Raw genomic sequence first — 56,513 nt, forward strand, 5'->3', positions numbered from 1 at the left:
GACTGCGCGCCCCCGGCCTCGCCGGCCGGCTGCCGCTCCGGCACCGGCACCTGGACCGGCCGGTGCAGGCGCGTCAGCGGCGCGCCGCGTTCGAGGATGGCGCTGGAACGGCACTCGTTGGCACAGCGCAGCTCCGCCTCGATGATCCAGCTGTCGAGGCGACGGCCCCAGTTTTCCAGCGCCACGGCGCCGGCCTCGTCCATGTGCTGGAAGGCGCTGTTTTCGTTCTTCGGATTCATCTCGTTGGATAACTTCGCCTGTTCCGCATACAGCGTCGCCAGCAGATGGTGCGCGGGCGCGGCCGCCGCGGACCTGGCGAACAGCGGCAGCTTCGCCCACGACGCCGGCTCCCCGCCGGGCAGGAACAGCGGCCCCGCCGGCACCCGGCTGGATGGCACGCGGAGGTCGAGATCGGCCGAGATGGCGGCCGCGAGCTGCTTCCAGTGGGTGTCGGGCACCTCGAGCGTGCCCGGGCGCTCGGCGACCCGCCAATAGTTATCGAGCTCGCCGCCCCAGTGGGCCGCGTTCGGGAAGGCCGGGTAGTGGCCGTCGTCGGGCAGCAGCGGATGCTCGTGCCACGCGGCCCGCTCCCGCCCCACGATCCAGATCTCGTGGCGGTCGGCGAAATGCACCGCCAGCGCGTACCCGCTGCCGAGGATGGTGCGCTCGGTGTCGAGGCCGAATTCGGCGGGCAGGTGCAGCGACAGCCGCAGCGCGCCGGACTGCCGCAGGATGCCCAGCCACCAGGTGAAGTCGTCGGCCAGCAGGGCGTTGCCGTCCGGCGTACGGAACTGCAGTCGCGCGCCGAAGAAGATGTCGTGGCGGTACCAGTCCTCCAGCTCCGCGTGGCCGCGCAGGAACTGCGTGCCGTAGCTGACCAGCGCCATCTGGCGCGCTATCGATGTGTGACGCAAACGTCCTCCCCTGATGATGCGCTAGCGAAAGCGCGTGAGCATGCCGGCCAGGCTGCCGTCCCTGGTGGCCTGGCCGATCGCCTGGTCGATCTCCCGCAGCGCCACATGGCCCTTGCGCGACACCGCGCAGCGCGTGGCGAAGGCCATCACCGGCAGCGGCGGATGGATGACCAGCGGCGGCTGGCGCAGGCGCTGGTAGTAGTCCAGCACCACCCGCGTGATCAGGATGTGGTGCACGCGGCCACGTCCGAGCTTGGCCAGATTGCTTTCCATGTTGGGCGCGTTGTCGCGCACGAAATCCTCGCCCAGCAGCGCCTCCATCTCGGGATGGAAATAGCCCAGGATGGTGCCGACCGGCCGGCCGCGCAGCTCGCCGATCGCGCGCACCGGCGGCACGCTGGCGTCGGTCACCAGCACTTCCTCGGTGGTGAAGACAACGCGGCTCCACAGATAATCGCCGCTCAGCCACTCCGGCATGTAGGCGCACAGGAGGTCGGCCTCGCCGTTCTGCAGCGCGAGTTCGAGCCGCTTACGGGGCAGCATGACGAAGCGCACCTGGCGCCCCATGTGGCGCGCCAGGATCTCGCCGATTTCCTTGTGCACGCCGTCGACCAGGCGGCCGTCCTGCACCCGCGCCATCGGCATGTTGGAGGTGCTGTCGACCATGACGACCAACTCGGCCGAGCGCGCGGCCCCGGCAGCGCCCAGCAGGCAGGCCATCAGCAAGAGAATACCGCGCATCGTCACACCATCTGAAAACATTCAACTGGCGTTCATTGTACAGGTCATGGCCCGCCGGACTTTTGCTGGATCTCCCTGTCCAGCCGGCGCAGGATATCGTCGCTGACATCCTTGCTGCACATGATGTGGCGCCGCTCGCCGGTGGGCACGTCGGTCAGGCGCAGCACGCGCAAGCCCTTGTCGCGCAGCTCGGCCAGCTGGAGCAGGTAATCGGCCTCCTCCGAGGCCAGGAACATCAGGTCCGCCCGGTGCGCGCCGATCATCGCCACCATCGCCATGCTCTCGGCGGTGGTGGCGCTCCGGACCGGCCGGGCCTCGGCCAGCGCGGCGTCGACATAGCCGCCATACGAATACTTTTCCTTCACCAGCACCACCACGCCCGGCATCGCGAGCAGTTGCCGCAGCGTCGAGGCGTCGCGCAGGGCGAAGTCGTCGCGCACCACCGCCACCAGCGGCAGGTCGCGGTAGATTGGCAGCGTGAACTTGGCGTAGCGTTCGCGCTCGGCGTTCCTGAACCAGCCGACCGCGCAGCGCTGGCCGCCTTTCTGCAGCAGCGCCAGCTGGCGGTTGCTGGGCATGCGCATCCAGCGCGCCGGCACGCCGGCGCCAGCAACAGCCACAGGAACAGGACGCGCAACATGGCGCCGCTATTTTTTGCTCTTCTTCGCGCCGATCGCCTTGTTCAGCTTGCCGATGACGTCATCGGACACGTCCTTGCTGCACATGATGTAGCGCTCGTCGCCGGCGGGCACGTCCGGCATCCTGATTTGCTTGAAGTTGCCCGCCCCGATGCCGGACTGCTCCACCAGATAGCTGGCCTCCTCCTCGGACGCGAACATGAAGTCGACCGAATTGGCGTTCACCAGTTGCAGCATCTGGGTCGACGTGCCGTTCGACTTGGTTTGCGCGGCCTTCACCTTGTCCAGCGCGGCATCGATGTAGGGGCCGTAGCTGAAATTCTCCTTGACCAGCACGCGCACGCCCTTGGTCGCCAGGATCTCGCCCAGCTTGGCATGCTCGGCCGCCGCGAACTTGGGATGGGCGATGATCACCGTCGGCTTGTCGCGATAAATCGGCTTGGTGAATTTGGCGAACTGCTCGCGCTCGGCCGTCTTGTACCAGCCGATCGCGCAATTGGGGCCGCCCTCCTTGATCACCACCAGTTGCCGGTTGGGCGGCACCTTGCTCCACGCGACCTCGATGCCGGCCGCGTGGAAGGCCTCGGCCGCGGGCGTGCCGGTCAGGCCGCTTGCCGAGCCGTCGGCGCCGGCCACCAGGTAGGGCGGGCGCTCGTTGAAACTCAGGGTGATCTTGTCGTCGGCCATGGCCAGCGCCGGCGCCAGCATGGCCAGGCAGGCAGACAGGCGGCGGAAGGTATGGTGTCTCATGATGGGGCCCGATCAGAATTTGTGGAAGATGCCGACGCCGTAGAAATTGACCGACGCCGCGCTGGCGCGGCGCGACGCATCCGCGTACAGGTAGGTGCGGGTCGACAGATTGTATTCGTAGCCGACGCTGGTCTGCCTGGTCTTGGCGACGCCGTCGGGCGACTTCTGCCCATAGCCGGCGAGGATGGTGCCCACGCCGACATTCCAGTTCAGGCCGGTCACCCAGGCCTTGGTGTTGGCATTGCTTGCCATGGTGTGGCTTTGATCCTGCTTCTGGTACGAGGCCAGCAGCTTGACGTCGGGATGCGGCTTGAGCGAGCCGGCCACCGACCACAAGGTGGTCTCGGCCGCGTTGCGCTCGTACGCCAGCATGCCGCCGACCATGGCGCCGTTGTACGTGCCGGACACGGAATACGGATTCGATTCAAGCGCCGCGTTGGCCGGATACTGCGGGTTCGCCAGGCTGCCGCGGCCGACGATGGCCGGATTGCCGTTGGCCTCCTTGCTCGCGACCGTCACGTTGAGCTGGAAGCCGCCCTGCTCGGGCGTGTTGTAGAACACCGCGTTGGACCACCGGTTGGCCGACGAGCCGGCCGGGTCGAGCGGCTGGCTGTTGTAGCCCGCCACCGTCAGGTCGGTCTGGAAGCCCGCCGTGCTGGGCACCCCGCGCCACGGCTCGAACGCGCTGGACGAGTCCTGCAACGCGGTCAGGCCGCGGCCGAAGCGCACGGTGCCGAAGGCCCCCTGCAGGCCGACCCGGCTCTGGCCCTGGAACAGCGGCCGCGTCTTGCCCTCGATCGTGCCGATGTCCGGGTCGTAGCGTATCTCCAGCTGGAACAAGGCCTTCAGGTCGCCGCCCAGGTCCTCGACGCCCTTGAAGCCCAGCCGGTTGTTGTCGCGCCGCCCGACGGCGAGTGTGGTGTCGCTGCGTTTGCTGACGCCGACATCGATGTTGCCGTAGACGGCGACGGAGGACTGCGCGGCGGCGTAGCCGGCGCTGAAGGCCATGAGGGAGAAGCACGCTGCGGATGCGGTCGCTTTGTTCATATCGTATCTCACCTGTCAAAGTGATGGTTGCGAGGGCTGCAATCGCCACGCCATCGACGTGGCGGTAGGAGTGTCCCTTCCGGCGTGCTGGCCGCCATGGAAGTGGGTTCAGCATAAAACGGCGCTTGGAAATGCTGGGAATATTTCGTTCTGCTGAGCACTATTTTTCGGTAATAGGCTGTCTTGTGTGTCGTTGAAGACACGAACCGAGGTGCAAGATTTATCAATCCGCAACGAGGTATTTGGGGAGCACTCAATTCGCTCCGGCAGCGGAAGCAAATGGACCGATAGCCTTGAAGCGCCATGTCATAGCACGTCGATAGATGCCTCAACTCCAGGGCCGCACTCCGTCATGCTGGGCGCACAACAAAAAACCCCATAACTACCGGGAGTTATGGGGTTTGGTGTAAAGCTTTGCAGCGGGGACGCTTTAAAAAGGTTATGCGCAGTGAAAAGTGTAAACAGTCTTGGATGTGTTTGATTAGGCCGCATCCAGCCAATCCATTCATAAAATCGTCAACAAACCTCTGATTTGTGCCCAGTTGTTTACACTTTTCGAAGCCCAGCCTTACCGCTGAACGTCTTCGCTCTTTGCAGTCGTATGTTGAGGATCCAAGGGGTCGCTTCCAGTGCACAACCCCGACTGCTTCAGCCGGTGATCCTTCCGAGGAGCTTAAAATAAGGCCACTCTACGTGAGCCGAATTTGTGCGCTGATTGGCTTTAAACGTAGGACGAATTCCGTTGATGGCGTCATACGCTTTATCGGCCTTAATTTTGAACGGATACTTGATAGACAGCACATTCTTCTTATCAGATATCATGCCAAATTCCTCACCATATTCATTCGGGAAAAATCTATGATGAACGTTTGCGCCACGCACAAAGTACGAATGAAGATTAGGAGCAGCAACGCTATGAGCTTTCTGTTTCGAAAAAATTAATCTATTAAGATGAAATAAAGTTAGAGCAACAAACCCAAAGGAATACAACGTAAAAAAATTATATGATATCGCTGTGCTCGACCCTTTATATGACTTATGTACAGCGGGATCTGGTCCTGTTAAATCACGTTCACCGACAGCATTTGATAGATAAAAACCTTCAACAGCAACACCCTGATGATCGGAGAGCTGTATATAATTTACGTCCACGGCATCATGCTTAACCTTATTGGACAACTTTCTTACAAATGCATGTGCTTTAGAGGTAGAGTCTAAGAACTCGCCATAAATCACCGATTTATTAGATTTAAGCCATATATTTACATCACTATTATCGTTCTCTGCAACAGGGGAGATCGCCTTTATTATTAACAAAAGATTGTCGTAAAACGTATCCAGAGAAAGAATGTAACTGCAAATCGCAGCATCTTTTGACTTATCGAAAGGATTCTTTTCGATAGATTTCAAAAATTCATTCAAAGCAGCGTTGAGCTTATCAAATTGCAACCGCAAGATGTCCGCAGGATGCTTTATATTGTGAGCAATGTGAAATCCAGTCTCCGATGAAATTGCACACAAATTACTGTAAAGCTTTGTACTTCTTACTGCATCAAACGTCAGCTCCAAATTATCCTCCTCAACAGCCAGCGCATACTTAATGGTCGCAATATCTATTTAAACAATTCAATCAACCTAGTTTCATCAAGAACTAATCGGATATAGCAAAAAAACCATAACGTCCAATATTTTTGTTTTTTGTAAAATGTTGATAGTGCATCATAGGTATTAAGTCTGATTCAGGCTCTTGATTATCAAAAACTATGATCTGATTATCATTATAAGAATCGCATAAATCCCGATAAACTGAATACACCATATCGCTTTCGATAGATTCGTCCTCTTCCCCTTGGTCAATATCCGCCTTCTTGTATGTTGTCAATGGAGAATCCAGGATAACAAAGCCTGGATGACGTTTTGACTCCATCAATGTCTTCATTAAGCCAATAACAAAAGCAGAACATGCTACGGCTCGGTATCCTTTTCCAAAGTCCTTTCTTGGTGTTCCACCTATTTCTAGATCACGCGACTCATCGACAAAACGAGAGGGATGATAATCGGGGAATCCCCAACATTTCAGAATTTCCTCGACGTTCGCGATAAATAACTCAGTCTGACTGGAAAAATCGTCAAATACATAAGAAAGTTTTTCGGGTGCTGTGAAGCTTCGAAGCTTGTCGAGTTCAACCTGAGCAGAGTTGCGTCCTTCAAGCCTGGCAAGTGCTCCAGTCAATTCGGCCTTCTTATTGAAGAAATTATTTTTCTCAGCTACTAGTTCATTTAACTTTTCGAAGATATCGACATTAATATTCCCATCTATCTCGCTGATCAGCGACCTAATCTCATTCAGCTCATCGCCAACCCGCGATATATTTGAATCAAGGTGATCAATCGTGTCTCTTAGGTCATCCATTTGAACTTCGATTTTGTGAGCCTCCGCGTGAGCGCTCTGCAATACAAGTTCTATATCAGCGTCGACGTCGGTTTCTAAAAAGTCTGCGCCACAGGTAGGACAGGTTACTTCACTATAATTTTCCAAGAGGTGAGCCGCTTCTGAAACACCACCAACTCTCGATAAATCCGACTTATATTTCTCCATGAGCAAGCCAAACCGCTGAGCAAGAACTTTTGCTTCGTTGACCTCTGTTTCCTTGAGCAAAGCTTGGTCTATGTAGCTCTTGCGCTCCATAAGCATTTCAGATTTTGAAGAGATCAATTGCTGAATTGCCCCATCAATGTCGACGATTGATTTATTTAGCCTGATGATTTGGTCTTTAATTTCGTCATCCGAACCAGCCGTCAGCGGAACATCTGGAAAAATCTTCAGCATTAGTTCTTCAAGATTTCTAATTCTTTTTTTAACTGCCTCGCCGCTCTCTTCCTCTTTGTAATTTTCTTTCGCACGACTATCATCAATGCCTGTTAGAAGCGTCTTCAACAGGGATTTTTCAAGTGTCCTTTCGGTGCGCTGGCCAGTTCCGAGAGGTGAGTAATCAGCGACAATACGTTTCTCATCTACTAAAAATACCGACTCTAGTGTTCGCAACGTCAATGCTTGAGTAGTGTGATTTTCTTTGCTTTTTAGCAGCAATTTGTTATTTAAGCCTATTTTCTTCAAAAAATAATTTGATAAATTTTTGAAATTCGCCTTATGACTACCTTTTAGCACAACGGGTTTTTCGCCGAACTCTGTCACCACAGTTGCAGCATTCGCCTCAAATTTTCTTCGAATCTCAAAAGTCTTTTCATTCTCTTCAATAGTCAAAATTACGGTGTTGTAACCCCTTGACTCCTTGATTGACTTAGGAATAGAAGTCGAGCCAAATGCAAATTTTATGCATTCAATAACATATGATTTCCCTGTATTTGATGGGCCAGCCACAACGTTAAGGCCGCTGGAGAAATAGAGAAATGCTGACCTTACATTTTCACCGCAAACTTCAATCGATTTTATTATCATTTTCGCTCTGAGAATCCATGTACATAACCTATACGCTTGTTGTCCAAACTTTCATAATTTGATTCAAGCCATAGCAAATTAGTCCAAATATCCTTATAGTATTCAGATTTCAAACAGCCAATGTACTGGGCAGTTTCCTCATTGGCTTTGAAATAAATTCCCGTTGAATTTATCTCCGAAGAAATTATGCCGCGACTCAGAAACAACTTCAAAGCAGCTGGCAGCGACTCCCGGCGATAGATTAGTTCAGCAATCTTGTTCGGCAAATCTGTGTGGACATTAATCGGTCCACCAAATTCTTTGGCGTAAAGCAACACATAGTCAAAAAAGACTAGGCGATCGATGTCCAATACCCGGTCAGCCAGACATGCCAAGATAAAACTGGAGCGCGTCGCCAACTCAATACGATTATTGAAAAACGAGGACGTTGTAGATGTATTAGTCATCGCTCTTCCACCTAAATTTCTTGTCATTTACGATGTGATGCGTCAGTCCTTTTTTGTCCTGAACCTTCATATAAAACTTTAAAGGATGTGATTCGTAAGACGTATGCACGGCCATCTCAGAGACCTTGAGGTAACGCGTATAGCCTTCAGGATGAGGTAAGTTCACTGTTGCTGAGATGGCTTCATAGCATTCGGCTTTTAATTCTTGGAATGCCGAGGCAGGAAGCCAATCTCTTGAAAACAGATCCAAAGACGCTGCGCAAAAATAATTGTTGCGAGCATTGATTAATTCATTCTGAAGTTTGACGCGTGAGGGCAATGTAGCCATGCTTACGGTAGTTTTTGTGAAATCACTAAACGCGTCCAACAAGGCTTGAACGTATATTTGTTCAACAGACCAATCTACGTCCGCCGGGGCGGCCTGCGGCATCGGTCGCTTTCTAGAGTAAAGACCAAACCGTATATCATGGTAAGGAGTAGCACGGTGAAGCTCTATTATTCTTATTGGTGGAATGTCATCAAAAATCCTAAAATCAACTTTTTCGTCGATATATTTTTTCAATTCCGACGTCAGTTCCACATCAACCTTTGAAGTAATTCCGGCTTTGATGGTTTTTTCCCATCGATCTAGAACTTCCTTCTTAAGTGAATTTCCTGTCTTATCGTTAATTGCTTTGATTAAATTCGTACTACTCCCCTTCGGGGATACGAAATAATATTCGGAAGGTAAGGTATATTCGCCGATATAGCTATAGTAGACGAGTTTTCCTATTTCGAGCACGACGTCAGCTATGCTGAGCTTAGTTCCGTAATATTTGCATTGATAATTTACCCATCCGGTGGCTGTATATGCAATTACGTCACGCCCCATATCGCCACCGCCACCGCATCGGGTAACTTTTGTGTATTTATTTTTTATCCCAGAAACAAATTCAACTGTAAAGTCTTCCCACGCATCCTCATCCAGTGTGTTTAACCGCATTAGTGGACTGATGGGGGAACCCGTTGCAACCGCTAAAGCGGTCAACATTTCTTCTGGTGAGTGAGGCTCGGAGAGATCCTTCTCTGGAGGCAACATATCTTAGGTTCTCAATGCTATTTTCAAATGTCTATGAACTGATGGCCGCTTGCAGCGACTGTAGTTCACGACAGGTATAGGCATTCTACGTATTGCCGTTCGACAAATACTATCCGATTGTCACACTTCGATGACTTTCGGCACTTAAGCGCTGATCTATAGGCGGGTCTAAAATCCCGACTGACTCTTACGCGGCAACGGGCGAGATGGTTTCGATTAGCTCATGCTGCCAGAAAGAGCTGAAAGCCCACTGAGCGACACGGAGAATGCTGTGTAGACCGACGCTTTCTTATTCAACTCCCCTGACTCCTGGACCGCACGCAACACCGCAGCAGTCCACGCCAACTGCTTAAGATCAGGAAGTACCGGCTCCATCTCTGTTTCCAAGGTTGGAACTATTCTGCTAGATCGCCACCAATAATATGCAGAACAGAGCCCGGTGAGGACGGAAAGTGCCGCGAACAAAAGGCTAAGAATTTTCATTGAATTTCTAGGTATTTGTATGGTCGAAGAGGCGAATGCACTCGCCTGTAGCTTACTTAAAATACTTGCTCCAGACGAGGGTGGCGACAACGATCGTTGCAGCCCCCCACAATATATTGTGCATATGCTGCATCATTGCCCAACGTAATGGCCTTGCCTCCCTCCGCCTTTGCTCAGCAAACAGCTCTTTCACTGCTCGGGTTCGATGAACTAACTCGTCTTCCGCCATTCTTTTGCGATACAAGGTACTAGCTAAAAACTCCATCAGATTGTGCTCTGAAATGTTTTGCTTCCAGCGATCGGTGAGAACCAGATCCTTCGCCGGAATGGGAAGCGAGATCCCAGACTTGCGCTCAGCGGAAGCGTATTCAAACTTCAATCCGAACTGCTCATAGAATCGATTTCTACGCTCTCGGTTCTCCTCGCGTGCTTGCCCTTCCAGTAGATTGATGGTGTGCACCGTGGCATCCGGCCAGCGCTTGGCCCACCTGACGACCTCATTCATCAGGTAGGTCCCTAACCCATGTCCCTGGAGAGACGGAGGATTGATAACAACCATGCCGCCAGTCAACGATCCAGCGGTAATGGACACCGTATTCACATGAGCATGATAACTGCCACTGAACTCGCCCCTGGCAGGGTCACGTGGATATCCGTCGTCGGAGATTTCTCGATAAATGATGTTGATTGTGTTGTCGGCGGTCGCATAGCGATCACAGGCGCGTGTTTGCTCTATCCGTTCGACCAAAAAGAAGCCCATCGACGGTCGTTCTGGATTTTTCCGATTTCGGACTTCAAGCACCTGGAGTGTTGGACTGACAGGAGCGCCATTCTCCCATGTAGAGTCGAATGATGCTCCGGTCATCATTAACCCTTCATGCGACGCAATAAGTCATGCTCGTTCGTGCTGGTGAGCTGGACGTAGTCACTGCTCCGTAAGACCTTTGCAGCGGACTCCACGTCGAGGTGCGCGGTTGGTTCTACGGGCTGGGTTCCGTACACGACCTTGCCTGAATCAATTTTCAGTAGACCGGTAAGTAGGTCGCGGACCTCTGATTCGCGACTATCCCGCTGTACGTTGAGTCCCGGATAGTCATGTACGATTTGAAGGGGTGTTGCGATGCCTGGTAACGCGATCTCGATCAGCACTAGCATCAGTGGGGTGTTGTGAACGAGCGAAAAATCCTCAACCGGAAGGATGTTGCCTTCGACGTAGCGCTTTGTAACGATCAAGCGAATCTGACTTACGTTGGAGAGTTTTGCATACGCGAGGGTGGTGTCTAGAAACGAGCTTGTGGACTGCGCGTCTGTGCGAATGTACAGCGGATTTTTCATTAAGGCTCCCAGAATAGTTCCGATTGGAAACTCTTAGTGTACATTCGGCTGTACAACTTACTCAACATATTGCATAACAACAACGGTTTACGTTACGATATGACACGCAAATCTGTTCGGATGCGACGTTTTGAGGCTTCGCATCCCTCAGAAATCGACAATTTGTCGAGTGCGGTTGCAAATTATGCGATGTACGTATAAAATGGGCTTCTAGTCGAGAGTGCTGATGCTTCGGTACGTTGGGCGATTGTTCCACTCGGCTTACCAAATTCCAACGGACCGCAATGCGGTCCGTTTTTCGTTTAGGGTCTCCATGCATCTACTTTACTTAGATGAGTCAGGGCATTCACATGATCCCAACTCTCAGTTTTTTGTGCTCGCTGGCTTTAGCGTTTTCGAACGACAAACTCATTGGCTGGAGTCGCAGATTACTCCTGTTGCAGAGCGGTTCAGCAAGAGCAATCCGAGTGCGATAGAGTTTCACGGCGCTCCGATGAGGTCTGGCAAGGACGAGTGGGAAGGAGTTGCTCCCGCTGATCGAGTCCAAGCAGTGGTTGACATCCTGGATTTGCTCTCTGATCGCCAACTGCAATTGAGAGTTTATGTTTCAGTAATTGAAAAAAGCCTTTTCGCACCCGAGGCGATCCTTCAGCAAAGTTTTGAGGATATCGCCTCTTGCTTCGATCAATACCTTCAGAGCCTTTATCGAAGAAAAAACGATCCTCAGCGCGGGTTAGTTATTTTTGATAAAAGCAATTACGAGCAAAAACTTCAAGCTCTTTCTCAGGTATTCAAACATCAGGGAAATGCTAATGGAAAAGTACGGAACTTTGCTGAGGTTCCGCTATTTTTAGATTCAAAAGCGTCGCGTTTGATTCAGCTGGCAGATCTTATCGCTTATTGGACATTCAGGTATTTCCAATCGGGTGATGACCGTGGGTACAAAATGATTGAGCCCTATTTCTGTCGTTTTGCGGGTGCAAATGGTTATATGCCTAGAATAACCGCTGCGACTGAACAACGGCTCCAAACATTGGCTGCTCAGAAATATCCATTCCCTGCGCCGACAGCACGCACTTCGACAACAACCTCGCCTACAACTACTGTGATTTCAACGACGGCGACGGCAACGGTAACTCAAATCCAAATTGAAGTGCCAGGAACCTGATAACAGGGTTCTGAAACCTTAAAGAATATCGAACACCGATCGATCAGGTGTTCGATTTCTTGGCCTGATTGCGTTGGTGTATTTCGACCACCCATTGGCTTAGGTCAATATAGGGACCAAACGCTAATTTATGTGGCATTGTGCGTCGAACATCTTCCGCAGCGTCTGTGAAACTTGAGGTTGTTACGATAATCCCCCGATTGGCCCGGTGTTGATCTACAACACCGGCCATCCTCTGGACCACGCCAATCCCAACCTTATTGTTTGCTGCATATCGCTTACATTCGATCAGATGCAGCAGGTCGCCGCCAAAGACATTTTTCTGCACGGCGAAAATATCAATGCCGCCATCACGAGTTTCAGGCGTCAAAGTTACTTCAAAACCGTTATTTCTGAAAATGGCGGCGACTAGTTCTTCAAACCGACGCGGTGTGATCAGCCGCATTTGCTCTGGATGGCGCGCAAGGTATGCGAACATCTCGCGTTCAACATCAACCAACTGAATTAAACTCAAGCTGCCAGGAGCTTCGTACAAAGGTGTACCAGCACTGAGAAACTCAGGATAAGGACTGCCTTCCTTCACGTAGTCCGACTCAAATAATGCTGTAACCTCGGCATCAGTCAAATCTTCTCCAAGCGCAAGCTTCCGCATCGCCGACTCGGACAGCTCGATCATGTCGAATGCCTGAGCAGCAGTCCGTAACCTCGGGGGCGTCCGATGAAATCGCTGGTTGAATTTTCTTTTCTTCCGCGCCATTTGAAGTTTACGAAAAGTACAGTTATTTAATCAGATAATCGTCTTTATTTTTGCCATCGAGCCACTTGGGAGCACGGCCACGCCCAGTCCACTCTTCCCCGGTTGCCGTATCACGATATTTCGCAGGAACAGGCTTACGAACCTGCGCTACCTTTGCGGTGCTACCCAGATCAGCGACCGTCAAACCATACGTCTGCATGATTTCACGGATCTGCTGCTTCGCAGCCGCAATTTCGGTATCGCGTACTTGCGCTGCCTGTTTTTCGAGGGCGGCGATCTGGGCTTTCAAATCTGCGTAAGAGGTCATTTCTAGTCCTATGGATGTGGAAAGAGCTATTGTACAGGTAACGACTTTACGTTCAATCTACTTTAATCCTCTTCGTTTCGCAGCAAGGGAACACTAAACTCTTAGTGGGTTGGACTACGAGTGGTCCTGCCCGTCTTTCTTGCTCTCAATCTGTCTTCGAACTTCAAATCGGTGATGCCAATATGGCCGCTCCTTCAGCAACTTCACCTTACATTTCAGTATAGGCATAATTGGAACGAAAAGTGCAACGCTAAGTGCGCCAAGTGAAAAGGTAAGTACGTACTCCAAAATTGGGAATACAACTGCAAATTTAGCGCTAGCTAGTAGTGCAAACCATAAACAGCAACCTCCTGCCCACAATTTCCAGCTCGGAAGAATAATTCCATTTATATCAAGAATGGAGACATCAACATATGTGTTTTCAACCTCCTCATCTAATCGCAGAGGAGAAAAATCAACCACAGGCGTGCCATAAGGTTTAATCACTCTATCTTCAGCAAATGCTTTTCTAACCCGCTCTAACTTTGGATAGTTGTTAGGCCATTTATTTTCAAACTTTATTCCGTATTTGGCCAGAAGCGGCTTAGCTAAATATGCACCGTTTACTTTCTCGACCAACGAGTCATCTAAAACTGCAAAACATTCACTACCAATCTCAAAGATCTTTATGCGCTCAGCCTCAGGATAGCCTTCATCATGAACAATTGCAGGGATATAAGGAAGATCTTTTTCCCTGAATAGTGCAACCCTATTTTTCCCCTCGTGGGCTAACACAATTCCTAATGGTTTTATGTAGGAGTAACTCGCACACTCGCCTTGTGCGCGTGAAGCATCTGACTTTTCAAAGTCTTCAAATGCCTTTTTTATGACATGCTCTTTTTCATCTTCATCCAAGCTGCTTGGTCGCCACCTCCAACTTTCACCGACCACCATTGAAGTTGCTACCAATGCTTTGTAGCCCTTTTTACTCTCAAAAGAAGCACGCTGAGAGTTAAAAAATGGAAGCACAAAATCCGCAAAGGTGAACGGTGCAATTGTGGAGTTCCCCATGAAGTCAGGGAACAGGTGGCGAGCCAGAACTGCCCCCAATGGATTGCGATCCAACCCATCCAACTGATTTTTCAACGCTACCAAGTCCTTAGCAGCAGTTCCAAATGTAAATTTCTCTGTCGTTATCACGACCGGTGAGCTTGCGTCCATCGTAGTCCTATTGAAGTAAGCACAGGAGGGGGGTTGCCATGTGGCAATGTAGCATGAATTTTGCGGCAACATAAAACGAATGCTAAGCGTTTTCGCGGGAGACCAAGCCGAGGTAATCGAAGCAGGCCGCGAGATCAGCATAGGAGATCTCATAGCGAATTTCGAGGCCAGCTGCCCTGCGGCCACCAGCATTGGAAAAATGACTTCGGGTATCGACGGGTCAGACTTGGCCAGCCTTACAATGTCGCCAAAACATTATTAACTATACAATGACGAAGTCTCAGCGTCATACAGACGACAGCATTTGCTAACGGCGTAGTCGTGACGCCATGCTTCTTGTTTTATCAAGGAGCATGTATGAATCAGTTCAAGACCTCGAACCATCATTGCGCAACGGCACAGAAGCGCATCACGGTCACCCGTCAAACGTTCCGAATCGACGCAGGTATCGGTAGCGACCAAGTTTTTACCCAGCACGAGTATGAATGCTCCAATGGGTCGAACTGTACGTACCGAATGGGCGAAAAATGTGGGGTGTTCCGCCTGAACAACTCCTAATAGCATTCCCATGAGTTCGCCTTGCGCTGGCTATGAGTTCAATGCACACTTTCTTATCGACACTGATGATTGCGTAATGGACGAAGCGAAGCTGGCCTGGGCGGACTTAGTCCAAACTTACTCTGGCGGGAAAGTCATGTTTGTATCGACGCCAGAATTAGGGGAAGACCATTGCTGGGAAGGCGTTAGAAACGGCGTTTATTGCATATGGCGTGAAGATGATGAAGGGCGCTGGGAGATTTGCCAACGCCAGCATTTGATGGTCAGCCGTCCCGTAGTGACCGATCCGAGCGATCCCACGCAGATCTACGAAATGACGATCCAAGAGGTCATCAAGAGGGTTCGGCAGCTGACTTTAGGCTCATTTGACGCGCCTATGGATGTTCAGAGAGAACGCTACGCCCTTGCGATCGAGGTGTGTGAAGATTGGCTACCGATTCGCAGACCAGCTGCATGCGCTAAGCTGGATGTAACCAACACCTGCTCCTTGTCCATCACGGCCAGCCGACCATGACTTCCACGTATTATTTGGCACCAAGCTCAATGGATTTTCCTGTGAATGCGAAAATTTTTCTTAATGATGACGAACTGGTTGCCGAGCTTCCAGGCAATGTGCGCCTGTCGCATAAGGACGCCGTCTGTCTAGCTGACCTGCTATGGAGTAAGGGGGTGACCGTGTCAGAGGTCGTAATGTTGGATTGGCACGAGGATGCCAGCCGTGCGCCCCTTAACGGTCAGAAGATCGCCATCTATCAACGTCTACGACTACTTGAGCAATCCGAGGATTGATTGATCTCATTAAAGACACTGAGAGAGGACCAACCACTTGACTGAAGAACGCGAGCTTGCGGGCCGATCTGACGAGGCACCACAAGTGAACAGGCAGAAGGACTCGTATACGATCTTCTCAACATCCATAAGCGCAGACGAGTTGCAATCATTCCCGGATATCGTCAAGGCAAACGATCAAAGCCTCCAACAGCTAGTGGAGGCAAATGGAGATTTGGCCGCTTGGAAGAACTCTCTCGCTATACTGCGAAAGGCGCTTGAGTGTTACTAGGGGATGAGGCACTACACTAATGTGGTTTATCGGCGAGCGGTTCGATGCTGATGGCGATTGGATCGCTTGACGGGAAGCTCTCTCTCAGCGCTTCGTCGAGTGCGATGTCGTCGTGGTCTTGGCCTTTGAGCGGAGGTTCGGCGTTGGCGGGCTTTTTGTCCGGCGGCGGCGTATTGGGCTTATTGGTCATCTCAGTCCTTTCAAAGATCGAGTAGTCAGCGAAAGAAAATGGCAGCTGATGCTTAGTTTGCTGTCACGCATTTGCTGCTGGACTAAACAGCCAACAGGCGATCTCGAAGGCTACTCAACGTATCAGTAAAAACTTCTGTTTGGTCTAACGCCCTGGCTAAAACCAAGGCACCTTGAATACCACCTACAACTTCCTTAGCAAGTGCATTGGCTTCTTGCTCTCCGCGCCCAGTCCGCACCAAGGCGGCTGCAAGTGCCTCAATCCAGGCCGCAAAGTAATCACGGACGCGATCTGCAAAGCGGTCACGCTCGCTACCAAGCGCGAAGACGCCGACCAAGCAGACGCGACGACCCGAGAGGAAGTAGCGGCCCACGTCGTCGAACATTGCTCTGATACCTTCTACGGCATCCGCACGCTCAACCAGCGGTTCAAAAACATGGTGTTTGAACCACTCATCTACCTGGGCCAGCACGGCCTCAGCCATTTCCTCTTTGCCGCCTGGGAAGAAGTGATAGATGCTGCCCTTGCCTAATTTGGTGCCTTCGCTGATGCGAGCCAAGCTCGCCCCCTCGAAACCATAGGTTCGGAATATTTCTCCTAGCATCGGGATCACATCCTCCCGTTCAGCAATTACTCTAGCCATTCATTTTCCTTAAAAACCGAAACTGCTCAGCTCAGGATAATCGGCTGGGCGTGGGCCGCTATTGTCCCACAGGAACTTGCGCTCTTCAGGCTTGATCGGATGCTCGTTGATGCAAGCGTGGCGATGATGCATCAGGCCGTTCTCGTCGAATTCCCAGTTTTCATTGCCGTACGCACGATACCACTGGCCGGAGTCGTCATGATATTCGTAAGCGAAGCGCACGGCGATGCGCGCACCGTCAAAGGCCCACAGCTCTTTAATCAGCCGGTAGTCCAACTCACGGGTCCACTTGCGCTTCAGCAGCGCGGTGAGGGCTTCGCGGCCTTGAACGAACTCGGCACGATTGCGCCACCAGCTATTTTCGGTATAAGCGAGTGCGACTTTTTCGGGGTCACGGGTGTTCCAGCCGTTCTCGGCCAGGCGGACTTTTTCGATTGCGGTTTCACGGGTAAAAGGTGGCAGTGGTGGACGGATAGACATGTTATTTCTCCTTTTTTGTACTGATCGGAACACAATGTACCGATCAGTACAGAGACTATAGGCCGCTTAATTTCCTTTTGCAAGCTTTTTTTCGGGACGAACGGTATCTATGCCATCAGAACAGGATGGCCTTGATACTTTTGATGGAGTGTGAGCGATGCGACATTGATGCTCAGCAGCTCGCCGACGCAATAGCTCTACACAAAGGGCGATTTAGCGCCAGTCAGCTGGGAAAATGCCAATTAGAAATCGACGGAGGTAAAATTGCCCACGCAGTAAGGATTTGCTCTGTGGTTCAGGAGATTAAGGATGGAAGTAAATGATCGAATCACCCGTTGCAGGAAAAACCGATGGCGCGCTCGCACCTTCCATATTGCACTAGCTCTAACTTCATCTATTAGAAACTGTTAGAAGAACCAAGCCTCCAAGGGAAAGCAGTGGACTAGGGACGGTACATGCTTTCCTGGCTCACTAAAGCCCCAATAATGAAAGATGGTGATCCGCAATGTTTAAAGGAACAATTGCATTATTTGATGAGTATTACCGCAAAATGGATGCCGAGCAGCCCGGCTTTAACCGTGATCTCGCAATGGAGGTTCGCGAACGCTTGCAGCAGTTGGACTACATCGTAGAACGAGCGCGAGAGCTGGAACACTTGGTAGGTTTACCACGCCGAAAATTCATGGAGTCCTATGAAGCTGAGCAGAAGGCTGCGGTCGAACAATGTCGAGAACCTTCAATGGCCGCCATTAACATAGATATTACTGAGGACGAAAAGCAGGAAATGTCGAAGGCGTCCTTCGAGCTGCAATTGTTCACAGAAACCTTCTACTACTTTGCCTTTCGTACGCGCCAAATTCTGCAAAACCCCAAGGCAGGAGTTCTTGGTCTTTCAGGGTTCGAATGTAAAGGAGTTCGGGACGTCAGAAACAAGCTCATCGAACATGTAGAAGGCAAGGACTCCCAAATATTCATTAGAAGTTTTGCATCTGGTGGCTTAGGCGGACCTATCATTAAAGGACCTCGCTATGACGGTCAGCATCACTTCCAAGATGCCGGTCTGTACACAAACGCTGAAGAATTTCGGGATGACTTGGAGCGGGTGCTCAACAACAGCTTGAAAATTGGTCTGAGCTAGTACACACAATCATTCACAAGTTTCTTTGCACAATTTCGCAAAGGCCATTGCAGCAGCTGACTGGTACGCATCTCGACGGCGAAGCAATGCTGCCGTTCGAGATTTTGGTGCTGGCGATATCGAGATATTGCATAGGCCAGCATGCTGCCTTCCGATCGCTTCGGGAAGAATGGTTACCAAGCTACTATGCTTGATCACTTCGATTAAAGCGCTGATTGTGTTTGCTTCAATCGCGATGGCGGGAGCAACCGCATGCAATCTCAAATAGTCATCAACGTGGTCGCGAGTTGCAAAATCAGGACTCAATACACCAAGCCTCTCTGTGGCCAGCATTTGAGGCGTGATACTGCGCTTGCGTGAAGCAAAGCGATGGTTGCTGCCCACCACCACGCTCAGTCGTTCTACCAGCAGAGGCTCGCACTCAATGTCATCGGCTGACCGCGAAATACTGAATGCGATACCCAAGTCGACTTCGTCCGCTGCGACGGCGGCAGCGATTGTGTCAAGGGACATTTCCTTTAACCGCACTATGATACCTGGATACTTGGCATTAAACGCAGCCAACAGAGGGCCAACCAAGTAGGCGGTGAAGGTCGGCGTCGTCGCTAACCGCAGTTCGCCCCGCCCAAGGTCTTGCACATCCAAAATAGCTCGTCGCCCTGACGCCAGTTCAAGGAGTGCCTTTCGTGCATGCTCAATGTACACGCATCCTACATCCGTCACTTTAACTGTACGACCACTTCGATCAAGCAATGCTACTCCGAGTGATTCTTCAAGCTGGATGATTTGTTGCGACAGCGTCGGCTGCGAAACATGAAGAGCCTCGGCGGCACGAGTGAAGTTGCCGTGTTCAGCGACAGCAAGTAGGTAGCGGATATGTCGAAGTTGCATTTTGATGGTTCGATTGTCGTGCCAGGTATTGGTAAATCCTATTGAGTCTATCCGAAACCGGTCTTGGACGTAATAGTCCAAAAAGCCGAAGATCACTCCATCGAAACCAGTGAGGCGACTTAAATGAAACAGTTTATCGAAGGCGCGATGAAGTTCCAGGCAGAGGTTTTCCCTGAAATGTCGAACCTCTTCAAAAAGCTGGCGACCAGCCAAAATCCCAACGCTCTGTTCATCACTTGCTCGGATAGTCGGGTCGTCCCCGAACTAATGACGCAGCAGCAGCCAGGCGACGTATTCGTGATCCGCAACGCTGGCAACATCGTGCCGTCGTACAGCTCGGAACCAGGCGGCGTGACTGCCAGCGTTGAATACGCGGTAGGTGTCCTCGATGTGACTGATATCGTGGTGTGCGGACACAGCGACTGCGGTGCGATGACGGCAATCGCCAAGCATAAATGCCTGGACCACTTGCCAGCAGTGGCAAGCTGGCTGCGTCATGCCGACTCCGCAAAGGTCGTGAACGAAGCGCACACGCATGAAACGCCTGAAGCAAAGGTCAGCTCAATGGTCTACGCCAATGTGGTGGCCCAATTGACTAACATCCGCACCCACCCGACCGTTGCTTTGGCCTTGGAACAAGGCAAGGTCAGCCTGCACGGCTGGGTGTATGACATCGAGACCGGCGAAATCAACGCGCTAGACGGCAAGCGCAATACTTTCGTAAATCTGGCCAAGCACCCTGACGCTGTGGCTGTCGAATCATACCCGCAGCAGCAAGCAGCTTAACTCCCCCGTCCCCCTGAAAGGAAACCGATCATGATCCAAAGCAATGTAACTCAAGACGCTCGTATCGAACTCACTGCCCGCGCTATCGCCGCAAAGGCAATTAAGGACCTGAGCTTCGCTCAACTGGCGGAAGGCACCGGTCTGCGCGTGGCCTATGTCACCGCAGCCCTGCTTGGACAGCACGCCTTGCCGAAGGAAGCGGCTGAACTGGTCGCTGAACGGCTGGGCCTCGACGCTGGAGACGCAAAGCAGCTGCAAGCAATTCCTCTGCGCGGCAGCATCCCTGGCGGCGTTCCAACCGACCCCACCGTTTACCGCTTCTACGAAATGGTGCAAATCTATGGCACCACGTTGAAGGCACTAGTTCACGAGCAGTTCGGCGACGGCATCATTAGTGCCATCAACTTCAAACTGGACATCAAGAAGGTCGATGATCCAGAAGGCGGCTCCCGCGCCGTCATCACCCTGGACGGCAAGTTCTTGCCGAATAAGCCGTACTAAATTCCAGAAACACAGTCTGTCATCTTACGGAAAGCGCTGCGATGAATACTCATGAAAAAGCTCACATGGTCGAGTGGTGCGAGCAGTTAATCAAAGCGCAGCGCCTGACTTTTTTGCGGGCGGCTGAGGGCTGGCTAGTCAGCCTGGATGGCTATCCAATGTCTTACGGTGAGACTACAGGAATCGCCGCTGGCTGGGCCTTTATCATGAGCCACAAGTCCGCTTACGAGTAGAACTAGTTCACGGCGGTAAATGCGTACGTTACTTGAGTCGGAATATCCAATTAAGTATATGATTTTTAAAGATTTTCACAAAAAAATCTAAACTAATGCGAAATTTTGTGAAAATCAAATAAAATCAATCACTTACCTTGGAAATTCGGTATGGCCAACTCATACGAATTTGTGCCCCTCGATGGCGACTCACGCCGCCAGTACATCAATGCGCGAGATGCACTGGCTGCGACCCGCGCAGCTGAGCAAGAAGCTCTAAAGCTGACCGGGAGTTTAGCCTGGCGCGTTCAAAATAAGCGTGAGTATCTGATCCAGGTATCCACCCGTGGTTCACAGACAAGTCTCGGTCCAAGATCTGCTAAGACCGAGGCCGTGCATCTGGAATTTCATCGCCGAAAGGCAATCGTATTGGAACGTCTTGCAGCGCTCAGGCGGAAGATGCAAGTCCACGCTAGGCTTAACCGCGCTCAGAACATCGCCAGAGCGGATTCGATGCTTGTTGACGTCCTCAACGGTTTCTACCTAGCCGGAATCAGCGACAACATAGTGGTCGTCGATCCCAATGCGCTGTTCTGCTACGAGACCGGTGCCGGTGTCCGTATCGAGTACGCATCGCCTGCACGTCAGACTGGCGTTATATGGAATGACTGTACCCAGCTCACTCTAACGGCACCACGCGACCTTCTCCCGTCTGGTCTCCTAAGCATATTGACGAAAATCGATAAGTCCTTCAAATTGCGGAATTCAACGGAGTTCCATACTGCGGTGAACTCTAATGGCTACCAAGTTAAGCTGTTGCGACAAACACGCTCAGCAAGCGATCGCCACTCCCGAAGCGAACATGACAACGACTTTTGGGCCATCGCTGACAAAAATTTAAGCTGGCTACTCCGCGCCCCTATTTTTCAATCCACCGTGATTAACAAAAAAGGGGCAATGAGCCAGATGACCACTCTGGATCCTCGCGCCTTTGCACTTTATTGGAAATGGATGTCGGAGCACGACGGCCTCGATACATCAGATCGCCATCACTATGCGGTGCTAGCTGCCCTACTCACAGACCTCATCGCTCAATACCTGCCCCAATACCGCTTAGACTAAGCATCATCGACTATACACCCGACCCTCACGTACCCTCATGCTGTCTTGCCATCATCCTTCTCTAGCAGTGGCACACATCGCTCTAACGACGGCACCAAACTTCCGTTGACGAATACGGTCGCTTGCGTCATCTTCCAACCCAATCAACGAAACTAAATTCAGTTATGTGTAACGATGAAGACTACCGCGCAGCGCGAGAGCGTACGATCAAGAAAATGCTGAACATGTGCGAATGGCTTACGCATGATGCACTGGTTGAACGCATCGGTCAGCCTTGGGCGGAAGAAGCAATAGTGCAGTGGGAAACCGAGCAAAGAATTTTTAGCATTCCTAGTGAGGACGGAAAACTCTATCCAAGATTTCAGTTCGATGAGACGATGAAACCTGTGCTAGTTATCAAAGACATCCTCGCACTTTTAGCGAAGGACGACTCGATTGCGATTGCGGCGTGGTTCATCTTTAAGAACGGCTGGATAGAAAAAATAGTTGATGGGAAAATCGTTTCCGTCGCACCGATGCATGCACTTGAAGATCGGGAGGCAGTTCTAGCGGCAGCAAGAAATGAGAGGGGAACCCACTTCGCTTAATGAGCCAATGCCAGCGAATTCTCCATCCTGAATGGCATGGGCAAATTGTGAGAGTAATATTTAAGAAGAGTGAGTAGTGGAGAAGTCACGGGAACAAGGCCAGGAGTTTTTCAGTAGGCGCTGGCTTAGTTATCCTTGCGTCACAGCCAGCCTTAACCATTCTCTCTATGGCAGCGGGATCATCATACGCTGTTAAAGCGATGATATGGAATGATTTCCCATCCGGTCGCGCCCTCACCGCTAATGCAGTGTCATAGCCATTTAGGACAGGCATGTTCATGTCCAATAAGATCACGTTCGGCTGGAAGGAGTCTAATTCGGCTAAGGCCGCTACTCCATTATATGCAACCGCAGTGATATATCCTAAAGTCCGCAAAAGCAGTGCAAGCATATCAGCCGCATCTTCATTATCGTCCACAATTAGCACGCGGCAACTCATACGGCATCCCCATTTTAGTTCAATGCTATGGGCCAAGGATGGCGTTGTTGATCATACCGGGTCAACGAGCGTTTTTCGTTAGCTAGTGCAGTTACGCTAGCACAAAGAGCAATGCCAGGTAGCACCATTCAAGTGAACGTATGCCAAATGCAGCGGCATCCTTCTAACATCAATGCCGCTGCCTCGTACTACTAACCCAGCATGCCGAGATAGAGTGGAGGTGTAGCCGTCAGACCGGCATGTACACTGCGGGTAACGTCATCGGCCAAGATTTCGGATTGGCCTGCAACCAGTGCGGCGAGCGTCATCTGTGCAACATCGTCGGGAGAAGCTTTGTCTCCAGGAACACCACGTGCCATATCAGTGTCCATGAAAGCGACGTGCAGGGAAAGCACTTCTGTACCCTGTGCCTTCAATTCCTGTCGCATCGCGTTGCTTAGCGCCCAGGCTGCCGATTTGGAAGCGCTGTAGGTGCCCGTCACACCCGGCAGTGTGGCCCAGCTGAGGGCCGAGATCACATTAATGATTGCACTTTGACTGCTTGTGGCCAGGGTCGGTGCGAAAGCCTGCGCCATACGCAGCGGGCCTACCGCATTAACTTCAAACTGCTGGCGTAGCGCGTCAATGGACGTGGTGTCCAGCACCGGGCCAGTCCCACCGATCCCGGCGTTGTTGATCAGCAGATTAACGTCACCCAGTTCGCGGACGAGTGCATCAATCTGGTCGGGGCGGATAACATCTAGAAGCACGGGAATTGCACCCGGTGCAGTGACTTCCGATGGGGTGCGTGCAGCGGCGTAGACTTTTGCTGCGCCAGCGGCCAGCAACGCACGTACAAATGCTGCACCCAGTCCGCGATTAGCGCCGGTTACGAGGGCGATCGCACCTTCAATTTTCATGGTAGTGACTCTCCTTAGTTAGGTTAATGACGCGACGCCAAATGCAGCATCACATAGTGTTCATAGTGACCCACACCGTTTTTCACGATCGGGTCTTGCGAGGTGAGAGAAGCGATATCTTCATCATCGGCAATCTGGTAGAGCGAGACGCCGTAGCCACCGGTGCCATCGATCACCGGACCGTGAGCGACGATCACATTCTTAGCGAGCAGGTCGTTGAGAAAGTCGCCGTGTTGTTTCATCCACGTCAGTTCGTCGGCGGACATAGTAGCGAGAAAGTTATCTCTCGGCGGCACGAATTTGCAGAGGTAGTATTTCATTTTTTAGCCTTTCCATTTGCTTGCAACTGCTTGTTTCCTTCACCAACGTAATAGCCCATATTGCCTTCGACCTTTTCAAGTCCGACTTCCTGGTACATCTTGCCGAACACGGGCAGTCGTTGCTGAAGCCCAGGCCAGGCCAGGGATTTTGTGAAAGTAGTGTACGAGGTCATCCGCTCGGTCTCGTTGGGGAACACGGTCTCGTTAATACGCTGCTTGGTTGCCACCAGGGCGGTCTTGTCGAACGATGCGAGGCGATATGCCATTCGCTCCACAAAGCCATCTAGTTGTGCATCAGGAATTGCACGAGTAACCCAGCCGTACTTCTCCGCCAACTCTGCGCTGTAATCGTCGCCGCTCAAGAACGCTTCCAAGGCACGATCACGACCGGCCAATCGAGTCAGCATATCCGTACCACCACCACCGGGGAACAAACCGATGCCGACCTCAGGCTGATCGAAGATCGCTTTCTCCTTGCTGGCGTAACGCAAGTCGAAAGCCAACGTCAGCTCGTTACCGCCGCCCTGCGTCCGTCCGCGTATTGAAGCGATGGTGACAAATGGTGCATTGGACAGGTTGGTAATGAGCTCCACCCATAGCGGTCGATTATCGGTGCCACGCTGACCGAGGAAGGCAGGAAACTGAGTGGTGTCGAAGTGATTGAAAAAATAGCCCTTCATATCACTGACAAAAATCACTACTTTGATCTGATCGTCCTTGCTTAGCGCCTTCACGGCATCGTTCACCGCTGCGATGGTTTCGGGCACAATAAAATTGATGGGCGCATTGTAAAAATGTACCTTTGCGACCGACGCGGACAGCCGTTCCACGCGGATCGTACTTTTTGCCTGAGGCGATGCCGCGCTAGTAGCAGCATTGGTGTCTTGAGCGTAGGCCACGTTGAAAGACAAGACGCCGGAAAAAATCGCAGCTACGATGAGTTTGATCTGGTTCATAAGCACTTCCTGTTAAGTTCTTGAGTTTGTTTGGATACTGATCATCTCGGCGGGGGGGCTGAGCGACCTGGAGATTTATGCCCGCAAATAGCGCGATCTACGTAGCGGTCTTGACGCTTTTGAGAATCGCGCCTTCGAACATTTTGGGTGCATAGCTCTGCAAGAACAGAATCATTCCAGTCATCTTGCCCACCGGGTTGCTGAACTTCGGCTCTTTCGTGTCGATGATCTTGCTGATGGTGTTGACAACCGCATCCGGCGATTCAGCCTCATCGATGCCTTTCTGGGTTGCAGCGCGTACCTGTTTGCGGTAGGTGTCGTAGTCCGCAATATTGACCCCAGTGGATGCCACGGAATTCTCTGCGAGATTGGTTTTAAACCAGACTGGCTCTACCATGCTCACCTTGATGTTAAAGTCGTGTAGTTCAAAACGCAGCGATTTGAAGTAACCCTCCAGCGCGTGTTTTGAGGCGGAGTAATAAGACAGATTTGGAGGCCCCATGAGACCTGCGATCGAACTGACCGTGACGATCTGACCACCTTTCTGCTTGCGGAAATGCGGCAATAAAGCGTTTGTGAGCTTCACCGTGCCCCAGAAATTAGTCTCGAACTGTTGGCGGCCAACTTCAAGTGGCGTTTCCTCAGCGATGCCCGTCACCATATAACCGGCGTTGTTGATTAGGACGTCGAGGTGGCGGACATGTGTGAAGAGTTCTTGAGTGAACGACTCAATCGAGCGCTCGTCGTCGAGATCCAGGGCCAGCAGCTTAAAGGGCATGCTGCGCGCATACTTTTCGGGTTGACGGGAGGTGCCAATCACAGTGTAACCTTCGTTGTGAAGTTTGTTGGCCAGCAGTAGGCCAAAGCCGGAAGACGCGCCCGTAATTAATACTGTTTTTTTCATTGTGTTATCTCGTACTGGTTAGGTTAAGTGGCTGGTAGTAGCAGTATTCGTAGGGCAGTCATTCCTGTGCCCTCACCATTACCGTCACTTTGCCTGCAATTCACGCCAGCCTCACTAGCGCAACACGCCAATTCGTCGCGGAACACGCCAATCAATGCACGCCTTAAATTGGCGCGTTCCGCTGTTGCTATGGCATATTTGGCGAGATACACTCAGCTCGTGAACACTGTATCCATCAATAATTCAACTACTCGCCAAGCCAAGACGCTTGACTATGCAATCTGGCCAGGCTGGCGTCTCTTGATGCAGGACGCCGGTATTGCATCGTCGCCAGTTTTGCGGCGCGCACAGCTACCGGGGGATCTGTTCGCCCGCCAAAATGTCCGCCTGGACTCGGTAAATTTCTTTAAGCTGTGGATAGCTATCGAAGCAGAGGCAGAATCCAATAATCCTGGACTGCCGACTGCGCTCCAAATCGCGAAGGTCATGTCGTCCGACTGGTTCGATCCCGAGCTATTTGCTGCGCTATGCAGCGCAAATTTGGCGGGGGCGCTCGACCGCATCGCCAAATACGTCAAATTGATTGCGCCAATGATCATCAAGATCGATCGCAGTGTTGCTCACACAACGGTGACTGTTGATTTCATGGACCATACGCTGACGCCACCGGCAGTATTTCTGGCATTCAAGCTGGTATTTTTTGTCCAACTTGCAAGGTTGGCTACACGGAGTCCCGTACAGCCTCTGCGGGTCAGCTTGCCCTCAATCGGTGATGAACACCACAATGCGCAGGCTTATCAGCATTACTTTGGTATCGCTGTGACCGACGCTCCGCTCACTACGTTGGTATTTTCAAATGAAGATATGGAGCGGCCGTTCCTGACAGAAAATCACAAGATGTGGTTGTTTTTTGAACCCTCTTTACGCCAGAGACTAGCGGATCTGGACAAGACTGCCAGTATGGCAGAGCGGGTTCGTGGAACCCTGTTGGAGGCAATACCAGCGGGGGATGTGTCGATGCAATCTGTGAGCCGAAAACTTGCCGTGAGCGTCCGTACGCTTCAGCGCCGACTCCAGGACGAAGGGACGAGTTTCCAGCAAACGCTCGATGGACTCCGGCAGTCGCTTGCACATCACTACCTGCGGAATACAGAAATGTCGAGCGCCGAAATTTCTTTTCTATTGGGTTTTGAAGACTCCAACTCGTTCGCCAGAGCTTTCCAAGTCTGGACCGGCAAAACTCCACATGCCGTACGCCTTACTGTGGACGCATTAGGGGAAGGGAAGTTTATATGAGGTTGTACACATGCCTCACAACTAACTGGGTATATTCAGTTGAACGTTAGTCAACACCCGACCAATTTAGTTCGATTCCTGCCTAACGTTCTTGTCCTCGACAACAGCGCGAAGTAACACCCAGCACCAGATCAACTTTGCATGGCGCGTACTACGGTCAACTGTGGCTTATTGGTTCACTTCTATCTGATTTTGATGCGCCAATGCCCACTGCTCGAACGACGTCATTTCCACCCCCCAGCGTGCCTTTGTGTCAGCGGCAGACGGGGCATGATAGCCAACGCGATTCGCCCATTCTTGGCTATGAGCAACGCCTGGTCGTAAACCTGCTGCGATTGCTTGGGTGATGGAAAGGTGGGCATGAGTTACGTGCTTGTCAGTTAGTGTGCTGAAAATTAGCGCCGCCTCTGGCATAGTCAACTCGTCGCCACAGAGGTCAATGGTCTCGTGATCGAAGCGTGATGGATCCGCGATAATAGCAACCGCAAATTTAGCTACATCCTGTACAGATACCAGTTGGGCGGGCATATAGTCCTCATGCACCGAATCCAAGCGGCCGTCTTTGAGCCATGGAAACATTCCCCGCACCTTCGGCGCGATGAAGTTTTCCATTAACGCAACAGGGCGCAGAATTACCCACTGTGGAATGTTAGAACGACGCACCAACGCCTCTAGCCGCAACCTTGCTGTACCGTAAGAATCTGAGGTATGGCCAGTGCCGTAATCGCTCACTCCAATGTGATATTCAGCAGCGGCTGTCGAGGTCTGAATGAACATTTCCACACCCGCCTTTTCTGCTGCCTTGACAAGCATTGCCACGTTGTCGACCTTTGCCATCTCATTGTCTAATGGGCCGACAGGCACTGAAAACACTACGGATACATCCGTTAGCGCTTTTGCTACCAGCGCCTCATCTGCAAGATCTGCCTGGACATACTCTGCCCCGAGAGCAACCAACTCCTGGGGCCTGTGATCATCGGCGGGCAATCGATCCATAGCCACGACTGTATGCCCTGCTGCGATTAAATGCCGCGTTGCAGCTCGTCCTTGATCTCCTGCACCAGCGGTTACTAGAATACGTTGCTTCATGAAATCCCCTTATATACGAAACCATAGAGTACCGAAACCGAATGGTATCATATATCTTTTCTTTACGTTGCGACCGCTGGAGCATGTGAATTGACAGACAAAACTACACAACACCGTCATCGGCTGCCGCCGTCATCACGCGGACGTACACAGGACGTCAGCCGTGATAATTCAATCATCAACGCAACTCTTGAACTACTGGTGGAAAGCGGCTATCACCGTCTAAACATGGCAGCGGTGGCTACTCGTGCTGGCGTATCAAAGGCAACGATTTACCGGCGCTGGACTACCAAGGAAGATCTCGTTGCAGACTCAATCGCGACCATAGGCTATGCGAAGCGCCCTGTTTATCCAGGCACTTCTCTGCGAAATGACCTGCTAGCATTGCTAGAGCAAGCCTGTGGCTCATCCAGTCAGCAAACGATTGTTACGGCAGCTATGGAGGTGGCTCGCTCATCACCTGAACTTGGCAAAAGCTTGCGTAGCCGGTTTGTAGAATATGTACATAAAGAGATCACTTGGGTAGCAGAGCGTGCCGTCAACTATGGCTATGCTCCACTGACTAATACCAAGATCAGTCACATATCTGACACAGCGGTTGCCTTACTCATCTACATATCTGGCCCAACCTCATTGCCGGTTGCGGCTGAACGACTGGCAGGAATTGTGGATCATGTGCTACTGGTCTTAATGACCACTGGTCGACCGTAATCATAAGGTAGCGATCAAACTACTAAATGGTTGTTAAGTTTTCATAATTTTGGGACGGAGATTTCAGAGGACCACCACTTTGGTCTACTGACGTTGCTAAATCTATTATGCCGAGCACAACTCGCAACCTCCCATTCCACAGCTCAGTTGCTTTTTTATAGTCGCAGCTATAGAATTGCGGTACTCAAAAGTTTGGAAGTTCACATGGCAGGCCGCCCACGTCAGTTTGATATCGAGATTGCTATTGATACCGCCTTAAATCTCTTCACGGAGAAAGGATACGAAGGAGCGTCATTTGGCGAGCTTATTAGGGCAATGGGAATAAGTCCACCGAGCTTTTACGCAGCTTTCGGTAGTAAAGAGGAACTATTCCGTCGTGTACTTGAACGCTATGTAACATTGGCAAAGGCTGCAACGCGTGAGGCGTTGGCGCAGGATACCGCTCGCGAAGTAGTCAAGTATTTGCTAACTGGCATGGCAAAGGCGGCAACCAGCCATCCGACTGCACGTGGTTGCCTCCTAGTGCAAAGTGCACTTGTTTCAAGTGACAGTGCTTCGGGCATACGAGATGCTTTACGTTTTGAGCGCGAAGCCAATACTGCCGCACTAGCAGCTCGCTTTCGTGAAGCTGAACAGCGCGGCGACAAAACATTGCCAGGTGAACCTGACGCAATGGCCCGGCTAACCACGATGGTCCTTACTGGCATTGCTACTCAAGCTGCTAGTGGCATTGAGTTCGATTCATTGATGGAGGCTGTCAATTCCTATGTAGACCAATTCGAATAATTTTTTTTCCCAATTTTGTAGTTTAAACTACAGAATATTCACGCCGATTACTTAAGGAGAAAACTATGAAGAAAGTTCATATCATCAACGCACATCTGCCATATGCATTCGCGGCAGGACGACTCAATGCAACATTGGCGGAAATGGCAGTTAGGCACTTCCAAAACAAAGGCTACGAAGTGCAAAAAACTGTCGTTGCGGAAGGCTATGACGTGACAACTGAAATTGCAAAAATTACTTCATCAGACATCATCCTTGTCCAGACGCCACTGAATTGGATGGGAACACCATGGATCTTCAAAAAGTATACCGATGAAGTGTGGACTGCAGGAATGATGGGCAAGATGTCTGCCGGTGATGGCCGCAGTGCAGAGGCCCCAACAGAAAACTATGGCATGGGTGGACTACTTAACGGTCGCTATATGTTGTCGGTAACCGCCAACGCACCGAAGGAAGCGTTCAATGATCAATCTCAAGAATATTTTTCAGGGCGAAGTGAAGACGATTTGACTCTGCCTATCGACTTGAATTTCAAATGGATCGGCCTCGATAAGGTTCCAGCATTCTGGGCCTATGATGTTATGAAGAATGCTCAAATTGAGAAGGACTTAGAGCGATTCGCCAATCACCTCTCCGCCCACTTCTAACCAGCCTGAGCTAAAGGGATAACTTGCATGAAAACTTCAGGAAACACAATCCTTATTACTGGCGGAGGCTCTGGCATTGGACGGGCACTAGCTGAAGCCTTCCACGAACGTGACAATCAGGTAATCATCGCAGGCCGCCGCCAAGCCCTACTTGATGAAGTAACTCAAGTTAACCCTGGCATGCAAACGGCGATACTAGACGTCACGGACTCAAAGGATATTGATCGGTTTGTGCTACAGGCTGCTCACGATTATCCGCACCTCAACGTAGTCATCAATAATGCGGGGATAATGCACTCAGAGGATTGGACCGCAGATGTAGTTGATACGAGAACAGCGAAGGCAATTATCGAGACGAACTTCCTCGGCCCTATCCTTCTCACAGCTGGATTAATGCCCCTACTCCGCATGCAGCGCGAGTCAACCGTTGTCACAGTCTCATCTGGGCTCGCATTTCTCCCCTTGGCGGCTACCCCCACTTACTCTGCAACAAAGGCCGCGATCCATTCGTTCAGCGAATCATTGCGCCATCAACTTAAAGGAACTAGCGTTAATGTAATCGAGATAGCTCCCCCGTATCTGCAAACTGAATTGATGGGGAAGCGTCAAGCTAGCGATCCTAATGCGATGCCGCTCGCCGCATTCATTGATGAGGTTCTGTGCGTTCTGGAAACGCAACCGGAGATTCAGGAGGTTCTTGTGCAGCGGGTATTGCCTCAGCGCTTTGCGTTGGAAAAAGGACAAACGGCGTATCAAGAAATGTTCGACAAGATCAACGGAAAACGCTAGCAGTCCGTTAATGCTTGCGTCAACGCGAGCTGACTCAAGCGGGCCACCTGCCGAGGTATAGTCGACCTGGAGGGCAATGGGGCTTTGACTAACAAATCTTCGCCCCAATTGACTTCAAAAGATCGTTTACGAGATAGCTGCGGGCGTACGTATTGAGCAAACGACTCCCGCCTCGGAGCCGGCCAGCGTCATGTGGCATGAGTGCAAGCAGCTTACTTTGTCAGCGCCAGGCGACCTTCTATCTTCTGGTCTGCTCAGCATCTTGAAGCAGATCGATAAATCCTTTGAGCTAACAAGCGCAACAGAGTTTTACACCGCAGAGAACTCAAAAGGCCAGAGCCTCCAACGAGCTGCGTAAGCGTGGCGTTTTCATTTCCCCGTCTGGAGTGCGTTCTGTTTGGCTGCGCCGGGATCTGGAATCATTCAAAAAGCGCCTGGCAGCGCTTGAGCGCCATGTCGCGCAAACGGGTGATGTGCTGACTGAAGCCCAGGTTGCCGCGCTGGAGCGCAAGCAGGAGGATGATGTGGCCTGCGGTGAAATCGAAACCGCCCATCCTGGCTATCTCGGTAGCAAGGACACCTTCTACGTCGGAACGATCAAGGGCGTCGGACGCATCTACCAGCAAACCTACGTGGACACTTATTCGAAGTGGGCTGCAGCCAAGCTTTACAGCACCAAGACACCGATCACGGCCGCCGATCTGCTAAACGACCGGGTGCTGCCATTCATGGACGAGCAAGGCATGGGCGTCATTCGCATATTGACGGATCGTGGCACCGAGTTTTGCGGCAAGCCTGAGTCGCACGACTACCAGCTCTACCTGGCCCTCAATGACATCGAGCACACAAAGACCAAAGTCCGGCATCCCCAGACAAACGGCATCTGCGAACGCTTCCACAAGACGATCCTACAAGAGTTCTACCAGGTCGCTTTCCGCCGTAAGATTTACCGCAGCATCGAAGAGCTTCAGCGTGACCTTGACGACTGGATCGCCTACTACAACAACGAGCGTACGCATCAGGGCAAGATGTGCTGCGGACGGACACCGATGCAAACCCTAATTGACGGAAAGGAGGCGTGGCGCGATAAAATCACCACATTGAACGACTGAATCTGACCTGACAGTCGCAGGCTTCAAACCGGGTAACTGTCAGATCAAGTCGCGATCACTACATATTATTTAATAAAACATATTTCTCAAAAAAAACAGATAAAAATTATTTTTCACTTTAATAAATATTTATCTTTAAGAGGGAATTTTAATAAACCATCACATATGTGGAATTTTATATTTTTCAGGTATGTTATTTACCAAGACTAGCTTCCCCCCATCGGCTACATTACCAAACTCTATCAAATAGACACCTGATTCTTTGAACCAATTCTCTAGCGGAAGTGAATAGTGTAAAAAATGGAGTTTTTTACCTATGAAACAATGAACAAACTTGACGCTATCTTTTTTGAAGATGTAAGCCCATTGAAAGTTCTCAGCATCAATGTACTCCCCCTCACCATTGATAGTCGGCAATGAAATTTTCTTCATACTTTATTCTGAAGATGAAACAAATTGTATGGAGTTTGAGTAAACAAACCCCACAAAAAATGTGATAAATGGTTCTTAGAATTGTTCCCAGGAGCCTGCATTCGAGCCATCAGAAATCAGACTAAGATGTTTCTTTCGCGTCGGCACCAGTTTTATTGATACAGGCTTTGTAATCGACTTAACAGGACTAGACACCGATTGCGTTTTGTAAAGACCATGTTGATCTGATTCGAGTTTAAATAGACTAACAGTCTGTTCCAACTGATGCGCCTGCTCCCGGAGGGACTGAGCTGCTGCGGCAGCCTCTTCAACAAGAGCAGCATTTTCTTGAGTTGTCTGATCCATTTGACCGATGGCTTCATTAACCTGTTCGATGCCTACGCTTTGCTCATTGCTCGCTAAAGTAATTTCGCCAACAATGTCACTAACACGATGAACGCTGTTGACAACCTCTTGAATTGTCGCCCCCGCCTGTTCAACCAGTTTGCTTCCAACATCAACTTTAGTGACTGAATCATCAATAAGCTGCTTGATTTCCTTTGCTGCGCTGGCACTACGTTGAGCAAGATTACGTACTTCTGATGCGACGACTGCAAATCCTCGACCTTGCTCACCTGCACGTGCCGCCTCTACTGCCGCGTTAAGCGCAAGTATATTCGTCTGGAATGCAATGCCATCAATGACATTAATGATGTCGACAATTTTTGCTGATGAAGCGTTAATGTCGCTCATAGTGGATACTACTTGCCCAACTACCTCCCCCCCTTGCACCGCGACGGTAGACGCCGACGATGCCAATTGATTAGCCTGGCGAGCGTTCTCAGCATTTTGCTTCACAGTGGAGGTCAGTTCCTCTGTGGCAGACGCAGTCTCTTCTAACGAGCTAGCTTGTGCTTCAGTACGAGCTGAGAGGTCGATGTTTCCCATTGCAATTTGACTAGATGCTGCGGCAATCGTGCTAACGCCAGTACGAACATTGCCCACAATCTCAATGAGCCCAGCATTCATTTTAGACATCGCCAGCATCAATAGGCCAATCTCATCCGTTGACGTAACAGATATTTTTTTTGTTAGATCACCAGATGCGATCGCCTCTGCTACCTCTACAGCATCAGAAATTGAACTAACGATTTTACGTGCTATCAAAATGCCCATCACAGCCACAACTAATATGACACTCATACTCACGGCTCCAGCAGACCAAGTGGCGCTATTGATAGTCTTTAAGGCATTCTCAGTCGCCTGGTCCGCTATTTTTTCGTTGTACCTTCTATGTGCTTCCAGACTTGCGTTAAGCTTATCAACGAGAGGCTGGTTACTGTTCATTAATTTTCTTGCATCATCCCACATACCTGAATTTGCAAGTGTTATTACCTTTGCTTGTAGCTCTAAAAAATTGGAAAATGCGTCATTTACAGAATTAAGCAATTCCCTGTCTTTTTCATCCGCGATAAAACTGTCCCTATATTTCTGAACTCCATCCTTTACCTTTTGCTTAGCGTCTTCCATGGAGTTGGTCAGGGCGCTCTTATCGGCCGCCTCGCTCAGTGCCAAATATTTCCATGTTGATATTCGCACAGAATTCATGCTTTGATTATTCTGTGCAATTATAAGTAAGCTTGGCACTACGTTAACAGCCGAGTAACTAGCCTCCACGTGAATTTTTTTCATCTTTTGGATGCCAGCGAACATTAAAAATAGTAGTCCGGCAACAACCAAGATAATGAGAAGATACAGCTTTCGAGCAATTGTCAATTTCATTTTTTCTTTGATCCCTAGAATTATATTTAATATTGTTCCCGCCACTTAAGTGGCGCCGTCCCCACTAGCGGCCAGTTAACAGTCGAAACGATTTCTGGTGGAAGCACAGGCGAGATCACTCGCACCACTATGTACATGATGGCGAATGCAGCCGATTTCGCATGAAAGTTGCCAAATTGCAGTTTAAGTTTAATAATGATGAATGAACAGGTGATTGTAGGAAACGATTTAGGGCAGTAGAGGACACAAGGCATCATGCAATCTTTAATTCGGGAATATAGTAGATTTTTCAATTCATCACTCCCGTTTTGCCACACAGCCGAAGAATATTCACTTCACTGGGTCAGTTTTTTGCACTCTGACATGCTTCAACATGGCGCAAACAGTGCCGACGTGCTAGCAAATACAGGTATCAGCGATGCTTCACTGGGGAAAGGAAGTGGCCGCGTATCAGCAGTACAGCTATTGCGCATAGCGTTAAACTGCTTGAAGGTTTCGCCTGATGTGGGCATACGTGTGGGAGGACACCTGGGCTTAGTCGCTTGCGGCATTTATGGATATGCAATGATCAGCAGCCCCGATCGCCAGCATTTAATCGATACTGTTGAGAAATATGCCCACTTCATCGATCCGTTTACCAGAGTATCGTATAAAAGCAGCAGTAAGGAGTCTGTGTGGCAGATTGTTCCATATTTTTCAGATGACCCTAATAATCCACTATATAAATTTTCCATTGAAATAAAGCTCGCTAGTTCTGTGCGATTCTGCAAAGATTTGTACGGGAGTGACTTTAAACTAAAACTTGTGCGGGTGAAATATCCCAAACCGAAAAATGCATTAGATTATTTATCAATACTAGGATGCGAAGTTCAGTTTGGATGTGATCGAAATGAGATGATCTACCCTAATATCGCACTGACTCCGACAGCAAGATTTAACCCGGATCACATTACACATAAATTAATTCTAGATTTGTGTGAAAATGAAGCGCAGCGAATACGCCGAAGAATTACTTTATCTAGCGAGATTGCTAGATTAGTCCAAATTCATTTGGATAAACAATTAGGCATTGAAGACGCTGCAAATATGCTGCTTATGAATGCAAGGACTTTACGTAGGCGACTCAAAGATGAGGGCACGACATTTAGTGAGATCGTCAGCGAACAGCGTATGTCTAAAGCAATCGCCTACCTAAAAAATAATGTAATGACAATTGAAGAAATAGCTGCGAAACTTGGATACTATGATAGTTCCAGCTTCAGAAAGGCATTTGCAGCATGGTCTGGCGAGAAACTTAGCGATTTTCGTCATCTTTACGCTTCATGACCTGACTGGTAAATTTATTGCCACCAGCTTGACTAGGCTTCGACTAAGCCGCCAGTATTTGATGCATCTGCCGACTGCCAAACCATTCTCTGTCACAGGCGGCAGGCTGTGTCGGCTACACGGTCTGGCTAGCCTGCAGACACGTCACCTATTACGGGCGGAAAAGCGAAACACACGTCGAGCGTTTTCCCGATTAGTTGAAACGTACTTCAGATTCCTCCCTTGCTCCTGAAGTAGCTTATCCCTGGTGCAGCACTGCCCATTTTCGTCTCGGATTACCACTCCGCCAAACTGCTTGCGCCGCCGGTATCTCTTACTGCCAAATGTAGGTCTAGCTCAAGTACAGCGCACCAACTGAGCAACTGCTTGAAGCTGATTTCATCGGCGTGCTTCTCTAAATGAGATATACGGTTTTGACTCAATCCGACGCGGATCGCTACAGCGGTCTGCGTAAGCTTCATGTGCTTGCGAGCGGATACGAGAAGCTGACCAAGCTGTGGTGCGGTAATGAGTCGTTGAGAAATCGGTGGGGTGAGCATATTCTAAGTATCTAATATGTAGATAGCGTTCCTTTATCTGCATATCGGATAATGCCAAGATAGCCGGATATCAGATAATTGGTTTTTTTGGAAGTTGTCGCCAGTCGCACTCCCATGCCAGCCCACCGGCTCGTGCCTCTCTCAGCTCGCAGACCCCAACATACCTTTCATAGCCGGTAAAGAATTCCAGCTTAGATGACTTGCTCGTGGCCAAAGCAACCTGGTATTTTCTAAGTCTATCGTGTCATCACACGAACCAATTACAACATCGTCGTCATCGCACCTGCAAATGAACTGCTGACGCCCATGTTGATCGATGCCAGAATAGATCTGTGCCACACGTCTCAAAGTATATGCCTCCCCGTCCAGGAACTTGGACTGCATAGTTACCCGAGTTTCAGTGGGATGACGAGTGGTCAAAAAATCGATCACGGATCTCAAATCCGAGGAAATATACCGGGAGAACTTCTGATCGCGAGAATAGCGAGCTGGAAGCACAACATCCACATGAAATAGCATGTCATCGACACTAATTTCAAATAGTTCTTCACTCATGTCAATAATCATCTAAGATTAAACGTGACTAACCAAGCCAAGGCCCGCAAATCGTTTATTTCGTTTTGAACGACCATTCTTTGGTAAAGGCCGCGCCGTTGTTGGTGCCGACGAACTTCACGTTGTAGGTGGTAGCCGACTTGAACGGAACCTTAGCGATCAGGAAGGCAACGTTGCTGGTCAAGTAGGAGTTGGGATCGTTGGAGCGGGTCATCAGACGTACATCCATCGGAGCGGCCTGGCCAGCTTCGGTCACAGTAAAGGTTGTCACGGCAATGGTATTGCCGGTCACGACCGATACGCTGATTGGATAGCTGGTTTTAGTCGGGAAGTCATCGTTGGCCGTAGACAGGTCCGGGAACGGATTAGGCGCTTCCACATACGCATGCAGCGCTACGCCCGTCTGACCATTCGCAGGATAAACGCCAACGTAGTCCGACGCGACCGACTGATTGGTTTTCAGGCCCATTTCCATGACCACGGTTTGCGATTTGTCTGTGCCGACTGCCACGCCGATTTCACGCACGTTTTGGAGCATTAGACCGGCGCGGTGGTAGACGGTTTGTGCCAGCGTACCGAATGCCGCAGCGCCGCCCTGGTTGCCGCCGAAAGTAACTTCCTCGCCAGCGTAAGAACCATCATAGCCAGCGAACTTGACACGGTCCAGTTCCTGCACCCCAGTGAATTTGGCCAGAGCGCCGTTTTCTATGTGCAGCATCGAGCGTCCAGTGGCCGGGTCGTAGCTGTTGAAGTTGACGGTGCCACCGTTGTTCACGTCATTCGCCAGGAGGTAACTCAGGTGGTTGGCCGAGGCCGTGTCCAGCTTGGTGTTCTGCGCCAGCAGACCCAGACCTACCTTACTGCGGAAGTCGTTCAGCGCCGACACGAACGCGTACTCCTGGCTAGTGGCCGCATAAGTTAGCGCTGGAACAGTCGTCTGGGTGTCGCCTGGGGTTACGATAGGGGCACTTGGCGTGGTTGGGCCAGTTGGCGCAGTAGTCACCGTGTTAGCGCCTCCGCCGCCTCCACAAGCGCTTACCAGGGTCGAGATCGCGATTGCAGCGAACACACATGCTTTCTTATGCATTGTTTCCTTTAAGGTGGTTGAGAGAACGAGCAAACGGCATTAGTCCAATGCCGTACGAGCTTTGTTAATTGTGCGGATGCGTAATCGAGGCGAAAACCTCTTGGAATAGAAGAGCATCCACGTAAGCTGCGCGCCCCATAGTCCAACGATGGCCACGAACATCATGTGCTCAAAGGCCGCGTCGCTTATGTAGTTCAGAAGGGATCGGAATACGTACAAAGGTATCCCGAACAAGATGGGGCTGACCAAGAAGGTGGTGATGAGTGCCAGTACACCAAAAACAACTGTAGACACGATAGTTTCGGTGACAAGCGTACCGCTTGGATCTGGCAAGCTAATAACCTTGCCGCTCTCGGCTTTGATAGCGCATAGATAGATCCGACCTTTACCGATCCGACAGAACGACAGCTCGACTTGTTCTCCCACGCAGTCTTGGAGGGCACCATCGAGGTATACCCCTACAGAGACTCCATCAATCCTCTGATCACCCACCTCTAGATAAGCAAACACTGTGCTGCCGCTCTTATCCCAGATCCCAGCAGGGATGCCGCCTAACTTCCCACGTGCGATAAACGTCGTCATAGTCAGATTTCTTGCCCGTCAATTTGATATCACCCCTCAAATAAATCTGAGGGTCATAGATATTGCCAAATGGAAATTCCTGGCGATTATATACCAAAACCGGTTTTGGTATATTCCACAACCGGTTTTAGCCTTATGGCATGGCTAACTCACTACATGACTTGAAATACCAGATCTTTCGCGAGATGCTCACCAATGCGCGTGCATCGAAAGGGATGCTTCAAAGTGAGGTGGCAGATCAGCTTGGCAAGGCCCAAGCATTCGTAAGCAAGTACGAGCGTGGAGAGCGAAGAATCGACCTGCCCGAATTCCTGGAAATAGCTGCGGTGCTGGGCATCGACGTCTCAAAATTTATTAAGGAATTTCAGAAGAAGCTAGCGAAGGCTTCCTGAACTGGTGCAGAAAGCTTCGCTATCTCTAGCTTAGGACGGTGGACGGGCATTCAGTTTTGACCGAACTACTTGCGCGTCTTCTTCCTAGCCTTCGTAAGAGGAACGACGTTTTCTTCGCTGGTAGCCCTTCGTTGCGCTGGAGGCAATTCTGCGTTCAATTCCTCCGCTGTTAAGTTCTTTTTCTGGGCATTAGAAACCCAGCGGATAAACATTGCACGATGTCTCTGACACTCAAGCTGAAGACGTGCGTTCTCCGCTTCAAGGGTTTCGATTTTCTTCATCAAAGCCGCAACTTGAGGACTCCCAGGAAGAGGCGACTCTTCGCGATTTCGCAGAGCCTTTTGTCGATCTGAAAATGCGTGCGCGATGCGCTCATGGTTAGCGAGAGCTTGCCTCGTGTATTGCGTTGCAATCGATGCCTTGATGGCCGCGATCAACAAATCCCAAGTCAACTTCCCTTGCCACGTATCCAGAAGGTGTTCAATTACCTCAATAACGAGATCATCTATGATACGGCCTCTCGATTTAGCCACGGCTCTTTACCTTTTCCAATAATTTGTTCATGCGAGCAGGCATAGAGATTACCTTTGCTTCGCCCCGCATAGCTTCCGCTTGGTCTAGCCTGGATGCCGGTTTGATACCTGTAAGCTTGACCATTGAACCGTCCGGGATACTTGAGTCAGTCAAAATGGCAATCAGCTTCTTGGCATGATTGAGGGTTTGGCGCTGATGCGCTACCCATCGAGAAGCACCGTAAGCGGAGTCTCTCTCAGCGGCTTCGGCGTTGGCCAGCAATACCTCAGTTTCATCCTTGAAACGAATAAGATTTGCCAACTTCACTTGATCACCCTTAACACAAACAAGCTCATTGCAATTTAGACAGTCTAGATGAATCTGGCATGGCGACGAGGCATAGTCATGCATGCACATGCCATAGTCAGTAATGTGCGCGCTTTTGTACTGGAGGTTCCCAGTAGCCTCGTCTCGCCGTGAGATAACGCGAATCTTTCGAACATTTAAGTCGCCGCCGAATACATTCAAGTTAGATTGAGCAACAACGTCGCGTACTCGACTCACAATTTCTTCGCCAGAAACGTGATCATAAGCAGCATTCTGAAAAACATCCGCACGTCCCGACCACATGGCGATGTCAATCTGTGAAACGTTGTTCGACTGCGCTAACGTGTTCAGATAATGCCTCACTTGATGCGAATTAATGACAACAGGACTACCATCATCCTCAGTGAGGTTAAAGCGCTCAAATATGGTTTGAGCTACGCTACCACTTCCACCAATTCTGGAGGCGATTTGGTCAGAGGTAACGTAATCAATGAGACACTGGTAAGTTCCGAGGGTCGCATCTAACTCAAATCGTCGGCAGGTATACAGCGATTGGCTGAATCGCAAGTCGCCTTCCACATACGGGAAGGATTTTGGGAGCTTATTGATTATTGCCGCTTGAACGTCGCGGAATAAGTACAAGCCCGAACCCGGCTTGACTACTCGAACTTTTTCGCGTCCGCACCAAGCTTTGGCATTATGCTCGTTCACTTTTCCGTAAAGGATTGTACTAATCTCGGACAAGTCAATTTGGTCATTGCCGCGTAGGTATTCCAATGCATCCGGGAGATACACGTCGTTGGGATTGTCTTCGTACCACAACGCGATCTTTCGAGCCTCTTCTGAGGCTTTCGAAAGCATCGCTATAGCTCTTTGCGCCACTTCCACCATCGTCGGAACGATCCAACGGATCTCGTCTCTATATCCTTTAGATGGAGGTAAACGCAGGCCATAATGAGATACTTGGCTCAAATCTGGGGACTCAACTTCGCATCCCACCGCCAGCCTAACAGTCTCATTGATGCGTTGTGGGGCACAATGCAAAAGTGCGAGCGTGGCCCCGACGTATAATTCATCCGGTTCATTCGCGTGACAAAAGAGATGGGCCATAGCCTCAATTGCGCGAGGACTCGGCATTTTCTCAAGTCGGGCTTTTTCGGCCTCAGCCCCAACACGTGTTCCTGAATCACGATTACGGCTTATGCCCTTCCGCCACTGTACTCTGTACGAAACAAACTCATTTTCAATTAGAAAATCACTAATAGCCTGGAGTTCCGCTGCTACGTGCACGGCAACATCATGTGAATATCCGTCAATGATCAATGAGCGTGCATCATCGAGCAAATCATGGCTAATAAGTGTAACTTGCCCATTTAACCCGCGTCGAGTTAAAACCTCATCGATAGCACGGAGAGCAGTCAAGCGGTTGGCCCATGCTGTAGTAGGGCGTAGACTGAAGGAATACCTGAAATATGCCATTGCAAAGGAGCGGTAATTTTCCGACATCGCAGGGATTTCCGCTCCGGCTTTGGCAGCTGCATAACTTGAGAAAATTACGCGAACGTCCTTCTTGCGTCCTTTCAGATGGATCGAATCACTAACATTCCATACAGTATTATCGAACGATATATTTTTTCCAAACGTCACTAAATCATCTCTGCAACGTTGAATAAATAAATCAAGATTTTGCTTGGCGCTCAGATCTGCGCGGCGAGTAAAAACAAAAACGTTTTCATTACTCATCAGAATCACTCTTGGTAATGCCACTTTTTATCAGATTGCATTCACGAATAACACTTCGAATTGCAGATATAGTCAAGTCATTAATTGCAGCAACCCTGGGGCCGGAAGTCGTCAATAGCCGCTCACGTTCCTGCACCAGATGGTCGAGCAATTGTTCATGCGGTCCATCCAACCAAGCTTCAAAATTAAAACAAGTGTAACAAGCAAGAGGCGCACGGAATTTGCAGTCATACTTCGTTCCGCAACTGCCTACCCCACCTCTGGAATGCCGATAGTCGATAATTGTGCTCGATGGGTCTTCCGCTCGCGTAGCGTCCTCTGGACGGATCAGAATCGCCCCTAAAAAAGCACGTGCGATCGGCGCGAGGTCACCACCAATTTGCTCATCGAGCCGATTCGCAATTTCCGGTATCACAGCAACGTAGGCTCCAACGTTTTGTGTATCGCTGTGACCAAGAATCTCGGCGATAACGAGTTCCCCGAATCCCTCTTGAGCAGCACGTGTGCCTAACGTATCCCTAAACCGCCCAATTGCCAGATTCATTGGCTCCATAGTACGCGGGCTGATCGGTGCAATATCGGCTAGAGCTTCTCGAAACGCCCTAGATAAATCAGGAGAGTTCCAATGGCCATTAAACTGTGGATTTAGCTGCTCACGAACTCTATACTCAACCGGGGACGGAAAAAGCGCCGCCTCACTTTTAAGGGTTGGATTTTGGCTAATAACACGCTGGCTATAGCTCCATAATTTCTCACCGAACTGGATCGTCAAAGGACGAGATAAAAACGAATCCCGAATCAATTCGTCTCGCTGCTTGGCTTTCGGAATAAGAATTTCATAACTAACGTCGCCTTGGTCATCAACAGTTCTTATTAAATCTTTTACCTTAAGCGCACAGTATTGGGACACTCGCTGGCCAGTTAAAATTGCAAGCCAAACTAGATAATAAAATTGCTCCTCCAACTGTCGTGTAGCATATGCATTGTTCAGCTCGCTAATTAATTGTTGAAGCTCGTATTCAGTAAATGGGCCATCGACTGGATCAAGAGTTCTGACCGCTTCACCTTTGACATTCCCTTTTTTCTTCACCTTGGATAACAGCTTCACTGCATCTTCTGTCACGCCAGGGTAATCCATTTTTGACCAACGCGTGATAAGTGCGGATAGTTGACCAACTCTGCCGAGTGGATCATTGAGCGAATATTTTCCAATGAAGTTCGAAATATGCCACTGAGAAATTTCATGAATAGGATCTTTAGTAACCTCTGCGATCAAACTTGCCAATCGCGCAAAAGACCGAAATAGATTGATAGCATATGACGGCGAATTTCTTTCGAGCGCGTCAATTAGAACTCTCTTTAAATTAATTATTAAAGGCTCGACCTGAAATGGCAGTGAGGCGAAATTAATAGAGACTGGCGTAACCCCATCAATAAACGACCAATGGATATCTCTTGGATTGATACGACCGCCGCTTCTTAGAATAAGAATCGGAGGCAATTCTTCGCTTATATCTCTCCATTCATCTTTCTCCTGCGAAGAACTAGAAACTCGTGGCAACTCATCATCAAATTTCAAATTATTCTGAATCATTTATTTCCCATCGCATACATTACATCTTGCATTTTCGACATTGCCTCATAACCTAGTTCTTGGACAAATCGAACTGTGTAATTCTCGGCCATTTCAGACTCTTCGCTCCAACCCATAAAATAGTTCCGAGCCTTTTTCTCCTCCGCTGGATTCATCATCTTGGAAGCCACCTCCGAGAAACGGTCATTCCACGTATGTCTTAATATGTGAGCACTAATTGGAGCCAGTGCTGGAAAAGCATTTCTCAATGTTGAAAATAAATAATCTACCGAGTTTAAAGCTAATGGTGCGCCATCGTCGCTTACGATAACAAATGGATGTCGCCTCGCGGCGTCCAAATTATTTCGATCAACCAAATACTGCTTCAACAGCTCAACAAGGCTAGGCCCCATCGGTAGTATTCTCTCAGCCGTTTTGGCTTCAGGCTGACGTTTTCTAGGGTCTTCTGGGTCATCTGGGCGACGCGCAACGAATACCGTATTATCTTTAAAACTTATATCTTTTATTTTCAACCCTAAAAGCTCGCCTTTTCGAATCCCAAAACTAAGCAAGATCCTAATAATTAAGTTATTTCTCTTTCTAACGAACTCACCATTCCAAGGATTTCCAGGTGCAGCGGGGCCGACAACTTCGAGCAACAAAGACTCTTGTTTTTTAGTTATTCCTTTTTTTACCTTTTTGCTCGATTTCTTTGGTGTGCGCGCCTTGAGTGCTTTGATCACTTTCTCCGAAACCGTTTTGAATTCCATGCGATTCTCTGGAGTTTTCAACATAAATACGTAATCGGAAAACCAAGTGATATAAGCAGTTATATAAATCAGCCGACTTGCAGTCGTTCCATTTTTGACCGGCTTAGTGCCATATAAAACTTTACGTCGCAATTTTCCACCGATAGCTGAGACATTGCTATAGGTTTTTGTATTATCCGATTCGGGCAAGTCAGATTTAAAATATTTACATTGAGCGACGAGCGCTTCAACCTCACCGAGCGTGAGTAAATCATTATTTTTTGCCCGCTCCATTAAGTCGAAACCAGCATCGCTGATTGATTCATAGAGGAATTGAACAGCTCTAAGCGCTATGGTTAGAGTGTTGCGTTTGGCTCCTGTTGAGCGTAGAGCGAGAGAGAACGCTGTAGGCTCGTACAGCCCGACACCCGTTGTAGAGTCAATGAGCAATGGCATTTTTTCACCATTCCCCATATCAACCAGGCCAACCTCATACCGTGACATCATCTCGCCATTGTTTACAATATTGGCGACTAGGTTATATGTTGGCTCAAGGCGGTGTCAAGATAAAAGTGTAAACAATGAAAAACGCCTTGCAAATCAATGACTTGCAAGGCGTAGTTTACATCTACTATCTAACTGGGTCTCAGAACGGGATGTCGTCATCCATGTCCGAGAAGTTCGGCGCCGGGCGCGGGGCCGGGCGTGGGGCTGGTGCCGGTGGCGCCATCTGCGGACGCGGGGCCGGGGCCTGGCGCTGCGGCGGGGCTTCGTAGCCGCCGTCGTCCATGCCGGCGTCGCCGCCCATGCCTTGACGGCCACCCAGCATTTGCATCTGCTCGGCGATGATGTCGGTCGCGTATTTCTCGACGCCGTCTTTATCGGTGTACTTGCGGGTCTGCAGGCGGCCTTCGACGTAGACCGACGACCCTTTTTTCAGGTACTGGCCGACGATTTCAGCCAGGCGGCCGAAGAATGAGATGCGGTGCCATTCGGTGAGCTCTTTCTGCTCACCGGTGTTGCGGTCCTTCGATTTGTACGATGTCGCCACAGCAATGTTGGCGATCGCGTCACCGCTGGGCATGTAGCGAATTTCCGGGTCGCGACCCAGATTGCCGACGATGATGACTTTGTTGACTGATGCCATGTATAAAACTCCTGAGTAACGGCGGCCGCCTCAAGCGGGCTGTTTATGTAGTGCGCAAACAGCGATTATAGTCGAACGGGCCACCCACCCGCCAAAATTTGCATTGCAACCGCTCAAGAAAATACTGGTATTATATACAGTGCCGCGACGCCCAAGTTCGATCTGGCGCAAGGTCGGCGCATATATTCAAACCCAGCTATAGTAGCGGGTTGACCCGAAAGGCAAAAAATCCATGGAACAGATCCGCATCCGCGGCGCACGCACGCACAACCTCAAGAACATCAACCTCGACCTGCCGCGCAACAAGCTCATCGTGATCACCGGCCTGTCCGGCTCCGGCAAGTCCTCGCTGGCGTTCGACACGCTGTACGCCGAGGGCCAGCGCCGCTATGTGGAATCGCTGTCGGCCTACGCCCGCCAGTTCCTGCAACTGATGGAAAAGCCGGACGTCGACCTGATCGAGGGCCTGTCGCCGGCCATCTCGATCGAGCAGAAGGCCACCTCGCACAATCCGCGCTCGACGGTGGGCACCGTGACCGAGATCCACGACTACCTGCGCCTGCTGTACGCGCGCGTCGGCACGCCGTACTGCATCAACCACCCGGAGCACGCGCTGGCCGCGCAGACCGTGTCGCAGATGGTGGACGCCGTGCTGGCCATGCCGGAAGGGACCAAGCTGATGATCCTGGCGCCGGTGGTGGCCAACCGCAAGGGCGAGCACTCCGACCTGTTCGAGCAGATGCAGGCGCAGGGCTTCGTGCGCTTCCGCGTGCAGAGCGGCACCCACGACGCCAAGATCTACGAGGTGGACGACCTGCCCAAGCTGAAGAAAACCGAGAAGCACACCATCGACGTGGTGATCGACCGCGTCAAGGTCAGCGCCGACATCAAGCAGCGCCTGGCCGAGAGCTTCGAGACCGCGCTGCGCCTGGCCGACGGCCGCGCCGTGGCATTGGAAATGGACAGCGGCGCGGAGCAGGTATTCTCCAACAAGTTCGCCTGCAACGAGTGCGGCTATTCGCTGCAGGAACTGGAACCGCGCCTGTTCTCGTTCAACAATCCGATGGGCGCCTGCCCCGAATGCGACGGCCTCGGCCACATCGAGTTCTTCGATCCCAAGCGCATCGTCGCCTTCCCCAACCTGTCGCTGGCGTCCGGCGCGGTCAAGGGCTGGGACCGCCGCAACCAGTTCTACTTCCAGATGCTGTCCAACCTGGCGGCCTACTACGAGTTCGACCTGGACCTGCCGTACGAACAGCTGCCCAAGACCGCGCAGGAAGTGATCCTGCACGGCTCGGGCAAGACGCAGATCCCGTTCACCTACGTCAACGAGCGCGGCCGCACGGTGGTCAAGGAGCACGCCTTCGAAGGCGTGGTCACCAACCTGGCGCGCCGCTACCGCGAGACCGACTCGATGGCGGTGAAAGAGGAACTGGCCAAGTTCATCAACGAGAAGAAATGCCCGTCGTGCGACGGCGCTCGGCTGCGGGTCGAGGCGCGCTACGTCAAGGTCGGCACAGGCAAGCAGGAGAAGGCCATCTACGAGATCGCCGAAAAACCTTTGCGCGACACGCTGTCCTTCTTCGAACAACTGAAGCTGAAGGGCGCGAAAAAGGAGATCGCCGACCGCGTGATCAAGGAGATCATCTCGCGCCTGCAGTTCCTCAACAACGTCGGCCTGGACTACCTGTCGCTGGACCGCAGCGCCGACACCCTGTCCGGCGGCGAGGCGCAGCGCATCCGCCTGGCCTCGCAGATCGGCTCCGGCCTGACCGGCGTGATGTACGTGCTCGACGAGCCGTCGATCGGCCTGCACCAGCGCGACAACGACCGCCTGATCGAAACGCTCAAGCACCTGCGCGACATCGGCAACAGCGTGCTGGTGGTGGAGCACGACGAGGACGCGATCCGCACCGCCGACTACATCGTCGACATGGGCAAGGGCGCCGGCGTGCACGGCGGCGACATCATCGCCCAGGGCACGCTGACCGACATCCTGAAGAACAAGAATTCGCTGACGGCCCAGTACCTGAAAGGCACGCTGAAGATCGCCGTGCCGAAGAAGCGCCACGTGGCCGACCCGGACAAGCAGCTGGTGATCACCGGCGCCACCGGCAACAACCTGAAGAAGGTCAACCTGCACCTGCCGGTCGGCCTGATGACGTGCGTGACCGGCGTGTCCGGCTCCGGCAAGTCCTCGCTGATCAACGACACGCTGTACCCGGCGCTGTCGCGCCACCTGTACGGCTCGCAGACCGAGCCGTCGCCGCACGACGCCATCAGCGGCCTGGAGCACTTCGACAAGGTGATCGCGGTCGACCAGGCGCCGATCGGCCGCACGCCGCGCTCGAACCCGGCCACCTACACCGGCCTGTTCACGCCGATCCGCGACCTGTTCGCCACCGTGCCGACCGCCAAGGAGCGCGGCTACAGCGCCGGGCGCTTCTCGTTCAACGTCAAGGGCGGCCGCTGCGAAGCGTGCCAGGGCGACGGCGTGATCAAGGTCGAGATGCACTTCCTGCCGGACGTGTACGTGCCGTGCGACGTCTGCCACGGCAAGCGCTACAACCGCGAAACGCTGGAAGTGCAGTACAAGGGCAAGAACATCACCGAGATCCTCGACATGACGGTCGAGGATGCGCACGAGTTCTTCAAGCCGGTGCCGCTGATCGCGCGCAAGCTGCACACGCTGCTGGACGTGGGCCTGGGCTACATCAAGCTGGGGCAGAGCGCCACCACGCTGTCGGGCGGCGAGGCGCAGCGCGTCAAGCTGTCGCTGGAGCTGTCCAAGCGCGACACCGGCCGCACCTTGTACATCCTGGACGAGCCGACCACCGGCCTGCACTTCCACGACATCGATTTGCTGCTGAAGGTGATCCACCGCCTGCGCGACCAGGGCAACACGCTGGTCATCATCGAGCACAACCTGGACGTGATCAAGACGGCCGACTGGATCGTCGACCTGGGACCGGAAGGCGGCGCGGGCGGCGGCAAGATCATCGCCGCCGGCACGCCGGAAGACGTGGCGGCCAACCCCGCCAGCGTGACCGGCAAGTACCTGGTGCCGCTGCTGAAGTAACGCGGTCGCCGCCGCGCAACGCGGCGGCGCCCCTCCGCTCACCCATCTTGATTTAGGGCAATTCGCCCCGCGCCAGCCTCAAGGACAATGCAGCAATGCATCTTCCTTGGGGACTGCCATGCGTTTCACCGAAAACAGCTTTGGCCGGATTATCCTGGCGCTGGGCGCCGTTGCCTTGGCCAGTGTCGCGCTGACTGCGTACACGACGCAAACCAACGAGTACGAACAGCAGATGGAGTTCGTCAAAAAATACTACAACGAGTACCTTTCCGTCCCCGACGGGCAACGCCGGCCGCCGCCCGAGGCGTATTTTTCGCGGCAGCTGGCCCAGCTGCTAGCCACCCGGCGACAGCTCTGCGAAAGGCTGGCGCGAGATGGCGGCCGCTGCGACGATATCGCGGAGACATTGAGCCCCACCGCGGCTTCAGATGCGGGCGGCTTCACCTTCGACAAAGCCGGACTGCGGGAGGTCCATTTCGGAGGCACCACTGTTGACGTCCTCGACAAACCCCCATCCGAGGACAGCATTCCCGTCGGACGGCGCTACCTGTTGGTCAAGCAGGCGGAGGGCTGGCGCGTGGCAAATATCCTGTACAGCCGTTGGGGCTATTTTTCCACCGACAACAGCATGCGCCAGGACGTCGAGGAAGATATCCAAAGCCGGCTCTTCAGGGCAGGGGACATCCAAGTCACCGCCGGCAAGGTCTTTCAAGTACTGAAGAATGAGAATACGCTGGCCGACGCCGAGCGCTACATCAAATACCCGGTTCAGTTGTGCGGCAAAGACGGCCTCTGTTCGACCGCGCAAAAGGATGACCCGAAAGTACGCCAGACCATCGCCGACTGGCATGCGGCCCACTACAACCGGGTCGGCGACGATCCCGACGACGATCACCGTTTCGTCATCCCTACGATGGCCCGCGTCCCGGCCGAGCCGGCAGAGGAAGGCAAGGTCGTTGTCCTGGATGCCCTGAGCTACACCTTTCAGGACCAGGCCTGGTGGATCAGCAAAATCGATTTGAGCAAAGTCATCGTCTCGGGAGCCCGTCATGTCATTCAATAAAAAACACTACCTGCCCATCGCCGCAGTGGCGGGCGCCACGGCCATCGCGGTGGCGTCGCTGATGGCCTACAAGGCCCGCTCGGAGCGGCAGCAGGTCGATTTCATCACCCGGTTCTACAGCAGCCACCTCGGCGATACGCGGCGCGCGCCGCCGCCACCCGGCACCTTCTACTCGACCGAACTGGAAGACCTGCTGGCCACCAACCACGAGCTGTGCGGCAAGCTGGCGCGCAACGACGGGACTTGCGGCCACGATGCCGATGGCGACGGCCTCCTGAACCTCGGCAAGGCCAGCTTCAAGGCGGCCTACGCGGGCAACGGCAACGTCGATGTGTCCTTCAACGCCGTCCCCGGCCAGGGCGACAATTACCGGCGCAAGATACGCTTCGTGCTGACACTGGAAGACGCCGGCTGGCGTGTGGACGACATGCTGTTCGGCGCCAACGCGTTGCGGCGCGACGTCCAGCATGAAAATGAAACGCTGCTGGCCCGTCCCCGGACCAGCAGCGGAACGACAACAAGGGCGGCGTCGCCGCCTTGAGCGCTTACTGCGCGGTGACGCGGGTCTGCTTCTGCTTCTCCGCGCTCACCCAGTCCTTGATGTGCGACTCCAGCACGTCCATCGGCAACGCGCCCGCGCCCAGCACCTGGTCGTGGAAGGTGCGGATGTCGAAGCCGCTGCCCAGCTCTTTACGCGCATAGTCGCGCAGCTCAAGTATCTTCAGCTGGCCGATCTTGTAGCCCAGCGCCTGGCCTGGCCACACGATGTAGCGGTCGGTCTCGCTCTGCACTTCCACTTCCTCGATGCCCGAGTGGTCGTGGAAGAAGTCCACCACCTGCTGGCGGTTCCACTTCTTGTAGTGCAGGCCGGTGTCCACCACCAGGCGGATCGCGCGCAGCATCTCGTCCTGCAGGTGGCCGTAGTAGCTGTAGGGATCCTTGTAGAAGCCCAGCTCCTCGCCCAGCCGCTCCGAGTACAGCGCCCAGCCCTCGGCGTAGGCGGTGTAGTTGCCCTGCTGGCGGAAGGTCGGCAAGCCTTCGATCTCCTGCGCGATGGTCAGCTGCATGTGGTGGCCCGGCACGCCTTCGTGCAGCGCTGTGGTCTCGATGTCGATGGTCGAGCGGTGCGCGAAGTCACCGGTGTTGACCATCACCCGGCCGGCGCGCTTGCCGTCCGGCGAACCGGGCATGTAGGCCGCGGCGGACGCGCCCTTCTCGCGGAACTCCTCGACCGGCTTGATCTCCACTTTACCCTTCGGCAGCACGCCGAACTGCTGCGACAACTGGGTGTACATCTGGTCCGTGTATTTCTGGTACAGGTCGATGATCTCCTGGCGCGATTTCGGATGCAGCTCCGGCTTGGCGGCCACCGCCTTGTTGAAGCTCTTCAGGTCCTGGTAGCCCAGCTTCTGCGCGGTCGCCAGCATCAGCCCTTCGATGCGCTTGACCTCGGACAGGCCCAGTTGATGGATCTCCTCCGGCGACATGGCGGTGGTGGTCGAGGACTTGGCCTTGTACGCGTAGCGCGCCGCGCCATCCGGCAGCGACCACATGCCGACGTCGGTGCGGCCATACGGCGCGTACCGGGTCTTGGTGTAGACCGCCAGCTTCCGGTAGGCCGGGATCACGTCCTTCTGCACCGCCGCCAGCACCTCCTTGCTCAGGCGCGCCTTGTCGGCGGCCGAGAACTCTTTCGGGAATTTCTTCAGCGGCTCGGCGAACGGCGAATCGGCCGGCTTCATGGCCGCCACGTCCTCGCACTGCTTGACGATTTTCGGGATCAGGAATTTCGGCGGCATCAGCTTGTCGTGCACGCCGTTCTCCATCTGCACGCGGGTCTCGTCGAACAGCTTGGGCAGCGCGTGCAGGCGCGCGATGTAGTCCTCGTAGTCCTTGACGGTCTCGAACGGCAGCGCCGACACCAGCTGCGGCGTGTCGATGTGGATGCCGGAGTTCTGCGCCAGCGGCATCTCCCATTCCTTGAAGCGCCCGCCTTCGACGCTCTGGCGCAGCTGGCGCACCATCAGTTCGCGGTTCAGCTGTTCCTGCAGCGGGAAGCCGGTGGTGTCGATGGCCTCGAAGCGCTTGAGGAAGTCGGCCGTCACCTTGAGGTCGGCGTCGATGCCGGCCTGCGAGAAGTCCGACCATTTGTCGTTGTAGCGCTTGTCGCCCAGCAGCGAGGCCCATTCCGGGCTGGAGCGCATCGTGTATTCCCACTGTTCCTTGATCAGGGAGTTCAGCGCCTCGCGGCGGCCGGCCAGGTCGGGTGCCGGGGTGTCGGCATGGGCCACGCCCAGGATCAGGGAAAACAACAGGGCGCTGGCGACGCCGATACGGGTGGTTGCAGTTGTCATGTCTAGAGGCCTATCGGAAAAATGTTGAGCATGCACTGTATGCCGCCCCGCCGCGCCAGGCGCGCGGATTGAGACGGAATGTTAAAACACGGTCATGGAATGCATTTTTCGCGGATCGGCAGGACAGGCCGGCTAGTCGCCGCGCAGCGGTCCGGTCTCGCTCAGGTCCGGCAGCGGATGGGCCTTGAGCTGCGCCGCGCCGCCGATGCGCAGGATGGACGCCGCGCCGCCGTCGTAGGCCGGCCAGGCCGGCAAGCCCTTGCCGTTCGGGCTGCCGGTGCGGGCGAAGGCGACCCAGGTGTCGGCCAGCCTGGCCGCCAGTTGCCGGTCCGCCGCGCTCCACGTGCGCTTATCGGTGTGGAGATTGTCGAACACGTAGGGGATTTCGGCGCCATGGCCGGCGCCGCAGCCGTAGCCGCACGGCGTGGCCGGCTCGGCCGGCTGGTGCGCGAAGAAGTAGGCATAGGCCTTGGACTGGCCGTGGCGCGCCTGCAGGCCCGCCCAGTGCGTCATGCGCCAGCCCCACCAGTCGTTGGTCAGTTGCACGATGGAGGCGCGGGCCTGGGCATCCGTGGCGCCGGGATAGGCGGCCAGCAGCGCGGCCGACGGCGGATGGCCCACCAGCCTGGCCACCAGCTCACGGTGGCCGGCCGCCGTGAAGTCGCCGATGCCGAGGATTTCCGGCGCCAGGTCCTTGCCCTCCTCGGCGTTCCAGCCGACCAGCAGCGGCACGTCGTTCTGGCGGTGGTTGCGGTAGATCGTGGTCAGGTCTTCGCGCAGCACGTGGCCGTCGACCAGCGTGCGCGGCGACCAGGCCAGCTGTTGCAGCGAGGCGGCATCCATCGCGCGCAGATCGGCCAGGTGCGGCGCGAGGGCCGCGCCTTGCGCCTCGGCGGTCTTGCGGTCGAACTGGGCGTCTTCGGCGGGTTCGATGGGCATGGCGTCGTTGCCGCTTTCCGCGATGGCGCGCTGGAACAGGCCCTTGGCCAGCGGCGACGCCACCAGGATGGCGACCGACTCGCCGCCGGCCGATTCGCCCACGATGGTCACGCGGGACGGGTCGCCGCCGAAGACAGCAATGTTGTCGCGCACCCAGCGCAGCGCGGCGATCTGGTCCTGGATGCCCTGGTTGCCGGACGCATGGTCGGGCGATTGCGCCGACAGCTCCGGATGGGCCAGGAAGCCGAAGATGCCGAGCCGGTAGTTCAGCGTGACGACGATGGCGCCGCGCCGGGCCAGGTTGGCGCCGTCGTACAGCGGCTGCGCGGCCGTGCCGCCGTAATAGCCGCCGCCGTGGATCCAGACGATGACCGGCAGCCTGGCAACGCGCGCGGGCGCCCACAGGTTGAGGTAGAGGCAGTCTTCGCTCTTGGGATTGGTGACCCAGGGCGCGGATTGCGCGCACGCGGCGGAGAACTCGCGCGCCTGCCGCACGCCCGTCCACGGCGCCACCGGCTGCGGCGCCTGCCAGCGCAGCGCGCCCACCGGCGGCGCGGCGTAGGGGATGCCGAGGTAGCTCCGCATGTCGCCGTCGCGCAGGCCGGCGATGGCGCCGCCCGTCACGCTGACCGGCGCGGTGGTGGCTTGGGTGGCATGCGCAGGCAAGGCCGCCGCGCACACGGCGGCCAGGGCGATCGCACGGAAAGGCCTCATCATCGTTCTCCAGGTTGCCGTGCCGCGCACGGGGGAGTGCGCAAGACTACCTGCTTTCCGCGCCGCCGCAGGTATGAATTTCCCCAACCGGGGTTTCGAAATTTAACAACACCGGCCTAGGCGAGCAGTTCGTCCACCTGCCGGAACACGCGCGCCGGCCGCTCGGCGATCAGCGCCTCGATGTTGTTGAAGCCCCAGGCCACGGCGCCGAAGTCGATGCCGGCTTCGGCCGAGACCCTGGCGTCGCGGATCTCGTCGCCGATCAGCAGCGTGTGCTCGCGCGCCACGCCGGTGGCGGCCAGCACCTTGCGGATCTTGGGCAGCTTGCCGAACAGCGAGGCGCCGCATTCGAAGCGGCAAAACAGCGCGGCCAGTTCCGGCCCCAGCACGTTGACCACGTTGTCGCGCGAGTTGGAGCTGACCACGGCCAGCAGCACGCCGCGCGCCTTCAACGCGCGCAGCACCCCGGCCATGCCGTCGAACAGGCGGATGCCGGCCACGCTGCGCCCCATCGCAGAACGCATGAAGGTGGCGATGGCCGGCACCTTCCACAGCGGGATCTGGTGCAGCGCCATCATCTGGCGGGCGTCGAGCTGGCGCAGCGCGTGGTGGCGGCCGCGGTCCATGCGCCGGAAGCCGTACTTGTCGGCGGCCTGGTCGAACACGTCGAGGAACACCGGCAGCGTGTCGGCCAGCGTGCCGTCGAAATCGAAGATGATCAGTTGCGGGTTCAAACCGGCGCTACGCAATCTCGAGGTCGGATAGCGGAAAATCGCGATGGCCGGTATGCAGCGGCTCCGCGCGGATCTGCGCGATCGGCGCGCCGGCGCCGCCGTCGGTCATGCGGCGCACCTTGTCCACCAGCGCCAGCGTGGCCGCCGGCGTGTGCTCGCTTTCAAGGATGGCTTCCATGGTGCGCAACATGATCCAGGGATCGATGTCTTCGCGCCGTCCGGCCGCGTCCTCCGGCGCCACGGTCTTGACGCGGAAATGGTATTGGCCCTGCTGCAGCTGCTGCTTGACCAGCGCGGTGATGTAGCCGGCGTCGGCGCGCGCGGCGCGCGGCTTGACCAGGTTAAAGGTCGGCAGCGCCTGGCGCGCTACGTCATGCAGCAGGGCGGCCTGCCAGATATCGTTGGGCAAGGTGGCAAAGACGTGGCGCGGGTCGTAGCGTTCGCGCATGCGCTCGAGCACATCGCGCGACAGCACCACGCTGGCGCCGCTGACGAAGGTCAGGCCGTTGAAGGCTTCGGGCCCATTGAGCCGGGCCAGCGGGCCGGCGTAGCAGTTGACGGGGTCGAGCTGGTCGAGCACCGTGCACAGGCCGCGGAAATCGACCACCGAGGTCACCGTGGTCTGGTACAGGAAGAACGGCCCTTCGCGGTTGCGCAGCACGTAGTCCTGCGCCAGCACCTGCCGGTAAATCCAGCGCGCGTTCTCGGACTGCGACCAGACGCCGCTGTTGCTGTAGCCGGCATCGCCCTGGAAGCCGTCGCCGATGCCGACCAGCAAGTCGCGGCCTTCGGACACGACCTCGCCGCGTTTGAGCTTGTTCGACCAGCGCGGGAAAATGAGTTCGATGCCGGGGAAGTGGGTGGCGTAGAACTCCCACAGCGCGCGGGCGCGCCGGAACACCGGCAGCTCGTCGCCATAGCCCATCATGACGACCAGGTCGGGACGTTTGGTGTGCTCGATGCGCTCCAGCAGGCTGGCCTGTTCGCCGGTGTGGGTTTTGATTTCCATCGGCCGATTGTAATCAAATTCCCCGGCTTAAAACAGCATAAAGTCGTCGTTGTTATTTGGCAGCGACCTGAGCGTGCGGCTGAAGGGCCGGCACAGCAGGTAGATCGCGAGCGGCAAGAGGAACAGGACGGTTTTCATAGCGGGCTCCTTTTCGCACAGGTGTGCGAAATTAGTTTCAAGAAAACCGCAGACGGGCTGCGGCAGGTTTATTCCATGTCGTTGAAGCTTTTGTAGGTCGAGATCAGCCGGCTGAAGGCGCGCTGCATGTGGCGCCTGGCCTGCTCGTCGCGCAGGAAACGGGTGTCATGGATCAGCCCCACGATCAGGCTGTAGATTTCGTAGACCAGCTGGCCGGCGTCGGTGTCGGGCCGCAGGTGGCCCAGCTCCATCGCCTGCAGGATGGTCTTGCGCAGCGCGGCGCGCCAGGCCGCCACGCCCTGCTGCAGGCGGTCGCGCAGCGGGCCGTCCTGGTCGTCGAACTCGAAGGCGCCGGCGCTGTACAGGCAGGCGTTGCGCAGGCTCTCGTCGCAGGCGCGCTGCGACCAGGCGGCGACCATGGCCAGCAGCCGCGGCAAACCCTTGGGCTGCTGCAGCGCAGGCAGGAACACCTGCTGCGCAAAGCGGCGGTCGTATTCGTCCAGCACGGCGGCCTGCAGCGTCTCGAGCGAGCCGACGCGCGAAAACACGCCGCTCTTGCTGATGCCGGTGCGCTTGGCCAGCTCGCCCAGCGACAGCTTGCCGATGCCCTCGGCCGCCGCCATGTCCAGCGCGGCGTCGATGATGGTGGCGAAGGTGGCTTCGCTTTTGGCGGTCAGGGTGTCCATGGACCGAACTTTAGCACACCCGTGCGAAACTGCAAGCAAAAAAATCCCCGTGTGCCATTGCATGCGCACACGGGGCTTTTTTCGGTCTCCTCCGGCCGGCTTATCGTGCCAGGCGCTTCTCCAACTCAGCCTTGACGGCGGTCAGTTCGGTCGGCAGATGGTAGGCCAGTTTGGCGAACAGTTCATCGTGCAGTTTCAATTCTTCGCGCCAGGCGTCCTTGTCGATCGAGGTGATCGTTTCGAACTCTTCCGGCGAGAACGGGATGCCGTCCCACTTCAGGTCGCCGAAGCGCGGGGTGGTGCCGAAGATGTTCTCGATGCCGCCCGCCTTGCCTTCGATGCGTTCCAGCATCCACTTCAGCACGCGCATATTGTCGCCGAAGCCAGGCCAGACGAAGTGGCCCTGCTCGTCGGTGCGGAACCAGTTGACGCAGTAGATCTTCGGCAGCGCGGCGGCGTTGAGCTTGCCCAGCTGCTCGCCCATGTTCAGCCAGTGCTGGAAGTAGTCGCTCATGTTGTAGCCCATGAACGGCAGCATCGCGAACGGATCGCGGCGCACCACGCCCATCTGGCCGGCGGCGGCGGCGGTGGTTTCCGAACCCATGGTCGCGGCCATGTACACGCCTTCGAC

The 56,513-nt window shown here is 53.4% G+C and carries 60 protein-coding genes and 1 pseudogene (1 of these 61 running past the window's edge); 21 read left to right on the plus strand and 40 right to left on the minus strand.

Annotated features, from left to right (window positions below; genetic code table 11):
- The 11 genes from GTP90_RS19750 to GTP90_RS19800 form a co-directional block, all read right to left on the minus strand.
- Positions 1-914: hypothetical protein (locus tag GTP90_RS19750; RefSeq protein ID WP_161085176.1), on the minus strand; the 914-nt coding region annotated here is incomplete at its 3' end.
- Positions 915-935: 21 nt separating this feature from the next.
- On the minus strand, positions 936-1,655 hold the full coding sequence (locus tag GTP90_RS19755; RefSeq protein WP_161085177.1) for a substrate-binding periplasmic protein: 720 nt from the start codon (positions 1,653-1,655) through the stop codon (positions 936-938).
- 44 nt (positions 1,656-1,699) lie between these two features.
- Entirely contained in the window at positions 1,700-2,239 is a 540-nt protein-coding gene (locus tag GTP90_RS19760; protein WP_161085178.1) for a substrate-binding periplasmic protein, read from the minus strand.
- A 63-nt stretch (positions 2,240-2,302) separates the two neighbouring features.
- A complete protein-coding gene (locus GTP90_RS19765) occupies positions 2,303-3,043 on the minus strand; it encodes a substrate-binding periplasmic protein (RefSeq protein ID WP_161085179.1) in 741 nt (246 codons plus the stop codon).
- 12 nt (positions 3,044-3,055) lie between these two features.
- Complete coding sequence (locus GTP90_RS19770; RefSeq protein WP_254451958.1) at positions 3,056-4,090, minus strand: porin; 1,035 nt, start codon at positions 4,088-4,090, stop codon at positions 3,056-3,058.
- Positions 4,091-4,738: 648 nt separating this feature from the next.
- Positions 4,739-5,659: a hypothetical protein gene (locus GTP90_RS19775; protein ID WP_161018136.1), complete on the minus strand. Its 921-nt coding sequence runs from the start codon at positions 5,657-5,659 to the stop codon at positions 4,739-4,741.
- An 82-nt stretch (positions 5,660-5,741) separates the two neighbouring features.
- Positions 5,742-7,550: an AAA family ATPase gene (locus GTP90_RS19780; RefSeq protein ID WP_161018135.1), complete on the minus strand. Its 1,809-nt coding sequence runs from the start codon at positions 7,548-7,550 to the stop codon at positions 5,742-5,744.
- Positions 7,547-7,996, minus strand: a complete 450-nt coding sequence (locus GTP90_RS19785; RefSeq protein ID WP_161018134.1) for an ABC-three component system middle component 2 — start codon at positions 7,994-7,996, stop codon at positions 7,547-7,549. Before GTP90_RS19785 ends, GTP90_RS19780 begins: the two co-directional genes overlap by 4 nt.
- Positions 7,989-9,074, minus strand: a complete 1,086-nt coding sequence (locus tag GTP90_RS19790) for an ABC-three component system protein (RefSeq protein WP_161018133.1) — start codon at positions 9,072-9,074, stop codon at positions 7,989-7,991. Before GTP90_RS19790 ends, GTP90_RS19785 begins: the two co-directional genes overlap by 8 nt.
- Before the next feature lie 535 nt (positions 9,075-9,609).
- On the minus strand, positions 9,610-10,425 hold the full coding sequence (locus tag GTP90_RS19795; protein ID WP_161018132.1) for a GNAT family N-acetyltransferase: 816 nt from the start codon (positions 10,423-10,425) through the stop codon (positions 9,610-9,612).
- Positions 10,425-10,892 (minus strand): hypothetical protein, encoded by a 468-nt coding sequence (locus tag GTP90_RS19800; RefSeq protein ID WP_161018131.1) that lies wholly within the window; start codon positions 10,890-10,892, stop codon positions 10,425-10,427. The genes GTP90_RS19795 and GTP90_RS19800 overlap by 1 nt, the downstream gene beginning before the upstream one ends.
- Before the next feature lie 313 nt (positions 10,893-11,205).
- Between GTP90_RS19800 and GTP90_RS19805 the strand changes: the two genes are divergently transcribed.
- Positions 11,206-12,060, plus strand: a complete 855-nt coding sequence (locus GTP90_RS19805) for a DUF3800 domain-containing protein (protein WP_161018130.1) — start codon at positions 11,206-11,208, stop codon at positions 12,058-12,060.
- A 43-nt stretch (positions 12,061-12,103) separates the two neighbouring features.
- On the opposite strand, the gene GTP90_RS19810 is transcribed toward GTP90_RS19805, so the two are convergent.
- The 3 genes from GTP90_RS19810 to GTP90_RS19820 all read right to left on the minus strand — a co-directional run bounded on the left by GTP90_RS19810 (position 12,104) and on the right by GTP90_RS19820 (position 14,324).
- Entirely contained in the window at positions 12,104-12,736 is a 633-nt protein-coding gene (locus tag GTP90_RS19810) for a restriction endonuclease (protein WP_161018129.1), read from the minus strand.
- 103 nt (positions 12,737-12,839) lie between these two features.
- A complete protein-coding gene (locus GTP90_RS19815; protein WP_161018128.1) occupies positions 12,840-13,124 on the minus strand; it encodes an H-NS histone family protein in 285 nt (94 codons plus the stop codon).
- Between the two features lie 114 nt (positions 13,125-13,238).
- The gene (locus GTP90_RS19820; RefSeq protein WP_161018127.1) at positions 13,239-14,324 is read right to left on the minus strand and encodes a hypothetical protein; all 1,086 of its coding nucleotides are present in this window, start codon (positions 14,322-14,324) and stop codon (positions 13,239-13,241) included.
- A gap of 357 nt (positions 14,325-14,681) precedes the next feature.
- Between GTP90_RS19820 and GTP90_RS19825 the strand changes: the two genes are divergently transcribed.
- From GTP90_RS19825 to GTP90_RS19835, 3 genes are all read left to right on the plus strand, one after another.
- A complete protein-coding gene (locus tag GTP90_RS19825; protein ID WP_161018126.1) occupies positions 14,682-14,882 on the plus strand; it encodes a hypothetical protein in 201 nt (66 codons plus the stop codon).
- A 76-nt stretch (positions 14,883-14,958) separates the two neighbouring features.
- Positions 14,959-15,396 carry a hypothetical protein gene (locus GTP90_RS19830; protein ID WP_161018125.1) on the plus strand — a complete coding sequence of 146 codons (438 nt, stop codon included), beginning with the start codon at positions 14,959-14,961 and terminating at the stop codon, positions 15,394-15,396.
- Positions 15,393-15,671: a hypothetical protein gene (locus tag GTP90_RS19835; RefSeq protein ID WP_161018124.1), complete on the plus strand. Its 279-nt coding sequence runs from the start codon at positions 15,393-15,395 to the stop codon at positions 15,669-15,671. The genes GTP90_RS19830 and GTP90_RS19835 overlap by 4 nt, the downstream gene beginning before the upstream one ends.
- A 287-nt stretch (positions 15,672-15,958) precedes the next feature.
- Here the strand turns inward: GTP90_RS19835 and GTP90_RS36455 are convergent, their stop codons facing one another.
- The 3 genes from GTP90_RS36455 to GTP90_RS19845 form a co-directional block, all read right to left on the minus strand.
- Positions 15,959-16,132 (minus strand): hypothetical protein, encoded by a 174-nt coding sequence (locus tag GTP90_RS36455; RefSeq protein WP_175048163.1) that lies wholly within the window; start codon positions 16,130-16,132, stop codon positions 15,959-15,961.
- Between the two features lie 82 nt (positions 16,133-16,214).
- Positions 16,215-16,775 (minus strand): TetR/AcrR family transcriptional regulator, encoded by a 561-nt coding sequence (locus GTP90_RS19840; RefSeq protein WP_161018123.1) that lies wholly within the window; start codon positions 16,773-16,775, stop codon positions 16,215-16,217.
- 9 nt (positions 16,776-16,784) lie between these two features.
- Positions 16,785-17,255 (minus strand): nuclear transport factor 2 family protein, encoded by a 471-nt coding sequence (locus GTP90_RS19845; protein ID WP_161018122.1) that lies wholly within the window; start codon positions 17,253-17,255, stop codon positions 16,785-16,787.
- Positions 17,256-17,760: 505 nt separating this feature from the next.
- On the opposite strand from GTP90_RS19845, the gene GTP90_RS19850 reads away from it, so the two are divergent.
- Positions 17,761-18,393 carry a hypothetical protein gene (locus tag GTP90_RS19850; protein ID WP_161018121.1) on the plus strand — a complete coding sequence of 211 codons (633 nt, stop codon included), beginning with the start codon at positions 17,761-17,763 and terminating at the stop codon, positions 18,391-18,393.
- Positions 18,394-18,402: 9 nt separating this feature from the next.
- Here GTP90_RS19850 and cynR read toward each other — a convergent pair whose 3' ends face one another.
- On the minus strand, positions 18,403-19,284 hold the full coding sequence (gene cynR, locus GTP90_RS19855; RefSeq protein ID WP_161018120.1) for a transcriptional regulator CynR: 882 nt from the start codon (positions 19,282-19,284) through the stop codon (positions 18,403-18,405).
- 123 nt (positions 19,285-19,407) lie between these two features.
- Between cynR and GTP90_RS19860 the strand changes: the two genes are divergently transcribed.
- The 5 genes from GTP90_RS19860 to GTP90_RS19880 all read left to right on the plus strand — a co-directional run bounded on the left by GTP90_RS19860 (position 19,408) and on the right by GTP90_RS19880 (position 22,492).
- On the plus strand, positions 19,408-20,070 hold the full coding sequence (locus GTP90_RS19860) for a carbonic anhydrase (protein ID WP_161018119.1): 663 nt from the start codon (positions 19,408-19,410) through the stop codon (positions 20,068-20,070).
- Positions 20,071-20,100: 30 nt separating this feature from the next.
- The gene (gene cynS, locus GTP90_RS19865; protein WP_161018118.1) at positions 20,101-20,571 is read left to right on the plus strand and encodes a cyanase; all 471 of its coding nucleotides are present in this window, start codon (positions 20,101-20,103) and stop codon (positions 20,569-20,571) included.
- 41 nt (positions 20,572-20,612) lie between these two features.
- Positions 20,613-20,804 carry a hypothetical protein gene (locus GTP90_RS19870; protein ID WP_161018117.1) on the plus strand — a complete coding sequence of 64 codons (192 nt, stop codon included), beginning with the start codon at positions 20,613-20,615 and terminating at the stop codon, positions 20,802-20,804.
- A 150-nt stretch (positions 20,805-20,954) separates the two neighbouring features.
- Positions 20,955-21,905, plus strand: coding sequence for a GSU2403 family nucleotidyltransferase fold protein (locus GTP90_RS19875; protein ID WP_161018116.1), 951 nt, complete (start codon positions 20,955-20,957; stop codon positions 21,903-21,905).
- 164 nt (positions 21,906-22,069) lie between these two features.
- Entirely contained in the window at positions 22,070-22,492 is a 423-nt protein-coding gene (locus tag GTP90_RS19880; protein WP_161018115.1) for a hypothetical protein, read from the plus strand.
- An 85-nt stretch (positions 22,493-22,577) separates the two neighbouring features.
- Here GTP90_RS19880 and GTP90_RS19885 read toward each other — a convergent pair whose 3' ends face one another.
- The 5 genes from GTP90_RS19885 to GTP90_RS19905 form a co-directional block, all read right to left on the minus strand.
- Positions 22,578-22,931: a response regulator gene (locus GTP90_RS19885; protein WP_161018114.1), complete on the minus strand. Its 354-nt coding sequence runs from the start codon at positions 22,929-22,931 to the stop codon at positions 22,578-22,580.
- A gap of 191 nt (positions 22,932-23,122) precedes the next feature.
- Positions 23,123-23,830, minus strand: a complete 708-nt coding sequence (locus GTP90_RS19890) for an SDR family oxidoreductase (RefSeq protein WP_161018113.1) — start codon at positions 23,828-23,830, stop codon at positions 23,123-23,125.
- A 23-nt stretch (positions 23,831-23,853) separates the two neighbouring features.
- Positions 23,854-24,150, minus strand: coding sequence for a YciI family protein (locus tag GTP90_RS19895; RefSeq protein WP_161018112.1), 297 nt, complete (start codon positions 24,148-24,150; stop codon positions 23,854-23,856).
- On the minus strand, positions 24,147-25,106 hold the full coding sequence (locus tag GTP90_RS19900) for an enoyl-CoA hydratase/isomerase family protein (RefSeq protein WP_161018111.1): 960 nt from the start codon (positions 25,104-25,106) through the stop codon (positions 24,147-24,149). Before GTP90_RS19900 ends, GTP90_RS19895 begins: the two co-directional genes overlap by 4 nt.
- A 97-nt stretch (positions 25,107-25,203) precedes the next feature.
- Positions 25,204-26,010, minus strand: coding sequence for an SDR family NAD(P)-dependent oxidoreductase (locus GTP90_RS19905; protein ID WP_161018110.1), 807 nt, complete (start codon positions 26,008-26,010; stop codon positions 25,204-25,206).
- Positions 26,011-26,229: 219 nt separating this feature from the next.
- Here GTP90_RS19905 and GTP90_RS19910 point away from each other — a divergent pair, with 219 nt between their 5' ends.
- Positions 26,230-27,306 (plus strand): AraC family transcriptional regulator, encoded by a 1,077-nt coding sequence (locus GTP90_RS19910; protein ID WP_371867125.1) that lies wholly within the window; start codon positions 26,230-26,232, stop codon positions 27,304-27,306.
- A 168-nt stretch (positions 27,307-27,474) separates the two neighbouring features.
- Here the strand turns inward: GTP90_RS19910 and GTP90_RS19915 are convergent, their stop codons facing one another.
- A complete protein-coding gene (locus GTP90_RS19915; protein WP_161018109.1) occupies positions 27,475-28,395 on the minus strand; it encodes an SDR family oxidoreductase in 921 nt (306 codons plus the stop codon).
- Positions 28,396-28,485: 90 nt separating this feature from the next.
- Here GTP90_RS19915 and GTP90_RS19920 point away from each other — a divergent pair, with 90 nt between their 5' ends.
- From GTP90_RS19920 to GTP90_RS19940, 5 genes and pseudogenes are all read left to right on the plus strand, one after another.
- Complete coding sequence (locus GTP90_RS19920; protein ID WP_161018108.1) at positions 28,486-29,106, plus strand: TetR/AcrR family transcriptional regulator; 621 nt, start codon at positions 28,486-28,488, stop codon at positions 29,104-29,106.
- Between the two features lie 204 nt (positions 29,107-29,310).
- On the plus strand, positions 29,311-29,892 hold the full coding sequence (locus GTP90_RS19925) for a TetR/AcrR family transcriptional regulator (protein ID WP_161018107.1): 582 nt from the start codon (positions 29,311-29,313) through the stop codon (positions 29,890-29,892).
- 65 nt (positions 29,893-29,957) lie between these two features.
- Positions 29,958-30,539 carry an NAD(P)H-dependent oxidoreductase gene (locus GTP90_RS19930; RefSeq protein ID WP_161018106.1) on the plus strand — a complete coding sequence of 194 codons (582 nt, stop codon included), beginning with the start codon at positions 29,958-29,960 and terminating at the stop codon, positions 30,537-30,539.
- A 27-nt stretch (positions 30,540-30,566) separates the two neighbouring features.
- The gene (locus GTP90_RS19935; RefSeq protein ID WP_161018105.1) at positions 30,567-31,328 is read left to right on the plus strand and encodes an SDR family oxidoreductase; all 762 of its coding nucleotides are present in this window, start codon (positions 30,567-30,569) and stop codon (positions 31,326-31,328) included.
- Positions 31,329-31,663: 335 nt separating this feature from the next.
- Positions 31,664-32,440 (plus strand): annotated as a pseudogene (locus tag GTP90_RS19940) (integrase core domain-containing protein); the annotation flags it as partial.
- A gap of 159 nt (positions 32,441-32,599) precedes the next feature.
- Here the strand turns inward: GTP90_RS19940 and GTP90_RS19945 are convergent.
- Positions 32,600-32,872 carry a hypothetical protein gene (locus GTP90_RS19945; RefSeq protein WP_161018104.1) on the minus strand — a complete coding sequence of 91 codons (273 nt, stop codon included), beginning with the start codon at positions 32,870-32,872 and terminating at the stop codon, positions 32,600-32,602.
- 75 nt (positions 32,873-32,947) lie between these two features.
- A complete protein-coding gene (locus GTP90_RS37010; protein WP_161018103.1) occupies positions 32,948-34,633 on the minus strand; it encodes a methyl-accepting chemotaxis protein in 1,686 nt (561 codons plus the stop codon).
- 255 nt (positions 34,634-34,888) lie between these two features.
- On the opposite strand from GTP90_RS37010, the gene GTP90_RS19955 reads away from it, so the two are divergent.
- Positions 34,889-35,959 (plus strand): AraC family transcriptional regulator, encoded by a 1,071-nt coding sequence (locus GTP90_RS19955; protein ID WP_161018102.1) that lies wholly within the window; start codon positions 34,889-34,891, stop codon positions 35,957-35,959.
- Positions 35,960-36,234: 275 nt separating this feature from the next.
- Here the strand turns inward: GTP90_RS19955 and GTP90_RS19960 are convergent, their stop codons facing one another.
- From GTP90_RS19960 to GTP90_RS19970, 3 genes are all read right to left on the minus strand, one after another.
- Positions 36,235-36,498: a helix-turn-helix domain-containing protein gene (locus GTP90_RS19960; protein WP_161018101.1), complete on the minus strand. Its 264-nt coding sequence runs from the start codon at positions 36,496-36,498 to the stop codon at positions 36,235-36,237.
- Between the two features lie 610 nt (positions 36,499-37,108).
- Entirely contained in the window at positions 37,109-37,939 is an 831-nt protein-coding gene (locus GTP90_RS19965) for a CAP domain-containing protein (RefSeq protein ID WP_161018100.1), read from the minus strand.
- A gap of 240 nt (positions 37,940-38,179) precedes the next feature.
- The gene (locus GTP90_RS19970; RefSeq protein WP_161018099.1) at positions 38,180-38,722 is read right to left on the minus strand and encodes a hypothetical protein; all 543 of its coding nucleotides are present in this window, start codon (positions 38,720-38,722) and stop codon (positions 38,180-38,182) included.
- A gap of 140 nt (positions 38,723-38,862) precedes the next feature.
- Between GTP90_RS19970 and GTP90_RS19975 the strand changes: the two genes are divergently transcribed.
- Positions 38,863-39,114 carry a helix-turn-helix domain-containing protein gene (locus GTP90_RS19975; protein WP_161018098.1) on the plus strand — a complete coding sequence of 84 codons (252 nt, stop codon included), beginning with the start codon at positions 38,863-38,865 and terminating at the stop codon, positions 39,112-39,114.
- 65 nt (positions 39,115-39,179) lie between these two features.
- On the opposite strand, the gene GTP90_RS19980 is transcribed toward GTP90_RS19975, so the two are convergent.
- From GTP90_RS19980 to ssb, 5 genes are all read right to left on the minus strand, one after another.
- Positions 39,180-39,647 (minus strand): hypothetical protein, encoded by a 468-nt coding sequence (locus GTP90_RS19980; protein ID WP_161018097.1) that lies wholly within the window; start codon positions 39,645-39,647, stop codon positions 39,180-39,182.
- The gene (locus GTP90_RS19985; RefSeq protein WP_161018096.1) at positions 39,640-41,697 is read right to left on the minus strand and encodes a hypothetical protein; all 2,058 of its coding nucleotides are present in this window, start codon (positions 41,695-41,697) and stop codon (positions 39,640-39,642) included. The genes GTP90_RS19980 and GTP90_RS19985 overlap by 8 nt, the downstream gene beginning before the upstream one ends.
- A complete protein-coding gene (locus GTP90_RS19990; protein WP_161018095.1) occupies positions 41,690-43,291 on the minus strand; it encodes a site-specific integrase in 1,602 nt (533 codons plus the stop codon). Before GTP90_RS19990 ends, GTP90_RS19985 begins: the two co-directional genes overlap by 8 nt.
- Positions 43,288-44,526 carry a tyrosine-type recombinase/integrase gene (locus GTP90_RS19995; protein ID WP_161018094.1) on the minus strand — a complete coding sequence of 413 codons (1,239 nt, stop codon included), beginning with the start codon at positions 44,524-44,526 and terminating at the stop codon, positions 43,288-43,290. The genes GTP90_RS19990 and GTP90_RS19995 overlap by 4 nt, the downstream gene beginning before the upstream one ends.
- A gap of 139 nt (positions 44,527-44,665) precedes the next feature.
- Positions 44,666-45,166: a single-stranded DNA-binding protein gene (gene ssb / locus GTP90_RS20000; RefSeq protein WP_161085181.1), complete on the minus strand. Its 501-nt coding sequence runs from the start codon at positions 45,164-45,166 to the stop codon at positions 44,666-44,668.
- A 232-nt stretch (positions 45,167-45,398) separates the two neighbouring features.
- On the opposite strand from ssb, the gene uvrA reads away from it, so the two are divergent.
- The 3 genes from uvrA (at position 45,399) to GTP90_RS20015 (ending at position 49,849) form a co-directional block, all read left to right on the plus strand.
- Entirely contained in the window at positions 45,399-48,245 is a 2,847-nt protein-coding gene (uvrA, locus tag GTP90_RS20005; RefSeq protein WP_161085182.1) for an excinuclease ABC subunit UvrA, read from the plus strand.
- A 118-nt stretch (positions 48,246-48,363) separates the two neighbouring features.
- Positions 48,364-49,308 carry a hypothetical protein gene (locus tag GTP90_RS20010; protein WP_161085183.1) on the plus strand — a complete coding sequence of 315 codons (945 nt, stop codon included), beginning with the start codon at positions 48,364-48,366 and terminating at the stop codon, positions 49,306-49,308.
- Entirely contained in the window at positions 49,295-49,849 is a 555-nt protein-coding gene (locus GTP90_RS20015; RefSeq protein ID WP_161085184.1) for a hypothetical protein, read from the plus strand. Before GTP90_RS20010 ends, GTP90_RS20015 begins: the two co-directional genes overlap by 14 nt.
- A gap of 4 nt (positions 49,850-49,853) precedes the next feature.
- Here the strand turns inward: GTP90_RS20015 and GTP90_RS20020 are convergent, their stop codons facing one another.
- From GTP90_RS20020 to GTP90_RS20045, 6 genes are all read right to left on the minus strand, one after another.
- Positions 49,854-51,662, minus strand: coding sequence for a DUF885 domain-containing protein (locus tag GTP90_RS20020; protein ID WP_161085185.1), 1,809 nt, complete (start codon positions 51,660-51,662; stop codon positions 49,854-49,856).
- A 132-nt stretch (positions 51,663-51,794) separates the two neighbouring features.
- A complete protein-coding gene (locus GTP90_RS20025) occupies positions 51,795-53,318 on the minus strand; it encodes a carboxylesterase/lipase family protein (protein ID WP_217432010.1) in 1,524 nt (507 codons plus the stop codon).
- A gap of 113 nt (positions 53,319-53,431) precedes the next feature.
- A complete protein-coding gene (locus GTP90_RS20030) occupies positions 53,432-54,049 on the minus strand; it encodes an HAD hydrolase-like protein (protein ID WP_161085186.1) in 618 nt (205 codons plus the stop codon).
- A 7-nt stretch (positions 54,050-54,056) separates the two neighbouring features.
- The gene (locus tag GTP90_RS20035) at positions 54,057-55,058 is read right to left on the minus strand and encodes a hypothetical protein (RefSeq protein WP_161085187.1); all 1,002 of its coding nucleotides are present in this window, start codon (positions 55,056-55,058) and stop codon (positions 54,057-54,059) included.
- A gap of 206 nt (positions 55,059-55,264) precedes the next feature.
- Positions 55,265-55,882 (minus strand): TetR/AcrR family transcriptional regulator, encoded by a 618-nt coding sequence (locus GTP90_RS20040; RefSeq protein ID WP_161085188.1) that lies wholly within the window; start codon positions 55,880-55,882, stop codon positions 55,265-55,267.
- 100 nt (positions 55,883-55,982) lie between these two features.
- On the minus strand, positions 55,983-56,513 hold the final stretch of the coding sequence (locus GTP90_RS20045; RefSeq protein WP_161085189.1) for a phosphoenolpyruvate carboxykinase (GTP). Its footprint extends 1,338 nt past the window's final position; 531 of the gene's 1,869 nt are visible here — the last part of the coding sequence; its start codon lies beyond the right edge, outside the window — the gene reads right to left on this strand; it ends in the stop codon at positions 55,983-55,985.

It is taken from the genome of Duganella vulcania, from assembly GCF_009857655.1.
In the GTDB taxonomy this organism is placed as follows: Bacteria; Pseudomonadota; Gammaproteobacteria; order Burkholderiales; family Burkholderiaceae_D; genus Rugamonas; species Rugamonas vulcania.

Bases quoted from the DNA above. Each gene is read 5' to 3' on its own strand.
- GTP90_RS19755 (WP_161085177.1), bottom strand. From the start codon at position 1,655: ATGCGCGGTATTCTCTTGCTGATGGCCTGCCTGCTGGGCGCTGCCGGG.
- GTP90_RS19760 (WP_161085178.1), bottom strand. From the start codon at position 2,239: ATGCGCATGCCCAGCAACCGCCAGCTGGCGCTGCTGCAGAAAGGCGGC.
- GTP90_RS19765 (WP_161085179.1), bottom strand. From the start codon at position 3,043: ATGAGACACCATACCTTCCGCCGCCTGTCTGCCTGCCTGGCCATGCTG.
- GTP90_RS19770 (WP_254451958.1), bottom strand. From the start codon at position 4,090: ATGAACAAAGCGACCGCATCCGCAGCGTGCTTCTCCCTCATGGCCTTC.
- GTP90_RS19780 (WP_161018135.1), bottom strand. From the start codon at position 7,550: ATGATAATAAAATCGATTGAAGTTTGCGGTGAAAATGTAAGGTCAGCA.
- GTP90_RS19785 (WP_161018134.1), bottom strand. From the start codon at position 7,996: ATGACTAATACATCTACAACGTCCTCGTTTTTCAATAATCGTATTGAG.
- GTP90_RS19790 (WP_161018133.1), bottom strand. From the start codon at position 9,074: ATGTTGCCTCCAGAGAAGGATCTCTCCGAGCCTCACTCACCAGAAGAA.
- GTP90_RS19795 (WP_161018132.1), bottom strand. From the start codon at position 10,425: ATGATGACCGGAGCATCATTCGACTCTACATGGGAGAATGGCGCTCCT.
- GTP90_RS19800 (WP_161018131.1), bottom strand. From the start codon at position 10,892: ATGAAAAATCCGCTGTACATTCGCACAGACGCGCAGTCCACAAGCTCG.
- GTP90_RS19805 (WP_161018130.1), top strand. From the start codon at position 11,206: ATGCATCTACTTTACTTAGATGAGTCAGGGCATTCACATGATCCCAAC.
- GTP90_RS19810 (WP_161018129.1), bottom strand. From the start codon at position 12,736: ATGATCGAGCTGTCCGAGTCGGCGATGCGGAAGCTTGCGCTTGGAGAA.
- GTP90_RS19815 (WP_161018128.1), bottom strand. From the start codon at position 13,124: ATGACCTCTTACGCAGATTTGAAAGCCCAGATCGCCGCCCTCGAAAAA.
- GTP90_RS19820 (WP_161018127.1), bottom strand. From the start codon at position 14,324: ATGGACGCAAGCTCACCGGTCGTGATAACGACAGAGAAATTTACATTT.
- GTP90_RS19825 (WP_161018126.1), top strand. From the start codon at position 14,682: ATGAATCAGTTCAAGACCTCGAACCATCATTGCGCAACGGCACAGAAG.
- GTP90_RS19830 (WP_161018125.1), top strand. From the start codon at position 14,959: ATGGACGAAGCGAAGCTGGCCTGGGCGGACTTAGTCCAAACTTACTCT.
- GTP90_RS19835 (WP_161018124.1), top strand. From the start codon at position 15,393: ATGACTTCCACGTATTATTTGGCACCAAGCTCAATGGATTTTCCTGTG.
- GTP90_RS36455 (WP_175048163.1), bottom strand. From the start codon at position 16,132: ATGACCAATAAGCCCAATACGCCGCCGCCGGACAAAAAGCCCGCCAAC.
- GTP90_RS19840 (WP_161018123.1), bottom strand. From the start codon at position 16,775: ATGGCTAGAGTAATTGCTGAACGGGAGGATGTGATCCCGATGCTAGGA.
- GTP90_RS19845 (WP_161018122.1), bottom strand. From the start codon at position 17,255: ATGTCTATCCGTCCACCACTGCCACCTTTTACCCGTGAAACCGCAATC.
- GTP90_RS19850 (WP_161018121.1), top strand. From the start codon at position 17,761: ATGTTTAAAGGAACAATTGCATTATTTGATGAGTATTACCGCAAAATG.
- cynR (WP_161018120.1), bottom strand. From the start codon at position 19,284: ATGCAACTTCGACATATCCGCTACCTACTTGCTGTCGCTGAACACGGC.
- GTP90_RS19860 (WP_161018119.1), top strand. From the start codon at position 19,408: ATGAAACAGTTTATCGAAGGCGCGATGAAGTTCCAGGCAGAGGTTTTC.
- cynS (WP_161018118.1), top strand. From the start codon at position 20,101: ATGATCCAAAGCAATGTAACTCAAGACGCTCGTATCGAACTCACTGCC.
- GTP90_RS19870 (WP_161018117.1), top strand. From the start codon at position 20,613: ATGAATACTCATGAAAAAGCTCACATGGTCGAGTGGTGCGAGCAGTTA.
- GTP90_RS19875 (WP_161018116.1), top strand. From the start codon at position 20,955: ATGGCCAACTCATACGAATTTGTGCCCCTCGATGGCGACTCACGCCGC.
- GTP90_RS19880 (WP_161018115.1), top strand. From the start codon at position 22,070: ATGTGTAACGATGAAGACTACCGCGCAGCGCGAGAGCGTACGATCAAG.
- GTP90_RS19885 (WP_161018114.1), bottom strand. From the start codon at position 22,931: ATGAGTTGCCGCGTGCTAATTGTGGACGATAATGAAGATGCGGCTGAT.
- GTP90_RS19890 (WP_161018113.1), bottom strand. From the start codon at position 23,830: ATGAAAATTGAAGGTGCGATCGCCCTCGTAACCGGCGCTAATCGCGGA.
- GTP90_RS19895 (WP_161018112.1), bottom strand. From the start codon at position 24,150: ATGAAATACTACCTCTGCAAATTCGTGCCGCCGAGAGATAACTTTCTC.
- GTP90_RS19900 (WP_161018111.1), bottom strand. From the start codon at position 25,106: ATGAACCAGATCAAACTCATCGTAGCTGCGATTTTTTCCGGCGTCTTG.
- GTP90_RS19905 (WP_161018110.1), bottom strand. From the start codon at position 26,010: ATGAAAAAAACAGTATTAATTACGGGCGCGTCTTCCGGCTTTGGCCTA.
- GTP90_RS19915 (WP_161018109.1), bottom strand. From the start codon at position 28,395: ATGAAGCAACGTATTCTAGTAACCGCTGGTGCAGGAGATCAAGGACGA.
- GTP90_RS19925 (WP_161018107.1), top strand. From the start codon at position 29,311: ATGGCAGGCCGCCCACGTCAGTTTGATATCGAGATTGCTATTGATACC.
- GTP90_RS19930 (WP_161018106.1), top strand. From the start codon at position 29,958: ATGAAGAAAGTTCATATCATCAACGCACATCTGCCATATGCATTCGCG.
- GTP90_RS19935 (WP_161018105.1), top strand. From the start codon at position 30,567: ATGAAAACTTCAGGAAACACAATCCTTATTACTGGCGGAGGCTCTGGC.
- GTP90_RS19945 (WP_161018104.1), bottom strand. From the start codon at position 32,872: ATGAAGAAAATTTCATTGCCGACTATCAATGGTGAGGGGGAGTACATT.
- GTP90_RS37010 (WP_161018103.1), bottom strand. From the start codon at position 34,633: ATGAAATTGACAATTGCTCGAAAGCTGTATCTTCTCATTATCTTGGTT.
- GTP90_RS19955 (WP_161018102.1), top strand. From the start codon at position 34,889: ATGCAATCTTTAATTCGGGAATATAGTAGATTTTTCAATTCATCACTC.
- GTP90_RS19960 (WP_161018101.1), bottom strand. From the start codon at position 36,498: ATGCTCACCCCACCGATTTCTCAACGACTCATTACCGCACCACAGCTT.
- GTP90_RS19970 (WP_161018099.1), bottom strand. From the start codon at position 38,722: ATGACGACGTTTATCGCACGTGGGAAGTTAGGCGGCATCCCTGCTGGG.
- GTP90_RS19975 (WP_161018098.1), top strand. From the start codon at position 38,863: ATGGCTAACTCACTACATGACTTGAAATACCAGATCTTTCGCGAGATG.
- GTP90_RS19985 (WP_161018096.1), bottom strand. From the start codon at position 41,697: ATGAGTAATGAAAACGTTTTTGTTTTTACTCGCCGCGCAGATCTGAGC.
- GTP90_RS19990 (WP_161018095.1), bottom strand. From the start codon at position 43,291: ATGATTCAGAATAATTTGAAATTTGATGATGAGTTGCCACGAGTTTCT.
- GTP90_RS19995 (WP_161018094.1), bottom strand. From the start codon at position 44,526: ATGATGTCACGGTATGAGGTTGGCCTGGTTGATATGGGGAATGGTGAA.
- ssb (WP_161085181.1), bottom strand. From the start codon at position 45,166: ATGGCATCAGTCAACAAAGTCATCATCGTCGGCAATCTGGGTCGCGAC.
- uvrA (WP_161085182.1), top strand. From the start codon at position 45,399: ATGGAACAGATCCGCATCCGCGGCGCACGCACGCACAACCTCAAGAAC.
- GTP90_RS20010 (WP_161085183.1), top strand. From the start codon at position 48,364: ATGCGTTTCACCGAAAACAGCTTTGGCCGGATTATCCTGGCGCTGGGC.
- GTP90_RS20015 (WP_161085184.1), top strand. From the start codon at position 49,295: ATGTCATTCAATAAAAAACACTACCTGCCCATCGCCGCAGTGGCGGGC.
- GTP90_RS20020 (WP_161085185.1), bottom strand. From the start codon at position 51,662: ATGACAACTGCAACCACCCGTATCGGCGTCGCCAGCGCCCTGTTGTTT.
- GTP90_RS20025 (WP_217432010.1), bottom strand. From the start codon at position 53,318: ATGATGAGGCCTTTCCGTGCGATCGCCCTGGCCGCCGTGTGCGCGGCG.
- GTP90_RS20035 (WP_161085187.1), bottom strand. From the start codon at position 55,058: ATGGAAATCAAAACCCACACCGGCGAACAGGCCAGCCTGCTGGAGCGC.
- GTP90_RS20040 (WP_161085188.1), bottom strand. From the start codon at position 55,882: ATGGACACCCTGACCGCCAAAAGCGAAGCCACCTTCGCCACCATCATC.